This is a genomic window from Staphylococcus sp. URHA0057 (assembly GCF_000620265.1).
Classification (GTDB): Bacteria; Bacillota; Bacilli; order Staphylococcales; family Staphylococcaceae; genus Staphylococcus; species Staphylococcus pasteuri.
In genome coordinates this window covers 1-57,671 of record NZ_JHVS01000009.1, presented here as the reverse complement: position 1 = coordinate 57,671, position 57,671 = coordinate 1, and the positions used below count along the sequence as shown (strand labels likewise).

The 57,671-nt window shown below is 30.8% G+C and carries 56 protein-coding genes and 1 rRNA gene; 42 read left to right on the top strand and 15 right to left on the bottom strand.

Translation table 11 applies throughout. From position 1 onward, the window contains the following. Window positions 1–26 precede the first annotated feature (26 nt). Window positions 27–956 carry a manganese-dependent inorganic pyrophosphatase gene (locus tag N524_RS0106630; protein WP_029056023.1) on the bottom strand — a complete coding sequence of 310 codons (930 nt, stop codon included), beginning with the start codon at window positions 954–956 and terminating at the stop codon, window positions 27–29. A 70-nt stretch (window positions 957–1,026) separates the two neighbouring features. Further along, window positions 1,027–1,581: a cysteine hydrolase family protein gene (locus tag N524_RS0106625; protein WP_017637884.1), complete on the bottom strand. Its 555-nt coding sequence runs from the start codon at window positions 1,579–1,581 to the stop codon at window positions 1,027–1,029. 178 nt (window positions 1,582–1,759) lie between these two features. Between N524_RS0106625 and N524_RS0106620 the strand changes: the two genes are divergently transcribed. Beyond that, window positions 1,760–2,854 (top strand): glycosyl hydrolase family 28-related protein, encoded by a 1,095-nt coding sequence (locus N524_RS0106620; protein WP_017637883.1) that lies wholly within the window; start codon window positions 1,760–1,762, stop codon window positions 2,852–2,854. 59 nt (window positions 2,855–2,913) lie between these two features. Here N524_RS0106620 and N524_RS0106615 read toward each other — a convergent pair whose 3' ends face one another. Next, window positions 2,914–3,720 carry a prephenate dehydratase gene (locus N524_RS0106615; RefSeq protein WP_029056022.1) on the bottom strand — a complete coding sequence of 269 codons (807 nt, stop codon included), beginning with the start codon at window positions 3,718–3,720 and terminating at the stop codon, window positions 2,914–2,916. A gap of 18 nt (window positions 3,721–3,738) precedes the next feature. After that, window positions 3,739–4,806, bottom strand: coding sequence for a nitric oxide synthase oxygenase (locus N524_RS0106610; RefSeq protein WP_029056021.1), 1,068 nt, complete (start codon window positions 4,804–4,806; stop codon window positions 3,739–3,741). Between the two features lie 229 nt (window positions 4,807–5,035). On the opposite strand from N524_RS0106610, the gene N524_RS0106605 reads away from it, so the two are divergent. From N524_RS0106605 to N524_RS0106560, 10 genes are all read left to right on the top strand, one after another. Continuing rightward, complete coding sequence (locus N524_RS0106605; RefSeq protein ID WP_017637880.1) at window positions 5,036–6,505, top strand: nicotinate phosphoribosyltransferase; 1,470 nt, start codon at window positions 5,036–5,038, stop codon at window positions 6,503–6,505. Further along, entirely contained in the window at window positions 6,498–7,319 is an 822-nt protein-coding gene (gene nadE, locus N524_RS0106600; RefSeq protein ID WP_029056020.1) for an ammonia-dependent NAD(+) synthetase, read from the top strand. The genes N524_RS0106605 and nadE overlap by 8 nt, the downstream gene beginning before the upstream one ends. A gap of 196 nt (window positions 7,320–7,515) precedes the next feature. Then, the gene (locus tag N524_RS0106595; protein WP_029056019.1) at window positions 7,516–8,115 is read left to right on the top strand and encodes a DUF2179 domain-containing protein; all 600 of its coding nucleotides are present in this window, start codon (window positions 7,516–7,518) and stop codon (window positions 8,113–8,115) included. Beyond that, window positions 8,093–8,275 carry an NETI motif-containing protein gene (locus N524_RS13185; RefSeq protein WP_029056018.1) on the top strand — a complete coding sequence of 61 codons (183 nt, stop codon included), beginning with the start codon at window positions 8,093–8,095 and terminating at the stop codon, window positions 8,273–8,275. The genes N524_RS0106595 and N524_RS13185 overlap by 23 nt, the downstream gene beginning before the upstream one ends. Before the next feature lie 236 nt (window positions 8,276–8,511). Beyond that, the gene (gene purB / locus N524_RS0106585; RefSeq protein ID WP_029056017.1) at window positions 8,512–9,807 is read left to right on the top strand and encodes an adenylosuccinate lyase; all 1,296 of its coding nucleotides are present in this window, start codon (window positions 8,512–8,514) and stop codon (window positions 9,805–9,807) included. Window positions 9,808–9,912: 105 nt separating this feature from the next. After that, window positions 9,913–10,215, top strand: a complete 303-nt coding sequence (locus tag N524_RS0106580; RefSeq protein ID WP_017637875.1) for a YerC/YecD family TrpR-related protein — start codon at window positions 9,913–9,915, stop codon at window positions 10,213–10,215. Between the two features lie 181 nt (window positions 10,216–10,396). Next, window positions 10,397–11,089 (top strand): heptaprenylglyceryl phosphate synthase, encoded by a 693-nt coding sequence (locus N524_RS0106575; RefSeq protein WP_029056016.1) that lies wholly within the window; start codon window positions 10,397–10,399, stop codon window positions 11,087–11,089. After that, complete coding sequence (pcrA, locus tag N524_RS0106570; protein ID WP_029056015.1) at window positions 11,086–13,278, top strand: DNA helicase PcrA; 2,193 nt, start codon at window positions 11,086–11,088, stop codon at window positions 13,276–13,278. The genes N524_RS0106575 and pcrA overlap by 4 nt, the downstream gene beginning before the upstream one ends. A gap of 3 nt (window positions 13,279–13,281) precedes the next feature. Next, complete coding sequence (ligA, locus tag N524_RS0106565; protein ID WP_029056014.1) at window positions 13,282–15,288, top strand: NAD-dependent DNA ligase LigA; 2,007 nt, start codon at window positions 13,282–13,284, stop codon at window positions 15,286–15,288. Window positions 15,289–15,297: 9 nt separating this feature from the next. After that, window positions 15,298–16,500, top strand: a complete 1,203-nt coding sequence (locus N524_RS0106560) for a CamS family sex pheromone protein (RefSeq protein ID WP_029056013.1) — start codon at window positions 15,298–15,300, stop codon at window positions 16,498–16,500. Window positions 16,501–16,558: 58 nt separating this feature from the next. Here the strand turns inward: N524_RS0106560 and putP are convergent, their stop codons facing one another. Further along, entirely contained in the window at window positions 16,559–18,097 is a 1,539-nt protein-coding gene (gene putP / locus N524_RS0106555) for a sodium/proline symporter PutP (protein WP_029056012.1), read from the bottom strand. 423 nt (window positions 18,098–18,520) lie between these two features. On the opposite strand from putP, the gene gatC reads away from it, so the two are divergent. From gatC to dinB, 7 genes are all read left to right on the top strand, one after another. Next, window positions 18,521–18,823 (top strand): Asp-tRNA(Asn)/Glu-tRNA(Gln) amidotransferase subunit GatC, encoded by a 303-nt coding sequence (gatC, locus tag N524_RS0106550; RefSeq protein WP_002452273.1) that lies wholly within the window; start codon window positions 18,521–18,523, stop codon window positions 18,821–18,823. 1 nt (window position 18,824) lies between these two features. Beyond that, a complete protein-coding gene (gatA, locus tag N524_RS0106545; protein ID WP_017637869.1) occupies window positions 18,825–20,282 on the top strand; it encodes an Asp-tRNA(Asn)/Glu-tRNA(Gln) amidotransferase subunit GatA in 1,458 nt (485 codons plus the stop codon). A gap of 12 nt (window positions 20,283–20,294) precedes the next feature. Further along, window positions 20,295–21,722 (top strand): Asp-tRNA(Asn)/Glu-tRNA(Gln) amidotransferase subunit GatB, encoded by a 1,428-nt coding sequence (gatB, locus tag N524_RS0106540; RefSeq protein WP_017637868.1) that lies wholly within the window; start codon window positions 20,295–20,297, stop codon window positions 21,720–21,722. A gap of 510 nt (window positions 21,723–22,232) precedes the next feature. Continuing rightward, window positions 22,233–23,204, top strand: coding sequence for a diacylglycerol kinase (locus N524_RS0106535; RefSeq protein ID WP_029056011.1), 972 nt, complete (start codon window positions 22,233–22,235; stop codon window positions 23,202–23,204). A gap of 78 nt (window positions 23,205–23,282) precedes the next feature. Next, window positions 23,283–24,644, top strand: a complete 1,362-nt coding sequence (gene rlmD / locus N524_RS0106530; protein WP_029056010.1) for a 23S rRNA (uracil(1939)-C(5))-methyltransferase RlmD — start codon at window positions 23,283–23,285, stop codon at window positions 24,642–24,644. Window positions 24,645–24,788: 144 nt separating this feature from the next. Beyond that, entirely contained in the window at window positions 24,789–25,331 is a 543-nt protein-coding gene (locus N524_RS0106525) for a DUF3267 domain-containing protein (protein WP_017637865.1), read from the top strand. Window positions 25,332–25,471: 140 nt separating this feature from the next. Continuing rightward, entirely contained in the window at window positions 25,472–26,542 is a 1,071-nt protein-coding gene (dinB, locus tag N524_RS0106520; protein ID WP_017637864.1) for a DNA polymerase IV, read from the top strand. Window positions 26,543–26,573: 31 nt separating this feature from the next. On the opposite strand, the gene N524_RS0106515 is transcribed toward dinB, so the two are convergent. Both N524_RS0106515 and ftnA read right to left on the bottom strand, forming a co-directional pair. Further along, window positions 26,574–27,125: a 3'-5' exonuclease gene (locus N524_RS0106515; protein ID WP_029056009.1), complete on the bottom strand. Its 552-nt coding sequence runs from the start codon at window positions 27,123–27,125 to the stop codon at window positions 26,574–26,576. Window positions 27,126–27,464: 339 nt separating this feature from the next. Continuing rightward, complete coding sequence (gene ftnA / locus N524_RS0106505) at window positions 27,465–27,965, bottom strand: H-type ferritin FtnA (protein WP_017637861.1); 501 nt, start codon at window positions 27,963–27,965, stop codon at window positions 27,465–27,467. A gap of 194 nt (window positions 27,966–28,159) precedes the next feature. Between ftnA and N524_RS0106500 the strand changes: the two genes are divergently transcribed. Together N524_RS0106500 and N524_RS0106495 are read left to right on the top strand one after the other, a co-directional pair. After that, entirely contained in the window at window positions 28,160–29,473 is a 1,314-nt protein-coding gene (locus N524_RS0106500; protein WP_017637860.1) for a Mur ligase family protein, read from the top strand. Beyond that, window positions 29,473–30,198 (top strand): type 1 glutamine amidotransferase, encoded by a 726-nt coding sequence (locus tag N524_RS0106495; protein ID WP_017637859.1) that lies wholly within the window; start codon window positions 29,473–29,475, stop codon window positions 30,196–30,198. The genes N524_RS0106500 and N524_RS0106495 overlap by 1 nt, the downstream gene beginning before the upstream one ends. A 384-nt stretch (window positions 30,199–30,582) precedes the next feature. Here the strand turns inward: N524_RS0106495 and N524_RS0106490 are convergent, their stop codons facing one another. Then, on the bottom strand, window positions 30,583–31,569 hold the full coding sequence (locus tag N524_RS0106490) for an FUSC family protein (RefSeq protein WP_029056008.1): 987 nt from the start codon (window positions 31,567–31,569) through the stop codon (window positions 30,583–30,585). Between the two features lie 165 nt (window positions 31,570–31,734). On the opposite strand from N524_RS0106490, the gene map reads away from it, so the two are divergent. The 5 genes from map to vraR all read left to right on the top strand — a co-directional run bounded on the left by map (window position 31,735) and on the right by vraR (window position 35,402). Continuing rightward, window positions 31,735–32,490, top strand: coding sequence for a type I methionyl aminopeptidase (map, locus tag N524_RS0106485; RefSeq protein WP_017637857.1), 756 nt, complete (start codon window positions 31,735–31,737; stop codon window positions 32,488–32,490). 150 nt (window positions 32,491–32,640) lie between these two features. Beyond that, complete coding sequence (locus N524_RS0106480) at window positions 32,641–33,027, top strand: DUF2543 family protein (RefSeq protein WP_017637856.1); 387 nt, start codon at window positions 32,641–32,643, stop codon at window positions 33,025–33,027. A 14-nt stretch (window positions 33,028–33,041) separates the two neighbouring features. Beyond that, a complete protein-coding gene (vraT, locus tag N524_RS0106475) occupies window positions 33,042–33,743 on the top strand; it encodes a cell wall-active antibiotics response protein VraT (RefSeq protein ID WP_017637855.1) in 702 nt (233 codons plus the stop codon). After that, window positions 33,740–34,783: a sensor histidine kinase VraS gene (gene vraS / locus N524_RS0106470; protein WP_017637854.1), complete on the top strand. Its 1,044-nt coding sequence runs from the start codon at window positions 33,740–33,742 to the stop codon at window positions 34,781–34,783. Before vraT ends, vraS begins: the two co-directional genes overlap by 4 nt. After that, window positions 34,773–35,402: a response regulator transcription factor VraR gene (gene vraR, locus N524_RS0106465; RefSeq protein WP_017637853.1), complete on the top strand. Its 630-nt coding sequence runs from the start codon at window positions 34,773–34,775 to the stop codon at window positions 35,400–35,402. The genes vraS and vraR overlap by 11 nt, the downstream gene beginning before the upstream one ends. 90 nt (window positions 35,403–35,492) lie before the next feature. On the opposite strand, the gene N524_RS0106460 is transcribed toward vraR, so the two are convergent. From N524_RS0106460 to N524_RS0106450, 3 genes are all read right to left on the bottom strand, one after another. Continuing rightward, window positions 35,493–36,731 (bottom strand): YihY/virulence factor BrkB family protein, encoded by a 1,239-nt coding sequence (locus N524_RS0106460; RefSeq protein WP_017637852.1) that lies wholly within the window; start codon window positions 36,729–36,731, stop codon window positions 35,493–35,495. A gap of 289 nt (window positions 36,732–37,020) precedes the next feature. After that, window positions 37,021–37,305: a hypothetical protein gene (locus N524_RS0106455; protein WP_017637851.1), complete on the bottom strand. Its 285-nt coding sequence runs from the start codon at window positions 37,303–37,305 to the stop codon at window positions 37,021–37,023. A gap of 4 nt (window positions 37,306–37,309) precedes the next feature. Continuing rightward, window positions 37,310–37,774 (bottom strand): low molecular weight protein-tyrosine-phosphatase, encoded by a 465-nt coding sequence (locus N524_RS0106450; protein ID WP_017637850.1) that lies wholly within the window; start codon window positions 37,772–37,774, stop codon window positions 37,310–37,312. Between the two features lie 161 nt (window positions 37,775–37,935). Between N524_RS0106450 and N524_RS0106445 the strand changes: the two genes are divergently transcribed. Genes N524_RS0106445 through N524_RS0106435 form a run of 3 tightly spaced genes read left to right on the top strand, consistent with a single transcriptional unit; the run spans window position 37,936 to window position 39,958 of the window. Next, window positions 37,936–38,118, top strand: a complete 183-nt coding sequence (locus N524_RS0106445) for a DUF1128 domain-containing protein (protein ID WP_037555624.1) — start codon at window positions 37,936–37,938, stop codon at window positions 38,116–38,118. Between the two features lie 13 nt (window positions 38,119–38,131). Continuing rightward, entirely contained in the window at window positions 38,132–39,373 is a 1,242-nt protein-coding gene (locus N524_RS0106440) for an aminopeptidase (RefSeq protein WP_029056006.1), read from the top strand. A gap of 54 nt (window positions 39,374–39,427) precedes the next feature. Further along, window positions 39,428–39,958, top strand: a complete 531-nt coding sequence (locus N524_RS0106435; RefSeq protein ID WP_017637847.1) for an acyl-CoA thioesterase — start codon at window positions 39,428–39,430, stop codon at window positions 39,956–39,958. Window positions 39,959–40,053: 95 nt separating this feature from the next. Here N524_RS0106435 and yfkAB read toward each other — a convergent pair whose 3' ends face one another. Beyond that, complete coding sequence (gene yfkAB, locus N524_RS0106430; protein ID WP_017637846.1) at window positions 40,054–41,196, bottom strand: radical SAM/CxCxxxxC motif protein YfkAB; 1,143 nt, start codon at window positions 41,194–41,196, stop codon at window positions 40,054–40,056. A 234-nt stretch (window positions 41,197–41,430) separates the two neighbouring features. Here yfkAB and N524_RS13385 point away from each other — a divergent pair, with 234 nt between their 5' ends. From N524_RS13385 to N524_RS0106395, 7 genes are all read left to right on the top strand, one after another. Further along, window positions 41,431–41,592, top strand: a complete 162-nt coding sequence (locus N524_RS13385) for an SE1561 family protein (protein WP_017637845.1) — start codon at window positions 41,431–41,433, stop codon at window positions 41,590–41,592. A gap of 121 nt (window positions 41,593–41,713) precedes the next feature. Then, on the top strand, window positions 41,714–42,232 hold the full coding sequence (locus N524_RS0106420) for a type 1 glutamine amidotransferase domain-containing protein (protein WP_017637844.1): 519 nt from the start codon (window positions 41,714–41,716) through the stop codon (window positions 42,230–42,232). Window positions 42,233–42,461: 229 nt separating this feature from the next. Beyond that, the gene (gene sgtB, locus N524_RS0106415) at window positions 42,462–43,271 is read left to right on the top strand and encodes a monofunctional peptidoglycan glycosyltransferase SgtB (protein ID WP_029056005.1); all 810 of its coding nucleotides are present in this window, start codon (window positions 42,462–42,464) and stop codon (window positions 43,269–43,271) included. Window positions 43,272–43,438: 167 nt separating this feature from the next. Further along, entirely contained in the window at window positions 43,439–44,257 is an 819-nt protein-coding gene (recX, locus tag N524_RS0106410) for a recombination regulator RecX (protein WP_029056004.1), read from the top strand. Next, on the top strand, window positions 44,235–44,549 hold the full coding sequence (locus N524_RS0106405; RefSeq protein WP_017637841.1) for a YfhH family protein: 315 nt from the start codon (window positions 44,235–44,237) through the stop codon (window positions 44,547–44,549). The genes recX and N524_RS0106405 overlap by 23 nt, the downstream gene beginning before the upstream one ends. Before the next feature lie 14 nt (window positions 44,550–44,563). After that, a complete protein-coding gene (locus N524_RS0106400; protein ID WP_029056003.1) occupies window positions 44,564–46,072 on the top strand; it encodes an ATP-binding cassette domain-containing protein in 1,509 nt (502 codons plus the stop codon). 8 nt (window positions 46,073–46,080) lie between these two features. Beyond that, window positions 46,081–46,944: a membrane protein gene (locus N524_RS0106395; protein WP_029056002.1), complete on the top strand. Its 864-nt coding sequence runs from the start codon at window positions 46,081–46,083 to the stop codon at window positions 46,942–46,944. 112 nt (window positions 46,945–47,056) lie between these two features. On the opposite strand, the gene N524_RS0106390 is transcribed toward N524_RS0106395, so the two are convergent. Next, window positions 47,057–48,034: a metal-dependent hydrolase gene (locus N524_RS0106390; protein WP_017637515.1), complete on the bottom strand. Its 978-nt coding sequence runs from the start codon at window positions 48,032–48,034 to the stop codon at window positions 47,057–47,059. 164 nt (window positions 48,035–48,198) lie between these two features. Here N524_RS0106390 and mutY point away from each other — a divergent pair, with 164 nt between their 5' ends. The 3 genes from mutY (at window position 48,199) to N524_RS0106375 (ending at window position 51,977) form a co-directional block, all read left to right on the top strand. After that, window positions 48,199–49,242: an A/G-specific adenine glycosylase gene (gene mutY, locus N524_RS0106385; RefSeq protein ID WP_029056001.1), complete on the top strand. Its 1,044-nt coding sequence runs from the start codon at window positions 48,199–48,201 to the stop codon at window positions 49,240–49,242. A gap of 155 nt (window positions 49,243–49,397) precedes the next feature. Then, on the top strand, window positions 49,398–49,940 hold the full coding sequence (gene ntdP, locus N524_RS0106380) for a nucleoside tri-diphosphate phosphatase (protein WP_002452360.1): 543 nt from the start codon (window positions 49,398–49,400) through the stop codon (window positions 49,938–49,940). 300 nt (window positions 49,941–50,240) lie between these two features. Further along, window positions 50,241–51,977 (top strand): ABC transporter ATP-binding protein, encoded by a 1,737-nt coding sequence (locus tag N524_RS0106375; RefSeq protein ID WP_029056000.1) that lies wholly within the window; start codon window positions 50,241–50,243, stop codon window positions 51,975–51,977. Window positions 51,978–52,085: 108 nt separating this feature from the next. On the opposite strand, the gene N524_RS0106370 is transcribed toward N524_RS0106375, so the two are convergent. Continuing rightward, the gene (locus tag N524_RS0106370; RefSeq protein ID WP_029055999.1) at window positions 52,086–53,180 is read right to left on the bottom strand and encodes an FUSC family protein; all 1,095 of its coding nucleotides are present in this window, start codon (window positions 53,178–53,180) and stop codon (window positions 52,086–52,088) included. Window positions 53,181–53,445: 265 nt separating this feature from the next. Next, window positions 53,446–54,735, bottom strand: coding sequence for a glutamate-1-semialdehyde 2,1-aminomutase (locus N524_RS0106365; protein ID WP_029055998.1), 1,290 nt, complete (start codon window positions 54,733–54,735; stop codon window positions 53,446–53,448). A 79-nt stretch (window positions 54,736–54,814) separates the two neighbouring features. On the opposite strand from N524_RS0106365, the gene bcp reads away from it, so the two are divergent. From bcp to N524_RS0106345, 4 genes are all read left to right on the top strand, one after another. After that, entirely contained in the window at window positions 54,815–55,270 is a 456-nt protein-coding gene (bcp, locus tag N524_RS0106360; protein ID WP_029055997.1) for a thioredoxin-dependent thiol peroxidase, read from the top strand. A gap of 6 nt (window positions 55,271–55,276) precedes the next feature. Next, window positions 55,277–56,227, top strand: a complete 951-nt coding sequence (locus tag N524_RS0106355; RefSeq protein ID WP_029055996.1) for a phosphoglycerate dehydrogenase — start codon at window positions 55,277–55,279, stop codon at window positions 56,225–56,227. Between the two features lie 93 nt (window positions 56,228–56,320). Continuing rightward, the gene (gene perR, locus N524_RS0106350) at window positions 56,321–56,770 is read left to right on the top strand and encodes a peroxide-responsive transcriptional repressor PerR (protein ID WP_017636959.1); all 450 of its coding nucleotides are present in this window, start codon (window positions 56,321–56,323) and stop codon (window positions 56,768–56,770) included. Window positions 56,771–57,501: 731 nt separating this feature from the next. Continuing rightward, a 16S ribosomal RNA gene (locus N524_RS0106345) occupies window positions 57,502–57,671 on the top strand; the annotation flags it as partial.

Sequence of the window (57,671 nt, the reverse complement as noted above, 5' to 3'; positions counted from 1 at the left end):
AACTATTTTTTGAATTTATCATCTAATTATTTTGTTAATGCTTCAGTAATTTGTGGTACAACTTGTTTCTTACGAGAAACGACACCAGTTAAGAACGCCATATCATCTTCTAATTGAACATTAAATGCTTCTCCAACTTTGTCTTTTTCAGCACCTACAACTAAGATTTTAGAATCACTGTTAATGATATCAGTTACTACTAAAACGAATAAGTCATATTTTTCTTCAGCACTTGTTTCAAGCATAGATTTTTCTAATTCTTCTTTACGGTTTAAAACTTCGTCGATATCAACTGTATTAACTTGAGCAATACGAGTTACATAATCTCCCATAGTGAATGATTTAGCATCCATATCTAATAATTCATCTGCTGATTTATCTGTAGTAGAAGCACCAGCTTTTAGCATTTCTAAACCATATGCATCTAAATCAACGTTTGCGATGTCTTTTAAAGCTTGAGCAGCATTTACGTCTTCCTCAGTACAAGTAGGAGATTTGAATAATAAGCTGTCTGAAATAATTGCTGAGATCATTAGACCAGCGATTTCAGGTTTGATTTCAAATCCACGTTCTTTATACATTTTGTAAAGGATTGTTGCTGTACAACCAACAGGCTCAGCTCTGTAATATAAAGGACTAGCTGTTTCAAAGTTAGCGATTCTATGATGGTCAACAACATGCTTAATTGTTGAATCAGCAATAGAGTCAGCACTTTGTTGGAATTCGTTATGGTCAACTAAAATTACTTCTTGGCCATCTAAATTGTCTTCTAATAATTCTGGTGCTTTAACGTTAAAATGATCTAAAGCAAATTGTGTTTCAGCACCAACTTCACCTAAACGGTAAGCTTTAGCATTAGTATTACCAGTTTGTTGTTCGAAATCAGCCATAATAATTGCTGAAGAAATTGCATCTGTATCTGGGTTTTTGTGTCCAAAAATGTAAGTATTTGCCATTGATAAATATCTCCCTTATTCATTGTTAATTTATTAATATTATATATAGTTATTTTAGCATGACTTTAGCTCATTCTTCTACCTCTGCGCCCAATGAGTTTTCAAAATGTGATAAAGCCCATTGATGACCTGACTGGTTGAATGATGCTACGCCTTTACTAGGTACGCGAATAGCATACCCTAAATTATAAGCTGATATAGCCGTATGTAATACACATATATCAGTACAAACACCAACGATTTCAACTTTATTAACATTTCTTTCGCGGAGTAAACTATCTAAAGGTGTACCATAAAATGAATCATATCGTGTTTTGTCTAAAAAATGAACATTGTTTTGAGTCTTAATAGATTCATAAAGTTTACCGACCTCACCATAAAGTTGTCGTCCTACCGATCCTTCAATATTATGGGGTGGAAATAATTTTGATTCAGGGTGAAAATCATCATTCTCATAATGTAAATCCATCATAAAAAAGATATCGTCACGGTTTTCATTAAATTGATTTATACGGTTTACGAGAAAGTTTTCTAATTTTTGTCCAGGTACGCCACAAGTTAATTTTCCATCGTCAGCTATAAAGTCTACTGAATAATCTACTATAATTAATGCTGTTTTAGTCATTTTATAACATCCTCTCTAAATCAAGCATATCAAGCTATTTCGATATAAAAGTCATTTAATTTGGTTAAGTTAATTAAAATATTCATCTAATTGGTCTAAAAATGTTTTATAAGATTAATCATAGTATATATATTTATTAAGAACACTACAATTAATTATTAATCGAAGGAGATATTGCATGTTCATAAATGTGAAAGACTTTGGCGCAGAAGGTCATAATAAAGCGAAAGATACAAAAGCAATACAGCGTGCACTTAATAAAGCTAAAAATGGTGAACATACAGTTTATATCCCACAAGGGACTTACCATATAGGTAAAGCATTAGTGATATATGATTCAACAACATTACTCTTAGATGATGAAACAAAACTATTGAGATGTAGTAAAGACGCACTTTTGAAAAATGGGAAACCGTATATTTTCTATCGTGGATACACTGGTAACAGTCACATACATATTAAAGGTGGAACATTTGATATGAATGGAAGTAAGTATCCTTATAATAATACTGCGGTGTGTGTTGGTCATGCAGAAGATATACAATTTATTGGTGTTACATTTAAAAATGTTGTTGGAGGTCATGCAATTGATGCGTGTGGTATAAATGGACTACGAATAGCGAATTGTTCATTTGAAGGATTCTTAGATGTTGATGGTGACCGTTTCTTCTCAGAAGCAGTCCAATTAGATATTCAAGTACCAGGTGCTTTTCCCAAATTTGGTACAACTGATGGGACAATTACTAAAAATGCAGTTATAGAAAATTGTTATTTTGGACCTTCAGATGATGTTAAAATGAAATCTTGGAATAGAGCTATTGGTTCACATGCATCTAGATATGATTGCTTTTACGAAAACATTCACATTCGAAATAATATTTTTGATAGTATTCAAGAATACGCGTTAACTCCATTAAAATCACAAAATACATTTATTTCTAAAAATCAGTTTAAAAATTGTAATGGGGGTATACGCTTTTTAGGAGTAAAGGATGGCAAGAATGCTGCTGATGCATTCACAGGTCAAGATATGGGTGCACAAGCGGGTACAAACTTTAATGTAATAGGTAATGAATTTATAGGGAAAATGAAAAAAGATGCTATTCATATTAGAAGCTATAACAATATAAAACATAATAATGTATTTATTGCTGGTAACACATTTCATGATAAAACACAGAAGATACATCTTGAAGACATTAATCATCTCACTTTAAATCAAGATGATCATTTAGTTACTATCGAAAAAGAGAATGTTGAAAATATTAAATAAAAATAAAAGTGCTATTTTCATTAGAATACTAAAATGAAAATAGCACTTTTTATATATAATTATTTCCTAAATGCACCGATTAGTTTTGTTTCAAAATCTAATGTATTTAAGATAGTTATTACTTTTTCAATATCATTAGATAATTGGGCGTCTGCTTGTACAAAAAAATGATATTGACCTAGCTTGGTTTTAAGCGGGCGTGATTCAATCCAAGATAAATTAATATTAAATAAAGCAAAGGTATTTAATATACTAGCTAGTAATCCAGGTTTATCAAACTTCGGAGTAATTAAAAACATAGTAGTATTTGCATTTACATCAAATTGGGCATGGTTTTTAATAATTAAGAAACGTGTCGCATTATGTGGAAAGTCTTGTATATGTGTATCTAATTGTTGAAAACCATAATCTTCACCACTATTGACAGGTGCTATGGCACCTACATGTTTACTAATCATTTCAAATCCTTTTACAGTACTATCTACATAATCGTAATCAAAGTGATGATTCATAATATAATTTGATGTCTGACTTATAGCGGGTGCTATAGAATAGACTTTTTTAATATCTTCAATTTGGCTACCTGATTGTCCATATAACGCAAAATCAATATCTAAAAGGAGTTCACCGTGTGCATAAACGTCTTGTTTAGCTAGTGAATCAGCTACGATATTAATGGTTCCTTCTATAGAATTTTCAATAGGTACTAAACCAATAGTATCGTCATCTTGTGATGCACATTTAATAACCTCATATAAATTAGCTTTTGGTACAAAATCGATATTTTGCAATTTCAATTGTTCAGCATATTTTTGAGAAGCCAAATATGAAAATGTACCTTTCGGACCTAAATAATATATCTTCATACCTTCACCTCGAATGATTTAATGGAAAGGGCACTTCGTCTCATTCGATTTTTTATAGAAAAAGTTAGGGTCTCGCATCGTATTATCAAAGCCATGATGATAATTTTTTGTAAGCGTAGGTGAAATCGGTGGTGCAAGCCAAGACCATTTTCCTGTAACTTGTCGTTGATGTTTTTCTTCATTTTTTTCAAACATTTCAAATTGTTTAGAAGCAGTTAAATGATCCACGATTGACACGCCATGTGCTTTAAAAGAATGATAGACCGCGTAATTGAGTTCCAGTAGTGCTCTGTCCTTATTAAAAGAATTATTTTTAAGTGTATCAAACTCGAACGCTTCTGCAACCTTTTCTAACAAATTGTATCTATAACTATCAGTAAAATTCCTAACCCCAATTTCAGTAACCATATACCAACCATTAAATGGTGCTGTAGGGTAAGTTATTCCACCAATTTGTAAGTCCATATTTGAAATGATAGGGACAGCATACCATTTTAAATTCAATTCTTTTAATTTTGGATAATTTTCATGTTCAATAGGTACTTCTTTAATCAAAGATTTTGGATATTCAAAGTATTTAATTGGACCTTCACCAATTTGATAAATTAGTGGTAAAACGTCGAAATCTCCACCATCACCTTGCCATCCTAAATGTTGTGCAAGTTGAGTGGTTTCACGTTCTGATGGATCTCCTTTTTCTTCATAACCTGCATAGCGAATTAACTGATTGTTATTAATTTTGGGCGGATGGTCTGGATGGAAAATAGTGATGTAAGGTTTAATTTTTCCGCCATTAGTACTTTTTTCAATATGATTACATATAGAATCAATAAAATTACTTTCTTCGGTAATATCTCTTGCGTCGTTAACATTAAGTGATTCCCAAAATAATCTGCCAATACATCTGTTCGAATTTCTCCAAGCCATCTTAGCACCATAAATTAACTCATCTGTAGTATGTCTATATGTTCCAGTTTGTTGAATGCTTTCTGTCACTTCATTGATTCGTTTGTCGATATCTTCTTGAGAATAATTGAGTTCTGAATACATTGTTTTAATAAATGTCGTTGCTTTGTCTATTAACATTTGAAACACCTCATAAGTATTATAATCTACAGATAGAAAATGCACATTCAATAAATTCAATTGTCATGAATTTGTCGTAACGTTCAGCATAAAAATACCGTGATAGATAAAAGTTATGTAATGAATCATTAAATTGAAAATATGATTGGGTTATAATCTCAGTTATTACCTAGATAAATTGAATTATGATAAAATAATTATAAAAGAATGGTCGAATGGAGAGATACGAGTGTACCAATTTGAAGACGACAGTTTAATGCTACAAAATGATTTATATCAATTAAATATGGCAGAAAGTTATTGGAATGATGGCATTCACGAGAGAATGGCTGTTTTTGATTTATATTTCAGAAGTATGCCTTTCAATGGTGGATACGCTGTATTCAATGGTCTTAAACGTGTAATTGATTTTATGGATAATTTTGGATTTTCAGATACTGATATTGAATATTTAAAAACTATCGGTTATCAAGATGATTTTTTAAACTATCTTAAAAATTTAAAATTCACAGGACATATTCATTCAATGCAAGAGGGTGAAATATGTTTTGGTAATGAACCTTTGCTAAGAGTTGAAGCACCATTAATTCAAGCACAACTTTTAGAGACAGTATTATTAAATATAATTAATTTCCATACATTGATTGCTACTAAAGCAAGTCGTATTCGTCAAATTGCAAGTGACGATATATTAATGGAATTTGGTACTAGACGCGGCCAAGAACTAGATGCAGCTTTATGGGGGGCTAGAGCAGCATACATAGGTGGTTTTGATTCAACAAGTAACGTAAGAGCAGGAAAACTATTCGGTATTCCTGTTTCAGGAACACATGCACATGCTTTAGTACAAACTTATGGCGATGAATACATTGCTTTTAAAAAATATGCTGAACGACATAAAGATTGTGTCTTTTTAGTAGATACATTCCATACACTAAAATCTGGTGTACCTACAGCAATCAAAGTAGCTAAAGAATTAGGAGACAAAATTAATTTCATAGGTATTCGATTAGATTCAGGTGATATTGCATACCTTTCAAAAGAAGCGCGTCGTATGTTAGATGAAGCTGGATTTAAAGATGCTAAAATTATTGCTTCTAATGATTTAGACGAAGAAACAATTACAAGTTTAAAAGCTCAAGGCGCAAAAGTAGACTCATGGGGCGTTGGAACTAAATTAATTACCGGATTTGATCAACCTGCTTTAGGTGCAGTGTATAAATTAGTTGCTATAGAAAATAGTGACGGCACATATAGTGATCGTATTAAATTATCTAACAATCCTGAAAAAGTAACTACACCAGGTAAGAAAAATGTTTATAGAATTATAAATAAAAAGACAGGTAAAGCAGAAGGAGATTATATAACGTTACATGGTGAAGACCCTAGAAAAGAAAAACCATTAAAATTATTCCATCCTGTTCACACATTTAAAATGAAATTTATCAAAGATTTTGAAGCCATTGATTTACATCATTCTATTTTTGAAAATGGACAACTCGTATACGAATTGCCAAGCGTACAAGAAGCTCAAAGTTACTTAAATGAAGGACTTAAAACATTTTGGGATGAAAATAAACGTTACTTAAATCCACAAGAATATCCGGTTGATTTAAGTACAGCTTGTTGGGAAAATAAACATAAACGCATCTTTGAAGTAGCAGAACACGTAAAAGAAATGGAGGAAGATCATGAGTAATTTACAAGACATTGTAGTAAAAGAAATGAAAGTAAAACCTCAAATTGATGTTGAAAAAGAAGTACAAGAAATTAAACATTTTATAAAAAAATATGTACAATCACATGATTTTATCAAATCATTAGTATTGGGTATTTCTGGAGGACAAGATTCAACATTAGCAGGTAAACTAGTACAATTAGCTGTAAATGAATTACGTGAAGAAGGTAGAGCGTGTCAATTTATAGCAGTTAAACTTCCATATGGTGTTCAATCAGATGCAGACGAAGTTGAAGATGCATTAAAATTTATTAATCCTGATCAAACGATCACAGTTAATATTAAACCCGCTGTAGATATGAGCGTTAAATCATTACAAGAAGCGGGGATCACTTTAACAGATTTCCAAAAAGGAAATGAAAAAGCACGCGAACGAATGAAAGTACAATTTTCTATTGCCTCAAATCAATCTGGAATAGTTGTTGGCACTGATCATTCAGCTGAAAATATTACAGGTTTTTATACGAAATATGGTGATGGGGCAGCTGATATAGCTCCATTATTCGGTCTAGATAAACGACAAGGACGAGCGTTACTAAAATATTTAGATGCACCTGCACATTTATATGAAAAAATTCCAACTGCAGATTTAGAAGAAGATAAACCTCAATTACCTGATGAGGAAGCATTGGGAGTAACATATAATGAGATTGATGATTATTTAGAAGGTAAAGAAGTTTCAAGCCAAGCAAAAGAGAAAATTGAAAATCATTATATTAAAAACGCTCATAAACGAGAACTCGCATACACTCGTTATACTTGGCCTAAAAACTAAATTGAAAATCGATACATTGAATCGTAAATATACATGAGCATGTTGGTATATGTTTACGGTTCAATTTTGTTAATTCACATAAAATGAAAATAAAACATTGATATTAATTTAATAGAAAGAATTTTAACTTTGACGTGACAAAGATTAAAATGACTGTTAAAATAATTTGGATTTCAAGTAAGAAAAGGGGAATATTATGTCAGCGATTGCTCAAAATCCCTGGTTAATGGTGTTTGCAATCTTTGTTATTAATGTATGCTACGTTACATGTTTAACAATGAGAACAATATTAACTTTAAAAGGGTACCGTTATGTAGCTGCGATTGTAAGTTTCGTTGAAGTTTTAATTTACGTCGTAGGTCTAGGATTAGTAATGTCTAGTTTAGATCAAATTCAAAATATTGTAGCTTATGCATTTGGTTTTTCAATAGGTATCATTATTGGTATGAAAATTGAAGAAAAACTTGCGCTTGGATATACAGTTGTCAATGCAACATCTTCTGAATACGAGTTAGACTTACCAAATGAACTTCGTAATTTAGGTTATGGTGTTACCCACTATGAAGCATTTGGCCGGGATGGAAGTCGTTTGGTGATGCAAGTATTAACGCCAAGAAAATATGAATTAAAATTAATGGATACTATTAAAAACTTAGATCCTAAAGCATTTATTATTGCTTATGAACCAAGAAATATTCATGGTGGATTCTGGGTTAAAGGAGTGCGTAAGCGTAAACTTAAAGCATACGAACCAGAAGAATTAGAAAGTGTTGTTGAACATGAAGTTCAAAGTTAATGACAACGAAACCATTGCAGATTGTCTGAAACGAATGAAAGATGAAGGGTATATGCCAACAAGACGAATCGAGAAACCCATTTATAAAGAAAATAAAGACGGTAGTCTTGAAGTACTAAAACAAGATATTATTTTTATCGGTAAAAAAATAACAGAATAATATTTAAGAAAACCACTCTAATCTAATGATTTGAGTGGTTTTTAATATTGATAATTGTGTTCACTTTGAAGATGAAATAAAATATGATTATAAGTATATTAGAATTACACAAATAAGGTTGATTCTGTTAAAATAAAAAGCGAAAGATAAAAGACGAACTATAAACGGAAATTCGTTTTTAATGTACAGTTTTTAGAAATAAAATTATAAATACACATATGATAGGAGCTTAAACAATGATTGAACGTTATTCTAGAGAAGAAATGTCGTCTATTTGGACAGACCAAAACCGCTATGAAGCATGGCTTGAAGTTGAAATTTTAGCATCAGAAGCATGGAGCGAGTTAGGATATATTCCTAAAGAAGATGTTAAAAAAATACGTCAAAATGCCAAAGTAGATGTTGAACGTGCAAAAGAAATTGAACAAGAAACAAGACATGATGTTGTAGCATTTACTAGACAAGTTTCAGAAACATTAGGCGACGAAAGAAAATGGGTTCATTATGGATTAACTTCTACAGATGTAGTTGATACAGCATTAAGCTATGTCATTAAACAAGCAAACGATATTATTGAAAAAGATTTAGAAAGATTTATTAAAGTTTTAGAAGACAAAGCAAAAAATTATAAATACACTTTAATGATGGGAAGAACACATGGGGTACATGCTGAGCCTACTACATTTGGTGTAAAAATGGCATTATGGTATACAGAAATGCAACGTAATTTAAAACGTTTTAAAGACGTTAGAGAAGAAATTGAAGTAGGAAAAATGAGTGGTGCTGTTGGTACATTTGCTAATATTCCACCTGAAATTGAAAGCTATGTATGTAAACATTTAGGTTTAGGTGCAGCACCTGTTTCAACACAAACATTACAACGTGATCGCCATGCTTACTATATTGCAACATTGGCACTGATCGCTACTTCTTTAGAAAAATTTGCAGTTGAAATCAGAAACTTACAAAAAACTGAAACTCGTGAAGTAGAAGAAGCATTTGCTAAAGGACAAAAAGGGTCATCAGCAATGCCACATAAACGTAATCCTATCGGTTCTGAAAATATCACTGGTATTTCTCGTGTTATACGTGGTTATATCACTACTGCATATGAGAACGTTCCATTATGGCATGAACGTGATATTTCACATTCATCAGCTGAACGAATTATGTTACCAGATGTAACAATTGCTTTAGACTATGCATTAAATAGATTTACTAACATTGTTGATCGTTTGACTGTGTACGAAGAAAATATGCAAGCGAATATTGATAAAACATTTGGTTTAATTTATTCTCAACGTGTACTACTTTCTCTTATAAATAAAGGTATGGTACGTGAAGAAGCTTATGATATAGTTCAACCTAAAGCGATGAAATCTTGGGAAACTAAAACGCCATTTAGAGAACTTATTGAACAAGATAGCAAAATCACAGATGTATTATCTAAAGAAGACTTAGATGAATGCTTTAACCCTAAACATCATTTAAATCAAGTAGATACTATTTTCAAAAGAGCTGGCTTAGAATAATAAGTGATTAACTTAAAATCCTATACTTTTTATCATAAAACTACTACACTTTAACTTATTAGTAAGTTAAAATGATAAAAGAATATGCATATAGGAGCTGTTACGATGCAAATTGAAAAATTACGCGGGGATGCATTAAATGAATTGTTTGATGCAATTCTTACATTAGAAAATAGAGAAGAATGCTATCAGTTTTTCGATGATTTATGTACAGTGAATGAAATTCAATCACTTTCTCAACGACTTCAAGTAGCTAAAATGATTAAACAAGGATACACATATGCAACTATAGAACAAGAATCTGGCGCATCTACGGCAACAATATCTCGTGTAAAACGTTCTTTACAATGGGGTAATGATGCTTACACAATGATTTTAAATCGATTAAATATCGATACAAAAGAATAATATAAGATGAAACGATCGCAACATTAAAGTTTAACGACGATAATATGTTGACGATCGTTTCCTTTTTTATCAATTCTTAAAAATTTTGGAAATAAGTTGTACATTTTCACGATATCTGTTTAGAACTAAAAAGTTAAAAATGATATAATTTAAGGTATGTTAAAAAAAGGAGTTTCATGTAATGTATAACATTAAACAATGGCGCCATGTATTTAAATTAGATCCCGCAAAGACTATTTCTGACAATGATTTAGATGCAATATGTATGTCTAACACTGATGCTATTATCTTAGGGGGCACAGATAATGTGACAGAAGATAATGTCATTCAATTAATGAGTAGAGTTAGACGTTACCCATTACCACTTGTTTTAGAAGTTTCAAATATAGAGAGTGTTATGCCAGGTTTTGATTTTTATTTTATTCCAACAGTATTGAATAGTAATAATGTCAAATACCATAATGGAATGCTCCTCGAAGCTTTGAAAGAATATGGACATGTCATTGATTTTGATGAGGTAATATTTAAGGGTTATCTTGTAATGAATGAAGATAGCAAAGTTGCACAACGAACAAATGCTAATACTCAATTAGATATAAATGATATAGATGCATATGCGTTAATGGCTAATGAATTATATCGTTTTCCCATTATGTACTTAGAATATAGTGGAAATTATGGCGAAGTAGACACAGTGAAATCAGTTAAAGATACGCTAACGACAACACAGCTATTTTATGGTGGTGGTATCACTACTTTATCCCAAGCCAAAGAGATGGCTGAGTATGCCGATACTATAGTTGTTGGGGATATTATTTATAAAGATATAAAAAAAGCATTAAAAACAGTTAAGGTAAAGGAGTCTAGTAAATGAATTCATTAGTAAAAAATATGAATACAGAGCAAAGTGAAGCTGTCAGAACTACAGAAGGCCCACTATTAATTATGGCAGGTGCAGGATCTGGTAAAACACGAGTACTAACACATAGAATCGCATATTTATTAGACGAGAAAGATGTATCACCTTATAATATTTTGGCAATTACATTTACTAATAAAGCAGCTAAAGAAATGAAAGCAAGAGTTGAACAATTGGTTGGTGAAGAAGCTCAAGTCATTTGGATGTCTACATTCCACTCAATGTGTGTACGAATTTTACGTCGTGATGCTGATCGTATAGGTATAGAACGTAATTTCACTATCATTGACCCAACAGACCAAAAATCCGTTATCAAAGATGTATTGAAAAATGAAAATATCGATAGCAAACGTTTTGAACCACGTATGTTTATAGGCGCTATTAGTAATTTGAAAAACGAATTAAAAACACCAGAAGATGCCCAAAAAGAAGCAAATGACTATCATTCACAAATGGTAGCTACAGTTTATAAAGGATATCAACGACAATTATCAAGAAATGAAGCTTTAGATTTTGATGATTTAATTATGACTACAATTAATTTATTTGAAAGAGTACCTGAAGCTTTAGAGTATTATCAAAATAAATTCCAATATATTCATGTTGATGAGTACCAAGATACCAATAAAGCACAATACACATTAATCAAATTATTAGCCAATAAATTTAAAAATTTATGTGTCGTTGGTGATTCAGACCAATCTATATATGGTTGGCGTGGTGCAGATATTCAAAACATTTTATCATTCGAAGAAGATTATCCTGATGCAAAAACGATTTTCTTAGAACAAAATTATCGTTCAACTAAAACAATTTTAAATGCTGCCAATGAAGTCATTAAAAACAATACAGAAAGAAAACCAAAAGGATTGTGGACTGCTAATACAGGCGGAGACAAAATAAATTATTACGAAGCAACAACAGAACGTGATGAAGCGGAATACGTAGTAAAAGAAATTATGAAACATCAGCGTAATGGAAAGAAATATAGTGATATGGCTATATTATATAGAACGAACGCGCAATCACGTGTATTAGAAGAAACATTTATGAAATCTAATATACCTTACACAATGGTTGGCGGCCAAAAATTCTATGATCGTAAAGAAATTAAAGATTTATTAAGTTACTTAAGAGTTATTGCCAATAGTAATGATGATATTAGTTTACAACGTATTATTAATGTCCCAAAACGTGGTGTAGGTCCATCATCAGTTGAAAAAATACAAACTTATGCAGTTCAAAACAATATAAGTATGTTCGATGCTTTAGGTGAAGTTGATTTTATAGGACTATCTAAAAAAGTTACTCAAGAATGTATTTCTTTTTACGAAATGATTCAAAATTTAATTAAAGAGCAAGAATTTCTTGAAATAAGTGAAATAGTGGAAGAAGTTTTAGTTAAGTCAGGTTATAGAGATATGCTTGATAGAGAACAAACTCTAGAATCACGTAGTCGTTTAGAAAACCTAGATGAATTTATGTCAGTTCCTAAAGATTATGAAGAAAATACACCACTTGAAGAACAATCATTAATCAACTTTTTAACAGATTTATCACTTGTTGCTGACATTGATGAAGCGGATACAGAGTCAGGAGTTACATTGATGACAATGCACTCTGCTAAAGGGTTAGAGTTTCCGATTGTATTTATTATGGGAATGGAAGAATCGCTTTTCCCACATATTAGAGCAATTAAAAGTGATGACGACCATGAAATGGAAGAAGAGCGAAGAATTTGTTATGTAGCGATAACACGAGCTGAGGAAACACTATACATTACTAACGCAACAACACGTATGTTGTTTGGACGTTCTCAATCTAATATGCCATCTCGATTTTTAAAAGAAATTCCTGAAGATTTAATGGAAAGTCATTCGGGTAGTAAACGACAAACAATTCAACCTAAGGCGAAACCAACTCAAAAACGCGGCTTTAGTAAGAGAACAACTTCATCTAAAAAACAGGTAACTTCTTCTGACTGGAAAGTAGGAGATAAAGTTACTCATAAAGCATGGGGAGAAGGTATGGTTAGTAACGTTAATGAAAAAAATGGTTCTGTAGAATTAGATATTATATTTAAATCAGAAGGACCAAAGCGATTACTAGCTCAATTTGCACCAATTGAAAAAAAGGAGGACTAGTGGATGAATGATATGCAAAATCGTGTGAATGAATTACATGATTTATTAAATCAATATAGTTACGAATATTACGTTCAAGATAATCCATCAGTTCCTGATAGTGAATACGATAAATTATTACATGAACTTATTCATATAGAAGAAGAACACCCTGAATATAAAACGCCAGATTCACCTACAGTAAGAGTAGGAGGAAAAGCCCAATCTACATTTGAAAAGGTAAATCATGATACACCAATGCTAAGTTTAGGGAATGCTTTTAATGAAGAAGATTTAAGAAAATTTGATCAACGTATACGAGATAATATTGGTAAAGTAGAATATATGTGTGAACTTAAAATTGATGGTTTAGCTGTTTCATTAAAATATCAAAATGGCCGTTTTGTACAAGGTTTAACTCGTGGAGATGGTACAACTGGAGAAGATATTACTGAAAACTTAAGAACGATACATGCTATTCCATTAAAAATTAAAGAACCTTTAAATTTTGAGGTGCGTGGAGAGGCATATATGCCAAGACAATCATTTATGAATTTAAATGAAGAAAAGGAAAACAACGGTGAACAACCTTTTGCTAATCCTCGAAATGCAGCAGCAGGTTCATTAAGACAATTAGATTCTAAATTAGCAGCTAAAAGAAAATTAAGTGTTTTCTTATACAGTATTAATGACTTTACTGATTTTGAAGCTACAACTCAAAGTGGTGCATTAGATGAATTAGATCAATTAGGTTTTAAAACTAATCATGAACGTGAAAGAGTATCTGATATAGAAGGTGTCCTAAAATATATAGAAAAATGGACAGCTCAGCGAGAAGATTTATCTTATGATATAGATGGCATTGTCATTAAAGTGAATGACTTAGAACAACAAGACGAGATGGGATTTACTCAAAAATCTCCACGTTGGGCTATTGCATATAAATTTCCTGCTGAAGAAGTTGTAACTGTACTATTGGACATTGAGTTAAGTATAGGTCGAACGGGCGTTGTAACACCAACCGCGATACTTGAACCAGTGAGAGTAGCGGGAACTACAGTTTCAAGAGCTTCATTACATAATGAAGATTTAATTCATGAAAGAGATATAAGAATTGGCGATAGCGTAGTCATCAAAAAGGCTGGCGATATTATTCCAGAAGTTGTAAAAAGTATTTTAGATCGTCGACCAGATGATGCCAAAACTTATCATATGCCAACACATTGTCCAAGTTGTAATCATGAACTTGTAAGGATAGAAGGGGAAGTAGCTTTAAGATGTATTAACCCTAAATGCCAGGCACAACTCATCGAAGGACTAATTCATTTTGTATCTCGCCAAGCAATGAATATAGACGGATTAGGAACAAAGATTATTCAACAACTTTATGAAAATAATTTAATTAAAGATGTTGCTGATATATTCTATTTAACTGAAGATGATTTATTACCACTAGAACGCATGGGAAGTAAAAAAGTTGAAAATTTACTTGAAGCAATTCATAAAGCAAAATCACAATCTCTAGAACATTTATTATTTGGTTTAGGTATTAGACATCTTGGGGTTAAAGCAAGCAGAGTATTAGCCGAGAAATATGAAACAATGGATCGACTAATTGAAGTAACAGAGGAAGAACTTGTAGGCATCCATGATATAGGCGATAAGTTAGCTCAATCTGTTGTTACCTATTTAGATAATGAAGATATTCGTGCATTAATTCAAAAACTAAAAGATAAAAATGTTAATATGACATACAAAGGTGTCAAAACAACAGAAATTGAAGGGCATCCAGAATTTAGTGGTAAAACGATTGTATTAACAGGTAAATTAGAACAAATGACACGTAATGAAGCATCACAATGGTTACAAATGCAAGGTGCCAAAGTAACTAATAGTGTAACCAAAAGTACAGATTTACTTATTGCTGGTGCTGATGCAGGTTCTAAACTAACTAAAGCTGAAAAATTTGGAACAGAAATTTGGACTGAAGATGAATTTGCGACAAAACAAAAGGAAATCAATAATGAGTGAGGTACGTCGATGAAGAGAACAATAATTTTACTTATCTCGACAATTTTTATTCTAACCGCATGCAGTAATGATAAAGACAAAAAGTCAGATCAAGACACAAATCAATCAAAAGATAGTCATTCATCACAAGTGAAACAAGTAGCTACGGATAAAAATGTTCAAGGCGATGATTATCGTACTATTTTGCCTTTTAAAGAAAGTCAGTCACGTGGCCTTTTACAAGATAATATGGCAAATAGTTATAATAGTGAAGGTTTCGAATCTGGACTATTAGAACTAAGTAAAGAAGTCTTTCCAACAGATAAATACTTATATCAAGATGGACAATTTTTAGATAAAAAAACGATTAATGCATATTTGGATCCTAAATATACTAAAAAAGAAATAGATAACATGAGTGAGAAGGAAAAGAAAAAGAAAAAAGCTAATGAAAACTTAGGGCTTAATCCTTCTCACCAAGGGGAAACAGATCCAACTAAAATAGCAGAAAAGTCACCAGCATATTTATCCAATATTTTAGAACAAGATTTCTATGGTAATAGCGATTCAAAAGGTAAGAACATTAAAGGTATGACGATTGGTTTAGCAATGAATAGCAAATATTATTACCAAAAGGAAAAAGACGGTGAAACCTATAGTAAAAAATTAGATGACAAAGAAATAGAAAAGCAAGGTAAGGCAATGGCAAGTGAAATGTTATCAAGATTAAGAGAAAACAGTGATTTAAAAGATATTCCAATTCACTGCGCTATATATAAACAAAGTAGTCAGGAATCTATCACACCTGGAGAATTTATAGCAGGTGCGACTGCAGATGATGGTCAAACTAAAATCAATGATTGGAAATCAATCAATGAAAAAACTGCTCTATTACCATCTTCAACAGCGGCTGACTATGATGAATCATTAAATAATAATTTCAAACAATTTAATGATAATTTACAATCTTACTTTTCTAACTTTACTCAAGCAGTAGGTAAAGTAAAATTTGTTGATAAAAAAGCAAAACAATTAACAGTTGACTTACCAATAGATTATTACGGTCAAGCTGAGACAATTGGTATTACTCAATATGTTACAGAACAGGCTAAGAAATATTTTGATAATATAGATGAATATGAAATTAGAATTAAAGATGGTAATAATCCGCGCGCATTGATTAGTAAAAATAAAGACGATAAAGAACCAGAAGTACACATTTACCATAATTAAATTTAACTAAAAATTAGGGTCCGAGATATAAAGTTCTCGGACCCTAATATATTAGTTTCTATTTTTCTTTAACAATTTGTTTCACTTTAGCTAAATCGTTATTTACAAAGTCACCTGGTTTAGCTGTTAATTTACTTACGACATAAGTAACGATGACACTTACTATAAATCCAGGAATGATTTCATACATACCTAATAATTCATTGATAGAAGCTAGAGGTTTAATCCAAGCAATCCAAATAATAACTACCAATGCTCCGCTAATCATTCCACTAATTGCACCAGCTCTAGTTAAATCTTTCCAATATAATGAAAATAATACTAACGGGCTAAATGATGCACCAAAGCCAGCCCATGCATTACCAACTAAATTAAGAATAGTGTCATTTGGGTACAACGCAATGACAATTGCAATAATGGCAACAATTAATACTGATAATCTACCAACCATTACAAACTCTTTTTGATGAGTAGCTGCTTTTTCTTCACCGCGAATAAGTTTATAAAAATCTTCGGTTAAAGAACTTGAAGTAACTAATAATTGTGAAGAAATAGTACTCATAATGGCTGCTAAAATTGCAGCAAGTAAAAATCCGCCAACAAGTGGGTGGAATAAAATTTGACTCATAATAATAAATAACGTTTCTGGATCTTCCATTTTTATATTTCTTTCTGATATAAATGCAATACCTGTTAATCCAACGCCTACTGCTCCTAAAAGTCCGATAGCCATCCAACTAATACCTAGACGTCTTGCTTTAGGTAATAATTTATGTGATTTAATAGACATAAAACGTACGATAATATGAGGTTGTCCAAAATAGCCTAAGCCCCATGAAAATAAGGAAATAATTCCAATTACTGTTGTCCCTTTAAAAATATCCATATTAGTAGGTTTCATTTCAGCAACTCTACTAAAAGTATCTAAACCATTTAACTGCATCATCGCAACAATTGGTACCATAACCATGGCGATTAGCATAATAACACCCTGAAAAAAGTCTGTAATTGATACGGCTAAGTATCCTCCAAAGAAAGTGTAGAAAATTACTATAATAGCTACAAGTATTAATCCATAATGATAATTTAAGCCGAACGCACTTTCAAATAACTTTCCACCTGAAACAAATCCAGAGTGCGTATATAACGTAAAAAATATAACAATAATTAAACCTGAAATAATTTTAATGATATTTTGTTGGTCATTTAATCTGTTTTTAAAGAAATCTGGAAGGGTGATAGCATCTCCCGCTATTTCTGTATAAACTCTTAACCTAGGTGCAACGACCCAATAATTGATATAGGCGCCAAGTGTTAATCCAATTGTTATCCACATCGCAGATAAACCAGTGCTATATACCGACCCCGGTAACCCCATAATCATCCAACCGCTCATATCAGAAGCTCCTGCAGATAATGCAGTGATATAAGGTCCTATACTACGACCGCCCAACATAAACTCGCTTAAATTACCAGTAGCTTGTTTGTAACCATAAAACCCAATAATAAGTAAAATAATGAAGTAAATGGCAATCATAATATAGGTTTGCCAATTTGCATTCACTTGCTGATTAAGTGCTGTCCCCAAATATAGCATTTTAAACACTCCCTTATATAAGTATTTATTTGTGTCACATGTAATATTATACATTATAGTTAAATGTTTAGAAAAGTGAAAAAATAAAATTTTGTTTTTAATCAACTTTAAGTGCTTTATGTAAAGAGGATACTTTAATAAATGTGTGTTGTTTATTGTTTATTAATTATGCATAATAATGTATCCAAAGATATACTTAGTGATATTTTTTCAATAAATATGCTTTTATTTATAAATAAGTAACAAAAACACAATTAACAATCGATGTGGTTCGAGTTTATTTCACTCCAATATTTGAATAAATATCAACCTAAGATATGAAATGAGTTATTTAAATTACTCTCAATCAATAAATGCTTAGATTTTTAAATGAATATTTGATACAATTTAGTGATGAATGAGTAATAAGGAGGCTTTTATTTAATGACTAAAGTAACACGTGAAGAAGTTGAACATATAGCTAATTTAGCCAGACTTCAAATTTCTCCTGAAGAAACGGATGAAATGGCCAATACATTAGAAAGTATTTTAGATTTTGCTAAACAAAATGATAGTGCTGATACAGAAGGTGTAGAACCAACATATCATGTATTAGATTTACAAAATGTATTACGTGAAGATAAAGCTATCGAGGGCATTCCTCAAGAATTAGCATTAAAAAATGCAAAAGAAACTGAAAATGGACAATTTAAAGTTCCAGCCATCATGAATGAGGAGGACGCTTAAGATGAGTATTCGCTATGAGTCTGTTGAGAATTTATTAACTTTAATTAAAAATAAAGAAATTAAGCCATCACAAATAGTTAGTGATATTTATGATGCAATTGAAGAAACAGATCCAACAATTAAATCTTTCTTAGCTTTAGATAAAGAAAACGCAATGAAAAAAGCACAAGAATTAGATGAATTACAAGAGAAAGACCAAATGGAAGGTAAGTTATTTGGTATCCCAATGGGAATTAAAGATAATATCATCACAAAAGATTTAGAAACTACTTGTGCAAGCAAAATGTTAGAAGGTTTTGTACCAATTTATGAATCTACAGTTATGAACAAATTGCATAATGAAAATGCTGTATTAATTGGTAAATTAAATATGGATGAATTCGCGATGGGTGGTTCAACAGAAACATCTTATTTCAAGAAAACTGTAAATCCATTTGATCACTCAGCTGTACCTGGTGGATCTTCTGGTGGTTCAGCAGCAGCTGTAGCAGCAGGATTAGTACCATTTAGTTTAGGTTCAGATACTGGTGGTTCTATTCGTCAACCAGCTTCATACTGTGGAATCGTAGGTATGAAACCAACTTATGGTCGTGTATCACGTTTTGGGCTAGTTGCATTCGCATCTTCATTGGACCAAATTGGACCATTAACACGTAATGTTAAAGATAATGCTTTAGTTTTAGAAGCAATTTCTGGAATAGATGCTAATGACTCTACTAGTGCACCAGTTGATGATGTAGACTTCACTTCTGAAATTGGTAAAGATATTAAAGGCTTAAAAGTAGCTTTACCTAAAGAATATTTAGGTGAAGGTGTTAGTGAAGATGTTAAAAAATCAGTTAAAAATGCTGTAGAAACATTAAAATCACTAGGTGCTGAAGTAGAAGAAGTATCATTACCAAATACTAAATATGGTATACCATCATATTATGTAATTGCATCTTCAGAAGCATCAGCTAACTTAGCTCGCTTTGATGGTATTCGTTATGGTTATCATTCAAAAGAAGCACAATCACTTGAAGAATTATACAAAATGTCTAGATCAGAAGGTTTCGGTGATGAAGTGAAACGCCGTATCTTCTTAGGTACATTTGCATTAAGTTCAGGTTATTATGACGCTTATTATAAAAAATCACAAAAAGTTAGAACTTTAATTAAAAATGATTTTGATAAAGTGTTCGAAAATTATGATGTTGTAGTAGGACCAACAGCACCAACAACTGCATTTGATTTAGGTGACGAAATTGACGATCCATTGACAATGTATGCTAATGACTTATTAACAACACCAGTTAACTTAGCAGGTTTACCAGGTATTTCTGTTCCTTGTGGACAATCAAACGGACGCCCAATTGGATTACAATTTATAGGTAAACCGTTCGATGAAAAGACGTTATATCGTGTTGCATACCAATATGAAACACAATTCAACTTACATGACGCTTATGAAAAATTATAAGGAGTGGAAATAATGCATTTTGAAACAGTTATCGGACTTGAAGTTCACGTTGAGCTAAAAACAGACTCAAAAATGTTCTCTCCATCACCAGCGCATTTTGGAGCAGAACCTAACTCAAATACTAATGTAATTGACCTTGCATACCCTGGTGTATTACCTGTTGTAAATAGAAGAGCAGTAGATTGGGCAATGCGTGCGTCAATGGCTTTAAATATGGATATCGCAACTAATTCTAAATTTGACCGTAAAAACTATTTCTACCCAGATAATCCAAAAGCATATCAAATTTCTCAATTTGATGAACCAATTGGTGAAAATGGGTACATTGATATCGAAGTAGACGGAAAAACGAAACGTATTGGTATTACTCGTTTACACATGGAAGAAGATGCTGGTAAATCAACACATAAAGATGGTTACTCATTAGTTGATTTAAACCGTCAAGGTACACCATTAATTGAAATTGTGTCTGAACCAGATATTCGTTCTCCACAAGAGGCATATGCTTATTTAGAAAAATTACGTTCTATCATTCAATATACTGGCGTATCTGACTGTAAAATGGAAGAAGGTTCATTACGTTGTGATGCTAACATTTCTTTACGTCCTTATGGTCAAGAAGAATTCGGTACAAAAGCTGAATTGAAAAACTTAAACTCATTTAACTATGTTCGTAAAGGTTTAGAGTATGAAGAAAAACGTCAAGAAGAAGAATTATTAAATGGTGGAGAAATTGGCCAAGAAACACGTCGTTTTGATGAATCAACTGGTAAAACAATTTTAATGCGTGTAAAAGAAGGATCTGACGATTATCGTTACTTCCCAGAACCAGACATTGTACCTTTATATGTTGATGATGAGTGGAAAGAACGTGTTCGTCAAACTATTCCAGAATTACCTGATGAACGTAAAGCTAAATATGTTAATGATTTAGGATTACCCGAATATGATGCACATGTATTAACACTTACAAAAGAAATGTCTGATTTCTTTGAAGGTGCAATTGAACATGGAGCAGATGTAAAATTAACTTCAAACTGGTTAATGGGTGGCGTAAACGAATACTTGAACAAAAATCAAGTTGATTTACTAGATACTAAATTAACTCCAGAAAACTTAGCAGGTATGATTAAATTAATCGAAGACGGAACAATGAGCAGTAAAATTGCTAAAAAAGTCTTCCCAGAATTAGCTGAAAATGGTGGAGACGCTAAACAAATTATGGAAGATAAAGGCTTAGTTCAAATTTCTGACGAAGCAACTTTATTAAAATTTGTTAATGAAGCATTAGATAATAATCCACAATCAGTAGAAGATTATAAAAATGGTAAGGGTAAAGCAATGGGCTTCTTAGTAGGACAAATTATGAAAGCTTCAAAAGGTCAAGCTAACCCTCAAAAAGTAAATCAATTATTAAAACAAGAATTAGATAAAAGATAATAGGTTTGATTTTTGCTCCTATAACGATTAGTGTAAACTAATTGTTGTAGGAGTTTTTTAGTGTTTCTTTTTGTAGAATGAAGAGTGATGACTTAGTTAATAGATATATATAAGAACGACTGAATTAAAGTTCATTCATACAAAGCCATACTTTTTTGCAAAGCAAAATTAGTATGACTTACCTAATAGTTAAAGCTATTAGGTACATAAAATAACATTTGAATTAAAGTTCATGCATAAGAAAATAGAGGAACGCCTTAGATGAATCTAATGCATAAGAAAAACTAAGGTACTAAAGTACCAAGAAATCTAGGGAACGCCTTAGCTGAATCTAATGCATAAGAACTTCTAAGCAATAAATTGCTAAGAAAATAGAGGAACGCCTTAGCTAAAGCTAATGCATAAGAAAAACTAAGGTACTAAAGTACCAAGTTTTTCTAAAAAATACTTTTAACTCGTGAGTAAATCATTTAATATTGAATATGAGTATATGAAGTCGAGGGATATGATATGAGAAAACGAGCAAGAATTATTTATAACCCGACATCTGGTAAAGAACTTTTTAAACGAATGTTACCTGATGTTTTAATAAAATTAGAAAAAGCTGGATATGAAACTAGTGCCTATGCAACAGAGCGTGAAGGTGATGCGACGCTTGAAGCAGAACGTGCACTCGATAACAATTATGATATCTTAATTGTTGCTGGTGGGGATGGAACCTTAAATGAAGTTGTAAATGGTATTGCAGAACAACCTAATAGACCTAGATTGGGTATTATACCTATGGGTACAGTAAATGATTTTGGACGTGCCTTACATTTACCAAATGATATTATGGGTGCCTTAGATGTGATTATTGAAGGTCATAGTACTAAAGTTGATATCGGTAAAATGAACAATCGTTATTTTATCAATTTAGCAGCAGGTGGCCAACTTACACAGGTATCATATGAAACACCTAGTAAATTAAAGTCAATCGTAGGATCATTTGCCTATTACATTAAAGGATTCGAAATGTTACCACAAATGAAGGCTGTTGACATACGCATTGAATATGATGATAAAGTCTTTCAAGGTGAAGCATTATTATTCTTATTAGGTTTAACAAATTCTATGGCAGGATTTGAAAAATTAGTTCCTGATGCAAAATTAGACGATGGTTATTACACATTAATTATTGTTGAAAAAGCTAACCTAGCAGAATTAGGGCATATCATGACCTTAGCATCAAGAGGCGAACATACAAAACATCCTAAAGTAATATATGAAAAAGCAAAATCAATCAATATTTCATCGTTTACAGATATGCAACTTAATGTTGATGGCGAATATGGTGGTAAATTACCAGCAAACTTCTTGAATTTAGAACGACATATTGATGTATTTACACCTCATGACATTCATAATGAAGAATTAATTGATCAACCAACAGTAACACCACAGTTAAAATCAGAAGATCATCAACAGAATGAAGACAAATAATAATAAATATGAAATTAACACAAGGTTAGGATAGTAAAAATAACATGTCCTAGCCTTTTCATATGTGGGGGAAAGAAATTGGAAACATTAAAGAAAAATGAAATAAAAACAGGCCAAGTGTTAGATTTAACTCATGAAGGACATGGTGTTGTCAAAATTGATAGATATCCTATATTTGTTCCTAATGCCTTAATTAACGAAACAATAGAATACAAAATTATTAAAGTGAAGAAAAATTTTGCGATAGGTAAACTTCTGAATGTAATTGTAGAGAGTGATTCTCGTGTAGAACCCCCTTGTGTTTATTATGATAAATGCGGCGGATGCCAGCTTCAGCATATGACGTACCAAGCGCAACTCACAATGAAAAAAGAGCAAGTCATCAATTTATTTCATCGAAAAGGGTCATTTAACGATACAGTTATACACGATACTGTTGGAATGGAAGACCCGTGGAGATATAGAAATAAATCACAAATACCAATTGGTTTAAATAATAATAAAAAACCTATAATGGGGTTTTACCGCCAACGTAGCCATGACATTATTGACATGGATAGTTGCTTAATTCAAGATGAGAAACATCAACAAGTTATGAATGATGTAAAACAACTCATATCTGAACTTAATATCAGTGTTTATAATGAAAAGACTAAAAAAGGTTTACTACGTCATTTGGTTGTACGAACAGGTCATTATACAAATCAAATGATGATTATATTAGTTACTAATGGCAAAGCATTCAATCAAGCCAATCAATTAGTAGAAGCGTTAGTTAAATTGCATCCAAATGTAACAAGTATTAAACAAAATATCAACGATGCACATTCAAATGTTATTATGGGGCGTAAATCTATTACACTTTATGGTACTGATGAAATTGAAGATAAGCTAAGTGAAATAACATTTAATATTAGCGATCAATCTTTCTATCAAATTAATTCACATCAAACTGAAAAACTATATAATCAAGCCTTAGAATATGCCCAGTTAACGGGCAATGAAATTGTTTTGGATACGTATTGTGGTATAGGAACAATTGGTTTATATATGGCAGAAAAATCTAAGCACGTTTATGGTGTAGAAGTCGTACCATCTGCAATCAAAGACGCAGAAGAAAATGCGACTATAAACCAATTAGAAAATACAACTTTTGTCTGTGGGAAAGCAGAAGAAGTTATTCTAAAATGGAAAGCAGAAGGAATAAGACCAGATGTAGTAATGGTCGATCCACCAAGAAAAGGTTGCGATGAAACTTTCATTAAAACGTTATTAGAATTAAATCCTAAGCGTATTGTATATATTTCTTGTAATCCGTCTACGCAACAACGTGATGCACAATTACTTAGTCAACAATATGATTTGAAAGAAATCACTCCAGTAGATATGTTCCCACAAACGACTCATATAGAAACAGTTGCATTATTTGAAAGAAAATAGTCTGTTTTAACTATTGTTGATTGCTATATAAAGACGATTATTAAAATTATATTACAAGCAACTTACTTTCTTGAAAATAGCTTTAGTATCGCTATTAAACGTTGTATACTAATGTTAAATTTAGAGATAAATGGAGGGTTGGTTGTGCATAAAATTGATTTGTTTCCAGATAAAATAAACTTACGTCGTTTTGTATTAATGCAAATAGTACTAGTTATGTTTGTTATTTTATTTACATATAAATGGGCTTACAAAATAACTCATATTATAGAACAAAATATTTTATTAAATCTAGTTTATGGTTTTGCGGGATTTGTGATTTTATTAATTGTTCATGAATTTATACATCATATTTTATTCATTTTATTTTCTAAAGGTGAAAAGCCTCAATTGAAATATAAAAAGGGAACAATGATATTGCAATATACTGAAAGTTGCTTTAATAGATGGCAATTTAGCATAATCATGTTAGCTCCATTAATTATCATTAGTTCTATATTGTTAGTACTTATTAGCACATATGCCTACTCATCATTAATATTTATGTTTAGTATTCACGTTGGTTATTGTGTATTTGATATTTTATTAGTTTCCCTTGCACTTGCTAGTAAATTTAAATATATTCAAAAATACGATGAAGGTTTATATTTATACCAACATAAACCTAATGAAATGCATCATGAATAATGAAAAAGGTATAATACCGCCCCTCTAATTTGAGGAGGTGGTATTTTTGTTTTGTAAAACAAAGCATGAAGTTCGTGAAATGTTGTCTTACAATTTATAATGAGAGTAATAGATAATAGTGAACGAAAGGCGGTGAATACATGGAAGAAAGAAGGATTATACACATTGATATGGATTACTTTTTTGCACAAGTTGAAATGAGAGATAATCCAAAATTAAAAGGAAAACCTGTGATCGTCGGTGGCAAAGCAAGTAATAGGGGTGTAGTTTCCACAGCATCATATGAAGCAAGAAAATACGGTGTACATTCAGCTATGCCCATGTCTCAAGCGCATAAATTATGCCCGAATGGTTATTATGTTACGAGTAGATTTGATGCATATAGAGAAGCATCTAAACAAATAATGGATATATTTCGTAGTTATACTGAAATAGTTGAACCTATGTCATTAGATGAAGCGTATTTAGATATAACACATCTAGTTAGACCAGATTTGCCTGCGTCAACAATTGCTAATTTCATTAGAAGAGATATTTTAGAACAAACAGAATTAACTGCTTCAGCAGGAGTTTCTTATAATAAATTTTTAGCTAAATTAGCAAGTGGTATGAATAAACCGAATGGTATTACAGTGATAGATTATAACAACGTTCACGATATATTAATGAATTTGGACATAGGAGAATTTCCAGGAGTAGGTAAAGCATCTGAAAAGGTTATGCATAATAATAATATCTTTACAGGGCAAGATTTATATAATAAGGATGAGTTTGAATTAATACGTTTATTTGGTAAGAGAGGACGAGGTCTATATAATAAGGCAAGAGGTATAGATTACAATGAGGTGAAAGCTACAAGAATACGTAAGTCAGTTGGAACTGAACGTACTTTTGCAACAGACGTAAATGATGATGATGAAATCTTGAGAAAGGTTTGGGAATTATCAGGGAAAACAGCAGAGAGACTTAATAAATTACAAAAATCCGGAAAAACGGTGACAGTTAAAATTAAAACATACCAATATGAAACACTCTCAAAGCAGACAAGTCTAAGAGATCCAGTTAATTCAGAGACTGATATATATAATATTGCATATACGCTTTATACAGAATTAAAAGATCCTGATATACCAATTCGATTAATTGGTGTAACAGTAGGAAATTTAGAACAATCAGCTTATCGAAATATGACAATATATGACTTTTTATAAAGGCTAGTAATGTAAGTAAAATACTTCATTATTAGCCTTTATCTTTTAAATCTTTACCATAAATATTTAACATACTAGACAAATCATCATAGTGTTTTAATAATCGAAATGCAATCATAGCACAAGCTTTAGCATCATTTAATGCATCATGATGACCGTGAAAATCTAACTTATAAAAATCCATCATATGTTTCAATCCATATCGGTGAGATTGAACCGTGCGTTTGGCCAATTGATATGAACAGAAATAGGTAAGATGGGGTGTTTCTAATCCAATTGATTGTATACTTTGATGTAATACATTCATATCAAATGCTGCATTATGTGCAACTACGGGAAGTTCCTCTATAAATTGCATCATATATGGATATACATAAGCGAAATCAGGAGAAGAGGCTACATCTTCTGGGTGAATACCATGAACGTTAATATTTTGTTCCGAGAAGTAATCATTTGGATTAACTAATGTATGGAATGATTCTGTAATTTTATTATCGATGACTTTGACCATACCTACTGAACAGATACTAGTACGTTTACCGTTAGCAGTTTCAAAGTCCAACGCAACAAATGCATTTTTCATTTTGTATATGACAACTCCTTTAATACATGACTAATATCATTTACTTTACATCAAAATGAGTTTAAATCATAATAAATCAGACTTCATAAAACATATTTTTAATTAGAGAAAGAGATGAGTTAATAGTTATTAAAATAGGATAAGGATGAATAGATGGTCTATACCAAAATGACACATATCACTTATGTAGAACAACCAATTAAAGAAGTAATAAGGAAAGCACCACAACCTCCTCAAAAAAGAAAAGGTTTGTCTCCTAAATAAGTTAGGAAACAAACCTTTTAGTTATTATTCAACTATTAAAAAATAACTTTTAGAGTTCAATAAAACCTAATTGTATTATTCTTCGTCGAATGAACGTGTTGCTAGTTCTTTTTCATAAAGATATAAAGTATTGCAATCGTCGCCGATACGATTTAAATAATCGATGTGTGTTTCAAACATTGATTCTTCTTCAACTTGTTCATCTAAGAACCAATTTAAGAATGAAATAGTAGCGTAGTCTTTTTCTCTATGTGCAATTTCAGATAAATTATAGAAACGTTTTGTAACATCTTGTTCTTGAGCTAAACCATCTTTAAATGTTTCTAAAATAGAATTGAAATCAACTTTAGGTGCTGGTAATGCTGTAAATTTAGCATGACCACCACGATCATTAATGTAGTCATAGATTTTTTTACCATGGAATCTTTCTTCTTTTGCTTGTTGAATGTAGAAATTTGCGAAACCTTCATATGATTCTGAATCGCAATAAGATGCCATCGCCATATATGCGTGAGCAGCAAAATACTCATGATTCATTTGTTCATTTAATGCATCTAAAAGTTCTTTGTTTAACATTTTTATTCACCTCATATTAAATAATTTAATTACTTTCCTTACTAACTAAACTGAGTATAACAAACTTATTCTCATTCGTAAATAATAATTATTATAATCTAGGGTGCATTTTTATCTTTTTAATTGAGAATCTTTTTAGTTATACCCTCTGCGTGTTATAATTATGCGAGTGAATAGTAATAGGGAGGAAACAAATGAGACAATGGACTGCAACCCATTTAGCGAAGTTAGCGCGTAAGGCAAGTAGAGCCGTGGGTAAAAATGGAACTGACTTACCAGGTCAAATCGCACGTAGAGTCGATCAAAACATATTAAGAAAATTAGCCGAACAAGTAGATGATATTGTATTTATTAGTGGTACTAACGGAAAAACGACGACATCTAACTTAATTGGACACACATTAAAAGCCAATCATATCGATATTATCCATAACAATGAAGGTGCGAACATGGCAGCAGGAATTACATCCGCCTTTATTATGCAAACAACAAAGCAAACAAAAATTGCAATTATTGAAATAGATGAGGGATCAATACCACGAGTACTTAAAGAAGTAACGCCGTCAATGATGGTATTTACCAACTTCTTTAGAGACCAAATGGACAGATTTGGTGAAATAGACATCATGGTTAACAATATTGCTAAATCAATTAGCGATAAAGGTATCAAATTATTATTAAATGCCGATGACCCGTTTGTTAGTCGTCTTAAAATTGCTAGTGAAACACGTGTTTATTATGGCATGAAAGCACACGCACATGAATTTGAACAAAGTACTATGAACGAAAGTAGATATTGTCCAAATTGTGGTCGTTTACTTGAATACGATTATATCCATTACAATCAAATCGGTCATTATCATTGTGAATGCGGATTTAAGCGTGAACAACCTAAATATGAAGTGACTTCATTTGAAACTTCACCATTCCTTAAATTAAATATTGGTGAAACGTCATTTAATATGAAAATAGCAGGGGATTTTAATGCTTATAATGCGCTAGCAGCATATACTGTTTTAAGAGAACTTGGTTTAAATGATGAATCTATTCAAAAAGGTTTTGAAACATATACCTCTGACAATGGACGTATGCAATACTTCTCATTGAACCAAAAAGAAGCAATGATTAACTTAGCGAAAAATCCAGCTGGAATGAATGCTAGCTTATCAGTAGGTGAACAATTAGAAGGACGTAAAGTGTATGTTATTAGTTTAAATGACAATGCTGCAGATGGTCGAGACACTTCTTGGATATATGATGCTGATTTTGAGAAGTTAAGTAATCAAGATATAGAAGCTATCATAGTAACAGGAAATCGTGCTGAAGAATTACAATTAAGATTGAAATTAGCAGAAGTAGATGTTCCAGTAGTACTTGAAAGAGATATTTATAAAGCAACTGCTAAAACAATGGATTACACAGGATTTACTGTTGCCATTCCAAACTATACTTCATTATCACCAATGCTAGAACAATTGAATCGTTCTTTTGAAGGAGGACAATCATAATGAAGCATGAATTGACAATTTATCATTTTATGTCTGATAAATTAAACTTATATAGCGATATAGGTAATATTATCGCATTAAAAATGAGAGCTAAAAAACGTGATATTCAGCTTAAAGTTGTTGAAATCAATGAAACAGACAATGTTACATTTGATGACTGTGATATCTTCTTTATCGGTGGGGGAAGTGATCGTGAACAATCACTAGCAACGAAACAATTAAGTAAAATTAAAACACCACTGAAAGAAGCAATTGAAGATGGTATGCCAGGTCTGACAATTTGTGGTGGCTATCAATTTTTAGGAACAAAATATATTACACCTGATGGGACAGAACTTGATGGTTTAGGCATTTTAGACTTTTATACTGAATCCAAAGAAGATCGCTTAACTGGAGATATTATTATAGAAAGTGATACATTTGGTACAATTGTAGGATTTGAAAACCATGGCGGTAGAACATTCCATAATTTTGGTACTTTAGGACATGTGACACATGGATACGGTAATAATGATACAGATCGACAAGAAGGTATTCATTATAAGAACTTATTGGGAACATATTTACATGGTCCGATTTTACCTAAAAATCATGAAATCACTGATTACCTATTAGAGAAAGCCTGTGAAAGAAAAGGTATTCCATTTGAACCAAAACAATTAGACAACACAGAAGAAGAAGCGGCTAAACAAGTTTTAATTGATCGTGCAAACAAAAATAAATAAGTATTAAAACATGTCGTGACATATCATTTGTGGGGATAAGAACTGAAGTTTCCATTGGTAGTGTAAGTTGAGTCATGTTATAATCTTTGTACATAAGGCACCTCGTTAATTTAGTTTAGTGATGTTTATTAAATTATACGAAAGGGCCTTATTTTTTAAAGTGTTTTGATGTAAAATTACATATAAATTCGATGTATTTTGGCGAGACTCTTAAGGGAACAGGACAAGCTGAAGACTACAGGCTGAAGCTGTCCCCTAAGAAAGCGAGCCGATAATACGAAGTATTATAAATAAAGAAGCCAGTCAATGAGTTTTTTGGATAAACTCATTGACTGGCTATTTTTCTAGGATTTATGTCCCAGTCTCTTTCATTTGAAAATATTTTTACGCATAGCGATGATCTAATATTTTATAGATTAATAAAATTTCATATATAAGATGACTTTTAATTTGATTCTGATCGAATTCTTCAAGTTGTTTTACTGAAGATTTTAAAGTTGAAGCTGATTTACGTTCACGCTTAAATGTACCATCACATAGAATGTGGCTAATACTTGTACTTATTTTTAATATTGCTAACTTTTCATCTGGAGTAAAGAATACATAGGCATCTTTAGGTAAATAAATAATATTGGCTAGGTGTGTCATTAATAATCTATTAGTATAAGCCCTACTAGTTAGTTTATTAAGCTTTTTCCAATCTTCGGCTTTATTTTGATGATAAGTAAGTTCATCACGTTGATATCCAGTTAATAAGTCAATTTTTTGGTTTAAGTTACTAATTTGAATGATTTTTTTATTACTTTTATCAGATTGAAATCGTCCAAGTAGTAACTCATGACAACGTTGGTTAAATAAGTCATACATTTTATCTTCAGATCTATATAGATTATCTTCTAATTGACTATAGTATTTAGGCGGTAAAATCATAAAGTTTACAAGTCCTGCAGTAACAAGTCCAATTAAAGCAGTTAATAAACGTGAAAAGAAATTAAATACATAAGCTTCATGTATACCAGGTATCATAGCAACTGAAGTTAAAACAGCAACTGTTGTACCAACTTGTAGATTTAATTTAGTACAAGCCAATATCGTAAACGTTGCACTACAGGCGTATGCAAACGGTGATTGATCCCCAAAAATAAATGTAAATACAACAGCAAATAAAGCTCCAATAACTGTAGCTGGTAAACGACGATAGCCTTTTTTAATAGATGCTTTAGCAGTAGGCTCTATGGTTACGATTGCTGTTAATATGGCAAAAATTGGTGTTAAGTTCAATAACATACAAAACACAGTAGTAAAGAAGGTTGCTAAGCCTGTCTTAATTGTACGTGCACCAATAATATGTTTATACCATTTTTCATTCAAGTTGTTGTCCCCCTTAAAAAGGGAATTTTTAAAACGTAGATCGCTTTTTCAAATTCTCTTTCTTATACAAACAAAATAAATACTTTATAATGCATTCATATTTAGTATATCAAAAAATTTTTGCTATAATAAGATAGAATATAAATATAAAGGAACGGGATAAAAATGATTGTAAAAACAGATGAAGAACTACAAGCTCTAAAAGAAATTGGATATATTTGCGCTAAAGTAAGAGATACAATGCAAGCTGAAACTAAACCAGGCATTACAACTAAAGAATTAGACAATATTGCAAAAGAATTGTTTGAAGAACATGGCGCATTATCTGCACCAATTCATGACGAAAACTTCCCAGGTCAAACATGTATTAGTGTGAATGAAGAAGTCGCTCATGGTATTCCAGGGAAACGTATTATTCGTGAAGGTGACTTAGTTAATATTGATGTATCAGCACTAAAAAACGGATTTTATGCTGATACAGGCATTTCATTTGTTGTAGGTGAAGCATCAGATCCTTTAAAACAAAAGGTATGTGATGTAGCGACAATGGCATTTGAAAATGCAATGGCTAAAGTGAAACCAGGCACGAAATTAAGTAATATTGGTAAAGCAGTTCATGCAACTGCGCGTCAAAATGATTTAACAGTTATTAAGAATTTAACAGGTCACGGAGTAGGTCAATCATTACATGAAGCACCTAATCATGTCATGAACTACTATGATCCAAAAGATAAAACATTATTAAAAGAAGGACTTGTCATTGCAGTTGAGCCATTTATTTCATCTAAAGCTACGTTTGTAACTGAAGGTAAAAATGAATGGGCATTTGAAACAAGTGATAAAAGTTATGTTGCTCAAATTGAACATACTGTCATTGTTACTAAAGATGGTCCTTTACTAACAACAAAAATAGATAATTAATATAAAATTAAGACAGTCCTTAAATAATTAAAGTAAATGATTATGATTTAATCTAGGACTAAAGGACTAATACGATATGGTTCCGGAGCCTATTACTTAAGGTTTCGGAATTGTTTTATAATAGAACCTAATCAATGGTGAGGTGGTTCTATGAATTATATGGAGAATTATTTAAATCACATTTTTAAATCGTCATTAAGATATAATATCGATGAATATAAAATGAAACTAGATAAAAAAATAAAAAGTATTGAAAGTTATATAGCATATTTAAATGGGAAGAGAGCACAGCTCAAAAAGTTAATTGACAGTATATCTTTAGCATTAGAAAATAAATATATAGATATAGCAGATTTATATAATATCCAATGTGCAGAAGAAGTACATGATCATGAAATTGCAGCATTAAGAAATTACTTAAATCATATTGAGGCTTATTATGCACAAATAGAAACTAAAATAAGTGAACAGACAAAAGAAAAAATGACTATTGAAAAAGAGTGTCATTTAATTCATTATATGAGTGCTGTGGCATAGAAAGGTGGCGAACCATGACCCATAAATATATATCAACAGAATTGTTGATAGTTTTTACAGCATTAATGATTATTGCTAATTTTTATTATATATTCTTTGAAAAGATAGGGTTCCTACTCGTTTTACTATTAGGATGCGTGCTAGTTTATGTAGGATATATATATTTTCATAAAGTGAGGGGCTTGCTTGCATTTTGGATTGGTGCACTATTAATCGCTTTCACTTTATTGTCTAATAAATATACGATTATCATTTTATTTATATTTTTATTATTGCTAATTGTTAGATACTTAATTTTTAAATTCAAACCATTAAAAGTAACGGCAACAGAAGAGGAAGTGTCATCTCCAGCATTCATTAAACAGAAATGGTTTGGAGAACAACGAACACCTGTCTATGTATATAAATGGGAAGATGTCCAAATTCAACATGGAATTGGTGACATTCATATTGATTTAACAAAAGCAGCAAATATCAAAGATAATAATACTATTGTTGTTAGACATATATTAGGTAAGGTACAAGTGATCGTACCATTAAATTATAATATCAATATACATGCAGCTGCATTTTATGGATCAGCATATGTTAATGAAAAATCATATAAAATAGAGAATAATAATATACATGTTGAAGAGAAAACTAAAGAAGAAAATTACACTGTCAATGTCTACGTATCAACATTTATTGGAGACGTAGAGGTGATTTATAGATGAATCACTATATAAGAGCAATAGGCTCTATGCTCATTTTAACGTATAGTATGTTAACCGCATTTTTATTTATTGATAAAGTATTTGTTAACATCATCTATTTTCAAGGTATGTTCTATACACAGATTTTTGGCATACCTGTATTCTTATTTTTAAATATCATAGTGATATTATTATGTATCATTGTAGGTTCCGTTTTAGCTTATAAAATTAATCAACAGAATGACTGGATTAATTCTCAAATAGAACGATCTATTGAAGGTGAAACAGTTGGTATCAATGACCAAAATATTGAATTATATAGTGAAACGCTGGAAATATATCATACACTTGTACCATTAAATCAGGAATTACATCGATTAAGAATGAAAACACAAAACTTAACTAATGAAAACTACAACATGAACGATGTAAAAGTTAAAAAGATTATTGAAGACGAAAGACAACGTCTAGCTAGAGAATTACATGACTCAGTAAGTCAACAATTATTCGCTGCGAGTATGATGTTATCAGCGATTAAAGAAACTAAATTAGAACCCCCATTAGACCAACAAATTCCCGTTTTAGAGAAAATGGTACAAGATTCACAACTTGAAATGAGAGCTTTATTATTACATTTACGACCTCTAGGGTTGAAAGATAAGTCCTTAGGTGAAGGAATTAAAGATTTAGTTATAGATCTTCAAAAGAAAGTTCCGATGAAAGTTGTACATGAAATACAAGAATTTAAAGTTCCTAAAGGTATCGAAGATCATTTATTTAGAATTACTCAAGAAGCCATTTCAAATACATTAAGACATTCTAATGGCACTAGAGTGACGGTTGAACTATTTAATAAGCAAGATTATTTATTATTACGTATACAAGATAATGGTAAAGGGTTTAATGTAGATGAAAAATTGGAACAAAGCTATGGTTTAAAAAATATGAGAGAACGTGCATTAGAAATTGGTGCTACATTCCATATCGTTTCGTTACCTGATTCTGGAACACGTATAGAAGTGAAAGCCCCATTGAACAAGGAGGATTCTTATGGCGATTAAAGTATTATTTGTAGATGATCATGAAATGGTTAGGATAGGGATATCAAGTTATTTATCAACACAATCCGACATTGAAGTAGTAGGTGAAGGAGAATCTGGTAAAGATGCAATAGCTAAAGCGCATGAATTGCAACCCGATTTAATATTGATGGATTTACTAATGGATGATATGGATGGTGTAGAAGCTACAACAGAAATAAAAAAAGATTTACCACAAATTAAAGTAGTTATGTTAACAAGTTTTATTGAAGATAAAGAAGTTTATCGTGCTTTAGATGCAGGTGTAGATAGTTATATTTTAAAAACAACTAGTGCAAGTGATATAGCTGAAGCGGTTCGTAAAACTTATAATGGTGAATCTGTTTTTGAACCAGAAGTATTAGTGAAAATGCGAAATAGAATGAAAAAACGTGCAGAATTATATGAAATGTTAACAGAAAGAGAAATGGAAATCTTATTATTAATTGCAAAAGGTTATTCCAATCAGGAAATTGCCAGTGCTTCACATATTACAATTAAAACTGTTAAAACACATGTTAGTAATATATTAAGTAAATTAGAAGTACAAGATAGAACACAAGCTGTAATTTATGCATTTCAACATAATCTTATCCAATAAAGATAGTTATTACATGATATAAAATTTTACAAACAAATAGGCCAAGCGGTTGATGAACATCAATCCGTCTTGGCCTTTAATATATAATAATTAAGAATTTTTATCCTCTTCTGAATCATTATTTTTAAATTTATCTACAATTTTATCTTTAATTGTACTTTGATCTTCTTGGTACTTATCTTTAGCATCTTTATCGATATTATAATCTTCTTGTGAACCTAATTCACGGTTATCATTATATTCATAAGTTGTATCTTCATTATAATGATTTTGGTTATTATCATCATGTTTTAAAGCAGCTTCTTCAGGTGTTTCGCCTTTAATTACATTACGTTGATGAATGATAGCATTAATTTCTGCTCCAATGATAATAATAAAGCTTGTTAAGTATAACCAGATCAGTAAAATAATAATACCAGCGATACTACCATAAGTTTTAGAATAATTACCAAAGTTAGAAATATACCATCCAAATGCAAATGAACCTAGTAACCAAATGACTGATGTAAATATTGCACCTGGTAATACTGAACGAAATTTAGTTTTAACATTAGGTGCTACCGAATACAATACTATAAATAATAGTAAAATAATGATTAGAGGTAATACCACTCTAAGTAAAGTAAATATCCATTTAATTTGTGAGTCTAAACCTAATGGACCGAATAAATAATGACTAATAGCAGAACCAAGGGTAGGTAAAGCCATAGCTATTAAAAATACAAATCCCATTACAATAGTAAATACAACACTTAAAAGCTTAAGTAAAATACCATTTCGGCTATCTTCAACATCGTAAGCAACGTTAAATGAATTCATAATGGCAGTCATACCATTTGATGCAGACCATATTGCTAAGATCAGTCCGACAGATAGTAAGCCGCCACTTGAATTTTTAGTAACATCGCCTATAACACTTTTAATAATTGATGATGTTTCTGATGGTGCACTACTTAACATATCAGTAATACGACTTTGATCGATATTAAAAACTGGTAATAAAGTCAATAAGAAAATGAGCATAGGGAACATAGCAAGAACAAAGTGATATGTCATTTGAGCTGCTAAACCTGATGCATCGTCTTTACCAATTCTATATACCAAATAAGAGAAAAAGTTCGAATCTTTAGTATACTTTGCAGGTTTGTTTAATCTTGAAAGGAAGAATACCTGATTCTTCTTTTTTGGTGTCTTAGATTGAAATTCTTGAGGTTCAATGTATGTACGATCGACTTTAATTTTGTTATCACTATTTTGTTGATCTTTGTTATCTTCATATTCTTTAGCAGAATTAAGGAAGTTGGAACTTGTTTTTTCTTTCTTTGACATAACAATCTCCTTTAATAATTTGAATATTATATTTAAACACATTTTAATTTAATTAAAATTGTAAAGAAAGGGAGTGAGATGAAGTTGAGTTAATTTTTGGTTATTGGAGACTAATTTTAGTTACCAATAAGCTAAAAATCATTTAATAGCTCAACCTCTAAACTCACCCCCGTTTCAATGGAGTGGGATAACAGTTATTGAATATCTTCACTCTATTTGAATAGTTAATTAAGAAATAGTGATTTATTATTACAAAATTCTAATTCATAATTCATCTAATAATTAACTATTATTTTCCAATACGTTCATTTTTTCTATTAACAAAAGTATCTTTTGCATCTTTAATAGAACGTTCTAACTCTGGGTTATTACGACGAATTTCTTCGATAACATCTTTCCAGTACATAACTTCATCTTTAATGCTACTTACTTTAGAAGGTTTTTGAGATTTTTTACCTTCTTTAACATTTGAGAATGATTGTTTTAAAGAATTACGAGTTGATTTATCAGCTAATGTTGCTACGCCACCGATAACAGCGCCTAATAATACTCCAGGAATGAATTTGTTTTCCATAATTTTACCCCTCTTTCAAATTTGCATCTTTGACGATGTAATCAATTAAATTATCACATGATGATTGTACCATTTTATAAACACCTTCGAAATTGTTAGTGTAATATGGATCAGGTACATCACTTTCTTTCATATTACTAAATTCTAGTAATTTGAACAATTGTCCTTTTATGCTAGGATTAATTGCTTTAATATTTTCTACATTACTTTGATCCATTGCAATAATATAGTCAAAATCATCTGTTGGTTCAAAAAGTTCACTAATCATACCATCAAATGGAATGCCGTGTGTATTTAAAATCTTTTGAGTCCCTTCGTGAGGGGGCTCACCTAAATTCCATTTTCCAGTGCCACGAGAGTGAACTTTGACACCAGTTATACCTCTGTCTTGTAGTCTTTGTCTCATGATTGCTTCAGCCATTGGAGAACGGCAGATATTACCAAGACATACGAAAGCTACGTCAACCATATTAATTCCTCCAAACTATGTAATTATATCCCCATTTTACTGGTTCTTCAAACAATTAGAAAGCAAATTTTTTCAAATTCTATTAAAGTTCCATAAATTATGTTAGTTTGATAGAATACTAAGGTAAAGAGGTGAGAAGTTTGGAAACTACAAATGAAGAAATGATTACCGAAATAAGACAAAAGTTAAATATAGTTAATAAAGCGCTTATTGATCCTGATAAATTTAAAGATGCTGATCAAAATGAAATTAAAGAAATACATCAATTTGTAACTTCAAAAGATTCATTTTCACCTAGCGAAGTGACTGCTATTGCAGATGCACTAGGAGAATTAAGACAATAAAGGGGGAGTCTAAATGAGTAACTACCAAGAAAAATTGAAACAGTATGCCAAACTACTAGTTAAAGTAGGCATGAATGTTCAAGAAAAACAGCCAGTATTTATACGCTCATCTGTCGAAGCTTTAGAATTAACTCATCTAGTTGTAGAAGAGTCATATAAAGCTGGTGCATCAGATGTAAGAGTCGATTATTCAGACCCAAAATTAAAACGTATGAAATTTGAATACGAAACTGTAGACCATTTTGAGAATAATGAAGTTAAATCTTATGATGTTAATGCACGTATGGATTATGTAGAAAGAGGCGCTGCTAACCTTGCAATATTAACTGAAGACCCAGATTTATTAAATGGTATTGATTCTAATAAATTGAAAGCATTTCAATTGCAATATTCCAAAGGTTATAAAGGATATATGGAAGCAAGCCAAAAAAATCAATTTCCTTGGGTGGTTGCAGCATTTCCATCAAAAGCATGGGCTCAAAGAGTATACCCTGATAAATCAGTAGAAGAAGCTTATGAAACATTTATAGAAGAAGTGTTTGATATAGTAAGAGTAGATGGTAATGACCCTGTAGAAAATTGGAAAACACATGTAAGTAATTTAAGTAAACATGCTAAAAGAATGCAAGATAAACAATATAAAGCGTTACATTATATTTCTGAAGGTACAGATTTAGTTGTAGGGTTACCACAGGGACATATATGGGAAGATGCTACTAGCTATGTAAATGGAAATCAACAAGCATTTATTGCTAATATCCCTACAGAAGAAGTGTTCACAGCGCCAGATAGAAATAATGTAAATGGTTATGTAACAAATAAATTACCATTAAGCTTTAACGGTAATATCATTGACGGTTTCACTTTAACATTTAAAGATGGAGTTGTTGTTGATTTTAAAGCAGAAAAGGGCGAAGATGTCTTAAAAGATTTATTAAATACAGATGAAGGTGCACGTAGATTGGGAGAAGTAGCACTAGTACCAGATGATTCTCCAATTTCAAATAGAAACACTATTTTTTATAATACGTTATTTGATGAAAATGCATCCTGTCATCTAGCGTTAGGATCTGCTTACGGTTTCAACATTAAAGGTGGAACTGAAATGACAACTGAAGAAAAAATTGCAAGTGGTTTAAATGATTCAAATGTTCATGAAGATTTCATGATAGGTAGTGCTGATTTAACCATTTATGGTATTTTAGAAGATAGCTCAAAAGAACTCGTTTTCGAAAACGGAAATTGGGCAAAATAAGTCGTAAATACCAAGTACAGTAGGGAAATTTCATAGAGAGATAGGAAGATATGAATGACTAAAGAACAAGTAAATAAAAAAGCAATGTCTGAATCTAAAAGTATTAAAACAAGTCAAGTGTATCCACAAGATACTAATCATCTTCATACGATGTTTGGCGGTATTTTAATGGCAAATGTAGATGAAATTGCAGCAATTACTGCTGTGAAACATGCTGGTAATTCAGTAGTAACTGCCTCAACAGATTCAGTAGATTTCTTATTACCAATCAAGAATGGGGACATCCTTTCATACGAAGCAATGGTTTCTTATACGGGTAGTAGTTCAATGGAAATTTGTGTGCAAATTATTATTGAAGATGTCTTTGAAGGAGAACGTAAATTAGCTGCACTTAGCTTTTTAACCTTTGTAGCTTTAGATGAGAATGGTAAACCTGTACGCGTTCCTCAAGTTTATCCAGAAGATAAAGTTGAAAAATGGTTCCATGAAACAGCTCCTCAACGTGTCGCTCGTCGCAAAGAACGACGTGATGAAAGTAAAAACACTATTGAGTATTTATCTAAAATTCAACATATTGAAAATTAGATAAAAGCTTATTTAGAATTGCATATAAATAGACCTAATGAAACTATAAATTTTTCATTAGGTCTTTTTAGTTTGCTAAGCATTATGATTATAAATTATGAAAAGATATGTTTTGCATGCATTTCAATTTCTTTTTGGCGGAAATCAGTATCAGGGTAATACATATTTTTCACTAACACATTTGGTCCCAGACAATGATATTCAGAACAATGACAATTTAAAGATTGGGCTAAATCAGAAGTGAGCCATTGATTAAATACATCTGTTAATCTGTCTTTTTGTATGTTTGAAATAGTACCATTTTCATCTCCGAAATCAGTAACAATGACATTACCTGTAAATACATTTACATTTAAACGACTACGCCCATCAGGGTCATTTCTCATTGTGACATTTTTTGCATCTCTTAAACGTTGTAATAATTGTTGATCGTTTTCATCATTAATACATGGATAAATAGGTAATGTACCAAATAACATCCAAGTATCCTGGTCACGTATATCTAATAAATGATGTATCGCTTCTTTCATTTCTTTTAAAGATAAGACATTTAAAGAGCTTGCAAAATCAGCTGGATACATAGGGTGTACTTCATGTCGACTACACTTCATATCATTAACAATTTCATTATGAATTTTATCCAAGTAAGGTAATGTGCTTTGATTGAGCATTGTTTCAGCAGATACAAACATTCCTTGTTCAGAAAGAGTACTTGCATTGTCTAACATTTGCTCGTATAGTTTTAATTTTGCTTTAATTGGCGGTTGCTTTTTCATAGCTCCAAAGCCAACATCTGTGAATTCTTGAATGGTTCCCCAGTTATGTGAAATATGCATAACATCTATATATTCTGCAATATCAAGATATCGGTCTTGTGGTAACGTTAAATTAGAGTTCATTTGTACATATATCCCACGTTGATGTGCATATTTTAATAGTGGTTTCACTACATTTTTAATAGACTTTTTCGAAAACATAGGTTCGCCACCTGTTATAGACAATGTACGTAAATTTGGAATTTCATCTAAACGGCGATATATAATATCCATTGGTAAAGGATCTGGATCTTTAGTTTGTAAAGTGTAACCAACAGCACAATGACTGCATCTCATATTACATAAATTGGTTGTTGTAAATTCGATATTACTTAAAGTGAGTTGGCCATTATCAATGACATCGTTATAAGCTTCCCAAGGATCATTGTGTATTGAAATAGGTTTTTTATTTGTTATTATCATTAAAACTTCTCCTAAAAAGAGTGTGACAAAGAGGAGTTGTGAACATATATACTAGTTAAAATTTTTCAATATATCCATATTATAAATACTATGTTTCACGTTTCCTCAAAACCTGTGTCAGCTCTTTAAAATTTGTAAAAAGTACAGTAAACATTATTAAGATTATATCTCTTTTTGTCAAATTCTGTTAGGATAAATATAACAAAAATAAATTTCAAAGGAGCTCTATTTTAAATGAGTGAACAACAAACTATAGAACAAATCAAAACGAGATTAAACAAATTTATCGAGGATATTGATCATGTAAACCCTGATGAAGTGCGTGTTGAAGACATTGATGAATGGATTGGTTTACTAGATCAATTAGAAGAAAAAGTAAAACAAGTTTCCAAATAATTCACTAATCATAATTAATGACACTTTAGTGACGATTAAAAAATTTAGTACAAGATGTTTAACTTTAAACTTAAACGTGAATACAATAAATATAATCGCACAATAGAAAGGTGATCATATTATGAGTAAAAAAGTAGCAGTTCTATTAGGAAATGAATTTGAAGATATAGAATTTACAAGTCCGAAAGAGGCATTAGAAAATGCTGGATTTGAAACAGTAGTTATTGGCACTAATGCTAACGAAGAAGTCGTTGGTAAACACGGTGAAAAAGCAACTGTTCAAGTTGGTATCGGCGAAGCAAAACCAGAAGATTATGACGCTGTTCTAATTCCTGGTGGATTTGCACCAGACCATTTACGTGGTGATGCAGAAGGTAGATTTGGTACATTCGCTAAATACTTTACTTCTAATGATGTTCCAGCATTTGCAATTTGCCATGGACCACAAGTATTAATTGATACTGATGACTTAAAAGGTCGTACATTAACTGCAGTATTAAATGTACGTAAAGACTTATCTAATGCTGGTGCGCACGTTGTAGACGAATCAGTAGTTGTTGATAACAATATCGTTACAAGTCGTACACCAGATGATTTAGATGATTTCAATAGAGAAATCGTAAAACAATTAGAAGACTAATGATTGTTTAGTATAAAACATTAAATCTAAAGGCTTATTGATTTAGTTCAATAAGTCTTTTTTATTTGTAAAAGTTGATATGGAAGTAATAAATGAGTGAATTGTATATATTAAATAATAGTCAAATATGTACACCTTGGGACTGATTTTTACTATAAACTATAGCTAATGGTTTCAACTACTGGTAAACTCACATTATAACAGTGAGTTTGAGTAAAGGAGTAAATGCATGAAAAGAAGCGACAGATATGCACAATCTAATGAATTCCCTCAACGAGATATGCGTGAACCTCACTATAATACTTATTATCAACCAATAGGGAAACCACCTAAAAAAAAGAAAAGTAAACGTATCTTTTTAAAAATACTTATTACATTAGCGATTATATTAGTATTATTCTTAGGATTAATGTTTTTTTTATCATCGAGAGCTAATGTAGACGATTTAAAATCGATTGAAAATAAAAGTGATTATGTTTCGGCAGATCAAATGCCAAAATATGTCAGAGGTGCTTTTATTTCATTAGAAGATGAAAGATTTTATAAACACCATGGCTTTGATTTTAAAGGAACAACAAGAGCTTTATTTTCTACTTTGAGTGATCATGATGTTCAAGGTGGTAGTACAATAACACAACAAGTTGTTAAAAATTATTATTATGACAACGAACGTTCATTCACAAGAAAAGTAAAAGAACTGTTTGTAGCACATAAAGTAGAAAAACAATATGATAAAAATCAGATACTTAGTTTTTATTTAAATAATATATATTTTGGAGATAATCAATATACTGTTGAAGGTGCAGCAAATCATTACTTCGGCGCAACAACTAATAAAAACAATCAAAATTTGAATACAATTAGTGTATTACAAAGCGCAATTTTAGCAAGCAAAGTTAATGCGCCAAGTGTATATAATATTGATGACATGTCAGATAATTTTACGAATAGAGTTAAAACCAATTTAGAAAAAATGAAACAACTTGATTATATATCCGATGACCAATATGAGGAAGCAATGGCCCAACTAGGTCAATAACAATTACCCTATCATATGCAATGTTAGTACGAATAAATTACAGTAACTATGTAATGTTGAACATTGTAAATATGATAGGGGTTTTATTTTTATAAAGCGTGACTTTATTGCTAATGATTGAACTATGTCATAATATGATATATACAATGTTTATGAGGAGGTGTATCATGCCTAAAATCACTAAATTAGAAGTACAAAAGAAGAACAAAGAACGTTTTAATCTATATCTCGATAATCAATTTGAGATGGGAATAGATATTGATACACTTGTTAAATTTAATTTAAAGAAAGATCAAGTACTAGAAGCTGCAGAAATGGAGCAGATTCAAAAATATGACCATTATCGAAGAGGTTTAAATATAGCAATTCAATATCTTTCATTTAGAAAGCGTACTGAAAGAGAAGTACGTCAACATTTAATAAAAAATGATATTTCTGAAGAAGCGCTGCAACAAGTGATAGATTATTGTTACCAAGAAAAATTAATAGATCATTATGATTATGCTGAAAGTTTGAAAAACACTATGATCAATACAACGGATAAGGGACCTGAAACTTATAAACAAAAATTGTATCAAGCTGGTATTGAAACTAATATTATAGATGAATATACTGCTCTATACATAGAACAACAACCAATGGAAGATATCATCAAAGTAGCGAGTAAAGTAATTAAAACTAAAAAAGGTCCAACTTCAAAAGTTAAACAAAAAACAATGACTGCTTTAATGCAAAAAGGATTTACGATAGAAAAAATCAAACAAGCCATGGATGAACTTGATTTTTCACAGGACGAAGAACAACTTGACGATATGTTACAAACTGATTTAGAAAAAACATATCAAAAGCATCAAAGAAAATATGAAGGACAACAACTAGTAAGAAAAACGATAGAAACGCTTATGAGAAAAGGCTATAAATATGATAAAATTAAATCTAAATTAGAAGAAAGTGGTATTGAAAATGGAGCAGAAGAAATTGAGTGAAATGTCTGAGCCAGAATTAAGACATGAAATACAAACTTATAAAGAAAAAATGAGAAAAGCAGAAATGAACGGTATTTTGAATGAATATGACGTTTATCAAAGTAAAGTAATTGTAGCTGAAAGTTATTTAGTTGATCGTAATAAAATTGAATTAGGCAGAATCTATCAATTAAATGATGGCAGTGATCAATATTTTAAAGTGGAAAGATTAAAAGGTATATTCGCTTGGGGATTTAGAATTAAAAGTAGCGAACCCGAAGAAGGTTTACCAATTGCATTATTAAAATTATAGAAGGATGAAAAGAAATGGGAAGTTCAATCGTTTTAAAGTTACTTAAAGTTACTCATTATTATAGAAATAAAAAAACTAAAAAATGGTACTTACCTTTTGGATACGCCGCTGAAGATATTGATTTAAATAATGTCTCACTACATATTTATCAAGGTGAGGCCTTAGGTATTATCGGTGAACCAGGTTCTTCTAAAAAATTAATAGGTAGATTATTATCAGGATCTATTCACCCTGATAAAGGAAAATTAGTTCAAAGTGATCATGTATATTATGGAGATATTGAAGACAGAAAAATTGTAAACCAAACTGTGAAAGATTACGTTAAGCACATTGTTGAACTATTTCCATATAAAGTCTCTGATTATAAATACGATCAAGTCATTCAATATGCCCATTTAGATGAAAAACAACTCGTTTCACAATTAACCAAACAAGAATTTGCTCAGTTACTACTAAGTATAGCCAGATCATCTAAATCAAATATCATTATTTTGAATCATGTTCTTCAATATTTAGATGAATCTTTTACAAATCGAGCGATAGAGCTATCAAATGATTATATCAATCATAACCAAACGATTGTTTTTATTGATGATGACGTTGATAAAATAGAACAAGTGAGTAACTATATTACTTGGGTCTCACACGGACAGATTCGTATGGAAGGGTCTCTTAAACAAGTAATTCCTGTATTTAAAGATCATGAAAGAGACCGAAAAAGTATTGAATCAAAAGAAGAACTTTCATCATTTGATCTTGATTGGAAAAAAAGTCGAACAAGAATGCCTGAGATGACTTATAATTTTAAAAGAATTGAACGATATAATCATGCCAAACCACCAATATTTTTGGTAAGATTTTGGACTTTAATGACCAGTTTTCTAATTGGATTAGCACTTATGGGTATTCTTTTATTTAATAATTTAGGAATAATAAATATCTCAGCGGGGAATCAAACTCCACTTCAAACACAAACTAAAGATACATATGAAAATAAATTAGCTTATGGAATAGCATTAAAAGGAAGCGTTAAAATTTCAGGTTCAAATAATCTAACCTTACCTAAATATAGTGTCGTTACTATTGATGGAGAAAATAGTAAAAATTATCGATTAAATGAAAGTGGAAAAAGTTATACCGTAGCTAAAAGTAAACTAGAATATTTTAATCCAGCTGGTTTGTATGAAAAGCATAGTTTCAAAACTTTATCTCCATATATTAAATCCAACTATAGTAAGTATGTAGAATACTTCAATAGTCATTTACACAAAGACCACGATACAGTAAAAAAATCACTAGTCCCTGAAGAAGATAATCGTTTTGTTGCTGACGTGACTTCTCAACCGATTAAGATGATTTTTAATGATGATAATCAGTTAAACGGTTTTGTGATGCCTATTGTTAATAAAAGTAAATTGAAAGATAAATTCAACATTAATAAAGATGTTTGGATTTGTAAATCTGGTGATGGATACTTTATTGCCGATATGAAAGATAATAAGTGGATATATATTGAATTGTAGGTGTAAGTATGATCGATAGTATAATTATTTATTTTAAAAATTTACCACACGTTTTAAATTATTCTTTGAAACATGTTAAAAACTTATGGAAATGGTTTACGGTAAGTTTTATAGTTGGATTAGTCTTAATATTTGCGATAGAAATATTTTTCAAGGTGACAAACGCAACAGAAATGATACAAGGTGTATGGTTATATAGACTTTTAACTTTGTTAGGATTTGGGTACATCGTCCTCAGCTTATTTTTATGTTATAAAATATACGCTAAAGATTATATGATTACTAAATCGTTTAAAATATCCCCAGTAACACCCATAGTAGTTACTACAATTGTTGGAGGTATTTTACTATTTGTACTTATGACAATTATTGCAATATGGAAACCAATTAATTTTGAAAGTTCATTACTAGCTACAATATATTTTATGTTAGTAACAATAGTGTTAAATTGTTTACTATCAGTGTTATTTGGTTTAGTAAAAATCTTAAATCATAAAGCGGATATATATTTTTATATATTTTGTGTTATAGAATTTATTTTAGTACCAATTATTTATGTTCCTAAAACACATTTGACAATGATTGGACATGTATTGATGTTAAATCCATTTTATTATGTAACTAATGGTTTAGCACAATCAGTGTTGTTTGGCAGAATAAGTCTAGCTAATATACCTTATCATTTATATATACTATGTTTCATCTTGATATTATGTTTAATTAATTTTGCGTTATCTCGTTTTGTATCTCATGCTAAATATAGAAATAAAAATAAAAAAGCGCCATCAACTCTTCAATCTAATCATTTTTCAAGTAATGCTAATCATATAAAAGATAGTGACAATAGTGAAATTGATAAAAATAATAATTAAAATATAAAAAGCCAAGGTATAGGACTCATGTATTTTGCATATCCATCAAGTTAACTTAAGCAGTTTACTTTTAAGGATTACATTATTACATGTCCTTGAACCTTGGCTATTATTATTTTGCGAATAATTTACGTTGTAATTTGTCTTCACTAAATACCCAACCAATATAAGAATGATCTATTTCATTTTGAGATGTTAGATGGGCAATAGCAACAAATGCATAATGATCATTATTTAAATATCTTAAATCCATTAATCGAATTTCTGTAGAACCATCATCTAATGGCGTTGTTTGCCAACGATATATAGAAGAAAAGTTTAAAAATGTTCTTATATCTTTATTACTTTTAACTTTCCATAATAATGAGTCGATAGATAAATGTTGACGTTTAACTTTATCACTAAAAACAATATTTCGACCATGTGATCTACCAACATAATCATGTTCGTCTGTTTGAATAGCAATACGCCATTCCATAAATTTCATTGTAGGAATTACAAATACTTTTACAGGGTTATGCTCTTGTTTAATTTGCTTTAATGCTTGTTTCTTTAAGAAAGATTGCATTTTAAATCGGATTATATAATAAATGATTAAAATACCGATTATTGGAAAGAATGCCAAATAAGGATGTACCCCTAATACCCATAACACCACGCCTATACATAATATAATGAATATAATTGGATCAAACGTGTTAATAACGCCGAGTTGTATCCATTTATTAGTAATTGGTCTTAAAGCTTGTGTTCCATATGAGTTGAAAATATCAACAAACACATGTAAAAAAACTGCTAATTGTGCCCACATCCATATATGTAATGGGGATGTGTGGTTGAATATAACAAATATTAAAAATGTAATTAATATTGGCCATAATATAGTGAATGGAATAGAGTGCGTAATGCCTCTATGATGGGAAATATAAGTTGAATTATCTTTTAATTTTAAAACCGTATCCCCATCAGGTATAAGGGAACCTGCAATCAGTGTTGTGGCACTTGCCGCGAATGTGCCTGACATCGCTGGATCTTGAGTTGCAAGTGCAGTAAGTCCAACTCCAATAACAATGTGCGTGGCTGTGTCCATTTATGTTCACTCTTTTCATCTTAATTTATAATATATTATAATCTAAAAGTTAGAATAACAAAATCAACTCACATTAATAATGTGTTATTCTTATTTATCATGTAAGTAAAATATCCATTAAAATCAAATTGAAACATTAAATCATTGTTCAGGAAGGGAAATATATGTATTTAGAAGAAAATTTCAAAGATAATATTGTACATTGGTTTAATAACAATCAACGTTCAATGCCTTGGAGAGAGACTACTAATCCTTATTATATATGGTTAAGTGAAGTTATGTTACAACAAACACAAGTCAAAACAGTTATAGATTATTATGATAGATTCACTCATCGTTTTCCTACAATAGCCGATTTGAGTGAAGCAAATGAGGATGAGGTACTCAAATATTGGGAAGGACTTGGTTATTATAGCCGAGCAAGAAACTTTCATCATGCAGTCAAAGAAGTACAACGTGATTATAATGGAATAGTCCCATCTGATCCTGAAAATTTTAAATCTTTAAAAGGTGTCGGACCATATACTCAAGCAGCAGTAATGAGTATAGCCTTTGACCATCCACTCCCTACAGTTGATGGTAATGTTTTTAGAGTTTGGTCTAGATTAAATAATGATAGCAGTGATATAAAGCTCCAATCTACAAGTAAAACATTTGAACAACAGTTATTACCTTATGTTCAAGAGGAAGCTGGAACGTTTAACCAATCAATGATGGAATTAGGTGCGCTTATCTGTACACCTAAAAACCCACTTTGTATGTTTTGTCCAGTTCAAGAAAATTGTGAAGCCTTTGATAAAGGAACAGTATTAGATTTACCAGTTAAAACCAAAAATATTAAAAAGAAAACCATTGAACAAAGTGTCTTTTTAATTCGAAATCATAAAGGACAATATTTATTAGAAAAAAGACAGGAAAGGTTATTGAATGGTATGTGGGAATTTCCAATGTTTGAAGCCTCTAATGCTATTTCAGAAATATCTCATAAACTAAAACATGACATAGAACCTTTACCAGAACATATATTTAAATTAAAACATCAATTTACACACTTAACTTGGAATATTAAAGTCTATAGTGTGCCTGAAACTATAGATATAAATGAAAAGGTTTTACCTGATAATATGGTTTGGTTTGATTTATATAATCGAGATGATTATTCATTTCCAGTATCAATGGATAAAATATATAGATTTATTGAAGGATAGGTTTCTTCAAAACAGAAATAATAATAAATCATTTTACTTATTTATAATCCAATAAAATCTAACTAATACTTAAATTTAATGGCGTGAAAGTACAGAAGTAGTTTGAAAATATGATATAATCTAAATGGTTAAAAAGTATAAAGGTGGTGTGGAGTATGGTAAAAGAATCCATACCTAAAGAAGGACAAGACATCAAAATTCAAAGTTATAAACATGATGGAAATATTCATCGCGTTTGGTCTGAAACAACCATTTTAAAAGGTACAGATCATGTGATTATTGGTGGGAATGATCACACGTTAGTAACAGAAAGTGATGGTCGCACTTGGATTACAAGAGAACCAGCTATTGTCTATTTTCATTCTGAATATTGGTTTAATGTGATTTGTATGTTTCGTGAAGATGGTGTTTATTATTATTGTAATTTATCTTCACCATTTGTTTGTGATGAAGAAGCCTTAAAATACATCGACTATGATTTGGATATTAAAGTTTATCCTAATGGGAAATACCATTTATTAGATGAAGATGAGTATGAGCAACATATGAATCAAATGAATTATCCTCACGATATAGATGTTATTTTAAGAAGAAGTGTAGATATTTTACAACAGTGGATAGAACAGAAAAAAGGGCCTTTCGCTCCTGATTTTATCAAAGTTTGGAAAGAGCGATATAAAAAAATTAGGGATTATTAAGCAAATTAGATGTAAAACGATATGAGATGGTTTATATTATTCAATGTTGCATTGATTTAATTAAATAAACATTGATAGTTTAGATAAAACAATCTCTATTAACTAAAATTATATTTGTTAATCGTATCAATCAGAGGTTGAGATATGTTAGTCAATTGTTGCGGAATAATTTAATTAATTATTAGCTTATGTATACTAATGATTAATTGAAATGATATTCCAAGGCGATTCATCATATCCAACCTCTGTTCAATTTTAAAAAGATCAATTTAAAAAATATTATATGGAGGGATTAAAATAATGATTAAACGATATTTAAAGTTTGTTAAACCATATAAATATCGTATTATTGCTACTATTATAGTTGGTATTATTAAATTTGGTATACCAATGTTAATTCCATTGCTTATTAAATATGCAATAGATGGTGTTATCAATAATCATTCACTTAGGGATAGCGAAAAATACTCACACCTAGCCATAGTTATAGGTATTGCCCTATTTATCTTTTTAATTGTTAGACCGCCAATTGAATTTATAAGACAATATCTAGCTCAATGGACAAGTAATAAAATATTATATGATATAAGAAAGCAACTTTATAATCACTTACAAGCATTGAGTGCACGTTTCTATGCTAATAACCAAGTAGGGCAAGTTATTTCACGAGTGATTAATGATGTGGAACAAACAAAAGATTTTATTTTAACAGGATTAATGAATATTTGGCTTGATTGCATAACAATAATAATAGCATTAACAATTATGTTCTTCCTTGATGTTAAACTGACTTTTGCTGCATTATTTATTTTCCCATTCTATATCTTAACGGTTTATTTCTTCTTTGGTCGTTTAAGAAAATTAACAAGAGTAAGATCTCAAGCTTTAGCAGAAGTTCAAGGATTTTTACATGAACGTGTACAAGGAATGTCTGTTATTAAAAGCTTTGCAATTGAAGATAATGAAGCGGGTAATTTCGATCACCGTAATAAAAACTTTTTACAAAAAGCATTTCAACATACGAGATGGAATGCATATTCTTTTGCTGCAATTAATACTGTGACAGATATAGGCCCAATTATTGTCATTGGTGTCGGTGCTTACTTAGCAATAAGTGGTTCTATTACAGTAGGGACATTAGCTGCATTCGTTGGTTATTTAGAACAATTATTCGGTCCTTTAAGACGATTAGTATCTTCTTTTACAACATTAACTCAAAGTTTTGCGTCAATGGATCGTGTCTTCCAATTAATAGATGAAGATTATGACATAAAAAATGGTATTGGCGCTCAACCAATCGAAATTAAAAAAGGTCAAATTGAATTAAAACATGTTGGGTTCAAATATAATGAAAATGAACAAGACATTTTAAAAGATATTAATTTGACTATTCATAAAGGTGAGACCGTTGCCTTCGTAGGAATGAGTGGTGGAGGTAAGTCAACACTTATTAATTTAATACCTCGGTTTTATGATGTTACAGAAGGAGAAATTCTTGTTGATAACCACAATGTTAAAGATTTCTTAACAGGTAGCCTAAGAAATCAAATTGGTTTAGTTCAACAAGATAATATCTTATTTTCCGATACGGTTAAGGAGAACATTCTACTAGGCCGACCTGATGCTTCAGACGAAGAAGTTATTGAAGCAGCTAAAATGGCTAATGCTCATGAATTTATAATGAATCTTCAAGATGGATACGACACAGAAGTTGGTGAACGTGGCGTGAAATTATCAGGTGGTCAAAAACAAAGACTATCTATTGCACGTATATTCTTAAATGATCCACCAATTTTAATCTTAGATGAAGCTACTAGTGCATTAGATTTAGAAAGTGAAGCAATTATTCAAGAAGCACTAGATGTTTTAAGTAAAGATCGTACGACGTTAATCGTAGCACATAGACTTTCAACAATTACTCATGCAGACAAAATTGTAGTTTTAGAAAATGGTGAAATTGTTGAAATGGGTACACACCAACAACTAATTGATAAAAAAGGTGCTTATGAGCATTTATATAGCATACAAAATTTATAATAATAAAAAAGAGCTTAAGGCAAATGTTGAATTGCCTTAAGCTCTTTTGCTATATAGTTCTAATTAATTTATAAATAGCTTAGATTGATAATTAAATAAGTTTAAAAGCTATAAGTCAAAATCTTCATCAGCAATATCAATATCAGTATCATTGCGATGGTAAGTAAAGAAACTAATACGAAGTCTATCTAAATGTTCCAAATGATATCTATATTCTTCTATTGCTGCGATAATTTGCATAATATTAGCATAAGAATAATTAGTTTGATATGGATTTTGAATTAATTCATTTTGAAAAGCAGTCATAAGTTCTTTTTTAAGTGGGTTATCAACTTCATATTGCAATTGTGTGACTTTAAATTTAGCCTTTTTAGATAAACTTTTTAAAATTTGCTCGTGGAAAGCAATTAATGAGTCTAATTCCAATTTAATTTGTAATAACAATTGATTATTTAGTTGATGTAAATCATTTGGGTAACGTGACATTTTGTTTAATACTTCATAAGCTAATCTAGTCGTTCTTACTACTTCTTTAAATAGAATTTTCTTTCTATATTGTTCAAATATATTCTTTTTTAATAAAGGTCTTTCTTCATGATAGAAGTCGTAAATCTTTTCGAGTTTATCGATTCTAGAATTCAGTTGATCGCCATCTTGTTTAATATTATTAAATTCAGAAGTGTCATTTAATACCAATTTAAACCAAACGAAGATATCGGAGGTAATATTTACAGAATTATAATAAATTTTAGTTTCGAATTTTGGAGGTAAGAATAATAAATTTACTACTGAAGAACTTAGTACTCCAATCATAACTAAAACAAATCTGTAAAATGCAGCGACATAAAATGAACCAGAGACTTGGCCCATAATGATTAATGCTGTGACACTTGCTAATGTAGCAACATGTGCAAGATTAAATCGGAATAAAATTGCGATTAATACGATAACTGTAACACCCATAATTATAAAATTATTACTAAAGATTGTAACCATGGTAACAGCTAATAATGCGCCAATAATATTACCGATAGCTTGATCAGAAACAGTTTTAATAGACTTATAAACACTAGGTTGCATTGCGACAACTGCACTGACACCGGCTAATGCTTTTAGACCAATATTATTAGGAAGTAAAGAAGCGATAGACATAGCTAGTATGATTGCTATACCTGTTTTAAAAATCCGAGCTCCTAGTCTCAAAAAGAAGCGCTCCTTTTATTTTTATTGAATAAAATTTTAAATTCGTATTCATTATTGTTATACACTGACTAATCATAAATTTCAAGTGAATACAATAGTGTAGCTTTTGAAATATAACATTATATAACAAATCGCTAGTCAAATTATTTTAAATGAACACACAATCAGTTTAACTAAAGATATTTTTATAAAATGATAAAAGCTCCCTCAAAGTCCATTTAAAATGATTACAATGAGGGAGCAAATATGGTTAATGATATAGCACTTATTTCATTTGACTAAATGCATAGTCAGCTGCTTCTAGTGTTTTATCAATATCTTCTTCTGTATGTTCCGTAGTTAAGAACCATGCTTCAAATTTTGAAGGTGCTAAATTAATACCTTGGTTAAGCATTAATTTAAAGAATTTAGCAAACGCTTCGCCATCTGAATTTTCTACTTGTTCATAGTGAGTAATTTTTTCATCAGTGAAGTATAACGTTAATGAACCATAAATTCGATTGATAGTAGCAGTAATATTATGTTTGTCTATTAATTTTAGTAGCCCATCTTCTAAACGTTTACCTAATTGATCTAATCTTTCATAAACGCCATCTTGTTCTAATACTTCAAGTAATGCAATACCAGCTTTCATTGATAGTGGATTACCTGCCATAGTACCGGCTTGGTATGCAGGGCCTAGTGGGGCAACATGTTCCATAATGTCTTGTCTTCCACCGTATCCACCAATTGGTAGTCCGCCACCAATGATTTTACCAAATGCAGTTAAATCAGGAATCACACCAAGTAAATCTTGTGCTGCACCATAATGGAATCTAAATGCTGTAATGACTTCATCATAAATTACTAAACTGCCATTATCATGAGTAATACGGTTCACTTCTTCTAAAAATCCTGGTTCAGGCATAACCATGCCAAAGTTACCAACAATAGGTTCAACTAAAACGGCTGCAATTTCATCTCCCCAATGATCAATAGCATCTTTATAAGATTCAACATCATTAAATGGTACTGTGATTACTTCTCTAGCCACGCTTTCAGGAACACCAGCTGAATCGGGGGAACCTAATTGTGAAGGACCACTACCAGCAGCAACTAATACTAGATCAGAATGGCCATGATAAGAACCAGCGAATTTAATGATTTTATTACGTTTTGTATAAGCACGAGCAACTCTAATCGTTGTCATAACAGCTTCTGTACCAGAATTAACAAATCTGATCTTTTCTAATGAAGGAATAGCTTCACGTAACTTTTTACTGAAATCGATTTCTAATTCAGTTGGTGTACCATATAGCACACCTTTAGCAGCTTGATCTTGGATAGCTTTAGTTATATGTGGATGAGCATGACCAGTAATAATTGGTCCATAAGCTTGTAAATAATCAATAAACTTATTACCATCTACATCATATAAATAAGCGCCTTTACCTTCTTTCATTACTACAGGAGCTCCACCGCCAACTGCTTTATAAGAACGAGAAGGTGAATTAACGCCACCTAATATATATTCATTAGATAATTCCTGAAGTCTTTCGCTTTCAGTAAATTTCATTTTATCAACCTCTTTTAATTTAATATTGTCGACTATTATCGTATCATAAAATTAACATAATGAAGAAATAGGTGATTAAATGTTAAAAAAAGGTGATAAGTTCCCAGAGTTTTCTCTAGAAAATCAGAATGGAGAATTAGTATCGAATGAAACAATTAAAGGACAAACGACAATACTTTACTTTTATCCAAGAGATAATACACCTACTTGTACAACAGAAGCGTGTGATTTTAGAGATAATATCGAACTTTTTAATGATTTAAACGTGAATATTTATGGTGTTAGTGGAGATTCTAAGAAAAAACATCAAAATTTCATAGAAAAACATCAGTTAAACTTTGATTTATTAGTAGATGAAGATTTCTTACTTTCTAAAGAGACTGGGGTTTATCAACTGAAAAAATCATTTGGTAAAGAAAGTATGGGAATAGTTCGTACAACATTTGTTATAGATGAAAAAGGAATTATAAAAGATGTTATCGAGAAAGTTAAGGTTAAAACACACATTGATGAATTAAAAAATATATTGGAGTGATAATCTATGAAGGTTGTAAGTCTGTTTAGATTAGGTGAATTAGAAGATGAGTTAGTAGAGAAATTCCCACAAGTTGATTTTAAGTTTATTAAAAAAGCTAAAAATATACCATTTGAAGACAGACAATCTTTAGATATATTAATAGGTTATGATGGTGAATTAGATGAATCATTTTTAAAAGATTGCCCAAATCTTAAATGGATCGCATGGTATGCGACAGGTGTTAATTCATTACCATTAGATTATTTGAAAAATCATAATATTAAACTAACTAATAGTAGGGGAGTACAAGCAAAACAACTTTCTGAATTTATCTTAGCGTTCATATTAGATGATTATAAAAAAATGAGAACATCATTTATTAACCAACAAAATAAAGTGTATGATTCTAAAATGGTAGGAAGACGATTAAGTGGGGACAAAGTATTATTTTTAGGTACTGGTGCGATTGCAAGTCGTGCTGCAAAGTTAGCCAAAGCATTTGATATGCAGGTAATTGGTTTGAGTAACTCCGGAAAAGATAAAGAGTGGTTCGATGAAGTATATAAAATAGAAAAATTGAATGAAGTTATTGGAGAAGTTGATATTATTATCAATGCTTTACCTGAAACAAATGAAACAATTCATTTATTACAATATGATCACTTTAAACAAATGAGTAACGATGCACTTTTTATTAATGTTGGACGAGGTACTATAGTTAAAGAAACTACAATTCTAAAAGTATTGAAAGAAAACTTAATTAGACATGCTTATTTAGATGTATTTGAAAATGAACCATTAGATGAAAACAATCCATTATATGAATTAGATAATGTAACAATAACAGCACACATTACTGGTAATGATAATAATATAAATAAAGAAGTAACGGATATATTTGTGAATAACTTGAAACATTTTCTCAATAACAAAGATTTAATTGAGAATATAGTTGATTTAAATAAGGGATATTAATTAAAATACTGCAGTTATATTGACAATTTTAATTCGCAACAGTTATATTAATATTAAGTAATAATAATTATTAACTAGAAAGATGGTGAAAAAATGAGTGCGGAATTAGAATCTATAGAACATGAGCTTGAAGAATCAATTACATCATTGAGAAAAGCGGGAATCCGTATTACTCCTCAAAGACAAGCAATTATTAAATTTATGATTTCTTCAAAAACACATCCAAGTGCCGACGAAATATATCAAGCACTTTCACCAGATTTTCCTAATATAAGTGTTGCGACTATCTACAACAATTTAAGAGTATTTAAAGACATTGGCTTAGTTAAAGAACTCACATATGGTGATTCATCAAGTCGCTTTGATTTCAATACTCATAATCACTACCACATTATTTGTGAAAAGTGTGGAAAGATTGTTGATTTTCATTATCCTCAATTAGATGAGGTAGAACAACTAGCACAGCACGTAACAGAGTTCGACGTAACACATCATCGTATGGAAATTTATGGGATCTGTAAAGATTGTAAGGAAAAAGAATAATAAGTTGTTTACTTATACATTATATTCTTACACAAATAATAGTTTTAAATAAAACCATGTTTATTCTAAATAAGAATAGACATGGTTTTTATTTACTTCAACAATCTGTATAACATGAGCACTGATTAATTACGAAATTATGATGTGACAATTAGATTTATATTTTAGACGCTTATTAGGAAAGACAGATTAAAATAAAAGAGAAATCGTTAATGTTAAATAAACAAACTAGAATGTAGGGAGAATTACAAAAGATTAGTTAGATTAATATACTGTATATTAAAATAGAGAATATATGAGATTATTGTGCACTCAAACAATTAATAGTTACTATAGTGGTAAATTTAAACCAAAATAGTGTATGAAATTCGTTGACGATAAACAAATTAATTGATACTATATAAAAGTCGTCAAAATGATGTTAAGTTATTTGAAAGGTTTTATTAACTTTTTAAATGAAATATTAACAAAGTGTAATTTTGACTATTGAACTTTCAACTTAAACATTATATTATAGTTCTTGTTGAGTTATTAAACAACAATTTAATTTTTAAAAAAGAAATTAAATTTATTCTTGACTTAACAAAACGGACACGATATAATAAGATATTGTAAGTGAAAAAAACGAACATTGAAAACTGAATGACAATATGTCAACGTTAATTCCAATAATGTAACGAAAGTTACAACAATTAATTTAGTTTTTATGAGCTAATCAAACATCATAATTTTTTATGGAGAGTTTGATCCTGGCTCAGGATGAACGCTGGCGGCGTGCCTAATACATGCAAGTCGAGCGAACAGATAAGGAGCTTGCTCCTTTGACGTTAGCGGCGGACGGGTGAGTAACACGTGGATAACCTACCTATAAGACTGGGATAACTTCGGGAAATCGGAGCTA

Coding starts and splice junctions, on each gene's coding strand:
- dinB (WP_017637864.1), top strand. CDS start 25,472: ATGGAAGAAAGAAGGATTATACACATTGATATGGATTACTTTTTTGCA.
- N524_RS0106535 (WP_029056011.1), top strand. CDS start 22,233: ATGAGAAAACGAGCAAGAATTATTTATAACCCGACATCTGGTAAAGAA.
- ligA (WP_029056014.1), top strand. CDS start 13,282: ATGAATGATATGCAAAATCGTGTGAATGAATTACATGATTTATTAAAT.
- mutY (WP_029056001.1), top strand. CDS start 48,199: ATGTATTTAGAAGAAAATTTCAAAGATAATATTGTACATTGGTTTAAT.
- vraR (WP_017637853.1), top strand. CDS start 34,773: ATGGCGATTAAAGTATTATTTGTAGATGATCATGAAATGGTTAGGATA.
- N524_RS0106460 (WP_017637852.1), bottom strand. CDS start 36,731: ATGTCAAAGAAAGAAAAAACAAGTTCCAACTTCCTTAATTCTGCTAAA.
- yfkAB (WP_017637846.1), bottom strand. CDS start 41,196: ATGATAATAACAAATAAAAAACCTATTTCAATACACAATGATCCTTGG.
- N524_RS0106480 (WP_017637856.1), top strand. CDS start 32,641: ATGAATTATATGGAGAATTATTTAAATCACATTTTTAAATCGTCATTA.
- pcrA (WP_029056015.1), top strand. CDS start 11,086: ATGAATTCATTAGTAAAAAATATGAATACAGAGCAAAGTGAAGCTGTC.
- N524_RS0106580 (WP_017637875.1), top strand. CDS start 9,913: ATGCAAATTGAAAAATTACGCGGGGATGCATTAAATGAATTGTTTGAT.
- N524_RS0106610 (WP_029056021.1), bottom strand. CDS start 4,806: ATGTTAATAGACAAAGCAACGACATTTATTAAAACAATGTATTCAGAA.
- ntdP (WP_002452360.1), top strand. CDS start 49,398: ATGGTAAAAGAATCCATACCTAAAGAAGGACAAGACATCAAAATTCAA.
- N524_RS0106560 (WP_029056013.1), top strand. CDS start 15,298: ATGAAGAGAACAATAATTTTACTTATCTCGACAATTTTTATTCTAACC.
- map (WP_017637857.1), top strand. CDS start 31,735: ATGATTGTAAAAACAGATGAAGAACTACAAGCTCTAAAAGAAATTGGA.
- sgtB (WP_029056005.1), top strand. CDS start 42,462: ATGAAAAGAAGCGACAGATATGCACAATCTAATGAATTCCCTCAACGA.
- N524_RS13385 (WP_017637845.1), top strand. CDS start 41,431: ATGAGTGAACAACAAACTATAGAACAAATCAAAACGAGATTAAACAAA.
- N524_RS0106495 (WP_017637859.1), top strand. CDS start 29,473: ATGAAGCATGAATTGACAATTTATCATTTTATGTCTGATAAATTAAAC.
- vraT (WP_017637855.1), top strand. CDS start 33,042: ATGACCCATAAATATATATCAACAGAATTGTTGATAGTTTTTACAGCA.
- N524_RS0106515 (WP_029056009.1), bottom strand. CDS start 27,125: ATGAAAAATGCATTTGTTGCGTTGGACTTTGAAACTGCTAACGGTAAA.
- perR (WP_017636959.1), top strand. CDS start 56,321: ATGAGTGCGGAATTAGAATCTATAGAACATGAGCTTGAAGAATCAATT.
- N524_RS0106390 (WP_017637515.1), bottom strand. CDS start 48,034: ATGGACACAGCCACGCACATTGTTATTGGAGTTGGACTTACTGCACTT.
- bcp (WP_029055997.1), top strand. CDS start 54,815: ATGTTAAAAAAAGGTGATAAGTTCCCAGAGTTTTCTCTAGAAAATCAG.
- recX (WP_029056004.1), top strand. CDS start 43,439: ATGCCTAAAATCACTAAATTAGAAGTACAAAAGAAGAACAAAGAACGT.
- vraS (WP_017637854.1), top strand. CDS start 33,740: ATGAATCACTATATAAGAGCAATAGGCTCTATGCTCATTTTAACGTAT.
- N524_RS0106455 (WP_017637851.1), bottom strand. CDS start 37,305: ATGGAAAACAAATTCATTCCTGGAGTATTATTAGGCGCTGTTATCGGT.
- N524_RS0106450 (WP_017637850.1), bottom strand. CDS start 37,774: ATGGTTGACGTAGCTTTCGTATGTCTTGGTAATATCTGCCGTTCTCCA.
- N524_RS0106620 (WP_017637883.1), top strand. CDS start 1,760: ATGTTCATAAATGTGAAAGACTTTGGCGCAGAAGGTCATAATAAAGCG.
- N524_RS0106375 (WP_029056000.1), top strand. CDS start 50,241: ATGATTAAACGATATTTAAAGTTTGTTAAACCATATAAATATCGTATT.
- N524_RS0106500 (WP_017637860.1), top strand. CDS start 28,160: ATGAGACAATGGACTGCAACCCATTTAGCGAAGTTAGCGCGTAAGGCA.
- N524_RS0106355 (WP_029055996.1), top strand. CDS start 55,277: ATGAAGGTTGTAAGTCTGTTTAGATTAGGTGAATTAGAAGATGAGTTA.
- gatB (WP_017637868.1), top strand. CDS start 20,295: ATGCATTTTGAAACAGTTATCGGACTTGAAGTTCACGTTGAGCTAAAA.
- N524_RS0106365 (WP_029055998.1), bottom strand. CDS start 54,735: ATGAAATTTACTGAAAGCGAAAGACTTCAGGAATTATCTAATGAATAT.
- N524_RS0106420 (WP_017637844.1), top strand. CDS start 41,714: ATGAGTAAAAAAGTAGCAGTTCTATTAGGAAATGAATTTGAAGATATA.
- N524_RS0106575 (WP_029056016.1), top strand. CDS start 10,397: ATGTATAACATTAAACAATGGCGCCATGTATTTAAATTAGATCCCGCA.
- N524_RS0106400 (WP_029056003.1), top strand. CDS start 44,564: ATGGGAAGTTCAATCGTTTTAAAGTTACTTAAAGTTACTCATTATTAT.
- purB (WP_029056017.1), top strand. CDS start 8,512: ATGATTGAACGTTATTCTAGAGAAGAAATGTCGTCTATTTGGACAGAC.
- N524_RS0106435 (WP_017637847.1), top strand. CDS start 39,428: ATGACTAAAGAACAAGTAAATAAAAAAGCAATGTCTGAATCTAAAAGT.
- N524_RS0106615 (WP_029056022.1), bottom strand. CDS start 3,720: ATGAAGATATATTATTTAGGTCCGAAAGGTACATTTTCATATTTGGCT.
- ftnA (WP_017637861.1), bottom strand. CDS start 27,965: ATGTTAAACAAAGAACTTTTAGATGCATTAAATGAACAAATGAATCAT.
- putP (WP_029056012.1), bottom strand. CDS start 18,097: ATGCTATATTTGGGGACAGCACTTAATCAGCAAGTGAATGCAAATTGG.
- N524_RS0106595 (WP_029056019.1), top strand. CDS start 7,516: ATGTCAGCGATTGCTCAAAATCCCTGGTTAATGGTGTTTGCAATCTTT.
- N524_RS0106445 (WP_037555624.1), top strand. CDS start 37,936: ATGATTACCGAAATAAGACAAAAGTTAAATATAGTTAATAAAGCGCTT.
- N524_RS0106405 (WP_017637841.1), top strand. CDS start 44,235: ATGGAGCAGAAGAAATTGAGTGAAATGTCTGAGCCAGAATTAAGACAT.
- N524_RS0106395 (WP_029056002.1), top strand. CDS start 46,081: ATGATCGATAGTATAATTATTTATTTTAAAAATTTACCACACGTTTTA.
- gatA (WP_017637869.1), top strand. CDS start 18,825: ATGAGTATTCGCTATGAGTCTGTTGAGAATTTATTAACTTTAATTAAA.
- gatC (WP_002452273.1), top strand. CDS start 18,521: ATGACTAAAGTAACACGTGAAGAAGTTGAACATATAGCTAATTTAGCC.
- N524_RS0106630 (WP_029056023.1), bottom strand. CDS start 956: ATGGCAAATACTTACATTTTTGGACACAAAAACCCAGATACAGATGCA.
- N524_RS0106625 (WP_017637884.1), bottom strand. CDS start 1,581: ATGACTAAAACAGCATTAATTATAGTAGATTATTCAGTAGACTTTATA.
- nadE (WP_029056020.1), top strand. CDS start 6,498: ATGAGTAATTTACAAGACATTGTAGTAAAAGAAATGAAAGTAAAACCT.
- N524_RS0106440 (WP_029056006.1), top strand. CDS start 38,132: ATGAGTAACTACCAAGAAAAATTGAAACAGTATGCCAAACTACTAGTT.